Below are 57,671 nucleotides of genomic sequence, written 5' to 3'. Positions count from 1 at the left end.
GGATATAAATGGGCCAGTGCGCCACACTTTTTACAATCCAACTGGCGCCGCAGCCGATAACCACTCCGATGATGCCGCCGGTGATGCTAATCAGGATGGCTTCAATCAGGAACTGGCTTAAAATATCGATACCCCGTGCCCCGACAGACATACGGAGTCCGATTTCCCGCGTACGTTCCGTAACCGATACATACATGATATTCATGATTCCGATACCTCCCACCACTAATGAAATGCCGGCGATACAGGCAAGAAGAGTCGTCATCAGGTCAGTCGTGGAGTTTAACATCGTACTTAACTCCTGCTGCGTGCGGATGGTGAAATTATCGTCATCCGACTCCTTCAACTTATGGTTGCGGCGGAGAATCTCGGTAATCTCCTCTGTGGCATAATCAGTCATATCCTCGGTAAGGGCAGAGGCAAAAATACCTTGCAGGTAAGTGACGGCGAGCATACGCTTCATGACTGTAGTGTAAGGCGCGAGCACGATAGCATCCTGGTCCTGTCCCATAGAGTTGTAACCTTTTGATTTGAGTACGCCTACCACGCGGAGCGGTACTTGGCTGAAACGGATTATCTTTCCTACCGGGTCGCTTCCGTCAGGGAAAAGATTATCTACTATCGTCTTTCCGATAACACATACCTTGGCAGAGCTCTGGATATCGGCTTCCGTGAACATTTCCCCGTTCTCGACAGTCAATTGGCGGATGTCGAGATATTCGGTCCCGACTCCGTTGACAGAAGCGGGATAGTTGTTATTGCCGGCAATGAGCTGTCCCGACGAAGAAACATTGGGACTGATGGCAGACAGGAAACTCGTCTCGTCGCGCAGAGCCTCATAGTCGGTCAGTTTTAAAGTCTGCATCTCCGAAGGGTCTTGCCGGACCCCTCCCCGCATATCGGCTCCCGGATGAATCATTATCATGTTCGAGCCCATCTCGGATATTTGCTGCTGGATACTTTTCTTCGAACCCTGTCCGATGGCAAGCATCGTGATGACAGAAGCCACACCGATGATGATGCCGAGCATGGTAAGAAAAGCGCGTAGCTTATTGTTCGCCAGTGCCCGGAGAGCTATCTTAAATAAATTAGTTCCATTCATAATGAATAAATTGCTGATATGCCAATATGCTGATTCCCGGTTTTTCCGGCAATATTACCCTGCAGGCAACCGGCGTGCCAGCATATCGGCGTATTGAATAATTATTAATCCTCATCGTTTTTCGGTAACGCCGCCAGCGCTTCGGCCGCTGACAGAATATCCTTGTTGACGATATCCTCTATCACATGACCGTCGCGCAACCGGATGTTCCGGCTGCTGTACTGCGCAATTTCAGGATTGTGCGTAACGAAGATGATAGTACGTCCTTCTGCGTGCAGCTTCTGAAACAAGACAAGTATCTCGAAAGAAGTGCGGGTGTCGAGATTTCCGGTAGCTTCGTCGGCGAGAATAACGGCAGGATTGTTCACCAACGCGCGGGCGATGGCGACACGTTGCATTTGCCCGCCGGACATCTGGTTGGACTTATGTTCCAAACGGTCTCCCAGTCCCACCGCCTGTAAAGCCTCGATAGACCGGCGGCGGCGTTCGGCGGCGCTGACGGAAGAGTTGTACATTAACGGTAATTCCACATTCTCCACTGCCGTCGTCTTGGGAAGCAAGTTATAGTTCTGGAATACAAAACCGATTTTCCGGTTTCTCAATATCGCACGCTGAGACTTGCTCATAGTACGGACAGAGATTCCGTCAAGGAAATATTCCCCGCTGGTCGGAGTGTCCAGGCAGCCTAATGTGTTGAGCAGCGTAGACTTTCCCGAACCGGAAGTTCCCATGATAGTGACAAACTCCCCCTCATTGATTGTGAACGAGACTCCCCGTAACGCATGGACGGTTTCTTCCCCTACCTGAAAGTTACGTTTGATATTTTGAAGTTCAATTACTTTTTTCATTGTAAATAATGTGCTAATGTGCCAGTTGGCGCGCCAATCCTCCTATCGCCTGATGAGGCCGTGACATAACAGGCCGGCAGACGGCAAGACCGGCACATTGAATGATTATTTTTTCTTCTTACTTCCCGGAGGGCCCGGCATGAACGGGCTTCTTTCCCCCGTTTCGGAACCGGCTTCCGCTTCCGGAGACTCGCCCGGCATCACACCGACGGTAGCTTCCGTGATAATCCGCATCCCTTCACTGACGCCGCTGATAATCTCCGTAGATATTCCGTTCGTGATTCCGATTTCTACCGGGTGGGCGGTGAACGTATTTTCCTCGCGTGTCCAGACCTTATGTTCCCCTTCGCAATCTTTCACGATATCGTTCTTGCCGATTAGCGGTTGTTCCGGAGTGAACCGCAAAGCCTTGTTCGGGACAGACAACACACCCTTCTTGTCAAGAGTGTAAATCGTAATGTTAGCTGTCAGGCGCGGTTTCAGTTTCAGGTCCGGGTTATGAGCGGAGATAACCACCTCATAAGTAACCACCGTACTGGTGCTGGTAGTCGTGCTGCTGCTACTGCTTGAATCTCCCAGGCGGATTTGAGTGACAATCCCTTCGAATGTGTCATTCGGATAAGCGTCTACCGTGAAAGTAGCGCGCTGTCCCTCTTCCACGCCGCCTATGTCAGCTTCATCCACATCGGCCACTACCTGCATCTTCGTCAAGTCCGCCGCGATGGTGAAAAGGGTAGGAGTCTCGAATCCGGAAGCGACAGTCTGGCCGGCTTCCACATCCCGGCTGATTACCACACCGTTAATCGGCGATGTAATCGTAGCATAAGAAAGATTCCGTTCAGCCTTTGCCAGGGCAGCCTTGCTGCTGTCATAATTACTTTTGGCTTTTTGGTAATTATAGAGAGCCTCCTCATAATCCGTGTCGCTAATCATGGATTTCTCGTGCAACCCTTTGCTGCGTTGGTAATTCTTTTCCTGATATTCGAATTCGGCCTTTGCGCCGTCATAAGCCGCCTGCTGTGATGCCAGCTCGCTTTGCAGAGTGACCCGGTCCATTTCGGCAATCAACTGGCCTTGAGTCACTACCGAATTATAATCTACGTAAATCTTGTCAATGATACCGGACACCTGTGTACCCACTTCTACTTCCGTCACCGGTTCAATCGTTCCGGTAGCAGTCACCGAATTCGAGATATCGCCTTTGCCGACGGTAGTAGTGGCATACGTGACCTTGTGCTTGGCGGGTGAGCCGGTGAAGAGCCAGATTCCCGCTCCCACAACAACGACGACTGCCGCAGCGATTAGAATAATCTTTTTTGTTTTCATTCGTTTATTATGCTTTTTACTTATTTATAATGCTGGTATATATTTCCTGTCGCGAAATTACAAAGCTTATCTGTCCATTATAAAGCCAGTTTCTCTCCCTGGTAGAACTTCAACAACTGAGTGTTCAGTATTGCCATATACTTAGCTTGAAGTTGCTCTTGCCGAGCCTGCAGCAAATTGTTTTTCTCGGTAAGAAGCTCTACGGTATTTTTCATTCCCAAGTTGAACTGTTCGCTAATCAGGTCATAACTGATTTGCGTGCTTTTCAGCTTTTCATTGGCTGCCGCATAACGTTGCTGCGCGCTGTTGGCGTCCAGCCAGAGACCTTCGATTGTCTTGTACAAGGCCTTCTGTTCGTCCAGTAAAGACAACATGCTGGTTTGGTACTGCAACTTCGCTTTTTGTATGGCACTCTTCGTCTGGCGGTTGTTAAAGATAGGAACACTCACGGATAAGCCGATAGAATTGTTCCATCCGTTTTTCACCTGTTCGCCGAAAGTGAAATCACTGCCGCTGGTGTGCGTCGTACCGATTCCCGCGCTGAGGCTGATTGTCGGGAAATAGCCGGATTTGGCAATGTCAATCTCCAGTTCGGAAGCATTCACGTTCAGTTTGCTTGCCTCAATCTCCGGACGGGTGGCGAGCGCGTTTACGTAAACATCCTTCTTCGTGGGCAGCGGAGACAAGACATTCTCGTCAGACAAAGAAGGGAGATAAATATTCATCTCGTTTTCCCCGTCCAGTTCAAGCAGTTGTTTAAGTTGTAATTTGTAATCCTGCAAAGTGGCTTGCGCTGTGACAAGTTGATAACGGTCAGTGCTGACCTGCGCCTCCAGTTGTGCGAAATCGCTCTTGGCAATGCTCCCGGCGTTCAGCAGCTCTTGCCCGCGGTCACGCTGTGCGATGGAGACTTGCAGCGTATTCTCGTTTACCCGGACAGATTCCGCCGCATAAAGTATCTGGATGTAAGCCTGTGCGATAGACTCCTGAATGCTGTTTTCAGACGTCTCCACATCCAGTTCGGCCACTTGATTGTTCAATTTCTCCTGTTTGAGAGTCTTCAACCGTTTGCTGCCGTTGTAAATGGTCCATGAAGCGTTCAGGCCGTAGTTACCGTTATAACTGGTCTTGCTGTTGGCGCTGATAATCTCATTGCCGCTCACCCTGCTGCTTGACTCCTGGTACGGGCGATTCACTACCTGCTGACTGGTAGAAAACGAAAGGCTGGGAAACAGGGCGGCCTTAGCCGTCTTTACGTCAATCTGCGTACTTTCCGCAGTAACCCGGTTTTTACGGATTGTGATATTCTGCTCAAGGGCATAGTCAATACACGTTTGCAAGTCCCATTGGTCGGGAAGCTTTGCCTCACTCAGCGTATCGGCCTGCAGCGAAGAGTTTTGGGCAGCCACGCCGGCCAGCATGCCTGTGCCTAAAAATACTATCACTGTCAATCTTCTTACGTTTATCATACTTGTTTTTCTATTAATTTACCGGAAACGAAGGTACGTACATATTATATGAACGGCAAAAGCGATAGACAGATTACGTTATTTCGCCGTTAAATGATTTTTTTCTGTCGATAGGCAGGTTTTCCGGAAAAAACACAGGGATTCTTACAACAATTCAGGGTATTTGTTTGTTTTATTTATAGAAATTGTATATTTGTACTCATTACAAATTTTAGTGTCGCGATATGAAAAATACACTGCTTTCCATTTGGAACTTTTATTTGGAAGGTTTCCGTAGTATGACGTTAGGACGTACTTTATGGATTATCATCTTATTGAAACTGTTTGTCATGTTCTTCATCCTGAAACTTTTCTTTTTTCCGGATTTCCTCGGCAGGCATTCCACAGATGCCGATAAAGGGACGTATGTGGGAAATGAACTGATACGGCGCGCCCTTCCGGAAAAGACTGTTGAATTTTAACCCTTAAACTGCATAAATTATGATTGAAAGTATCGACACTTCGCTGATTGATTGGTCAAGAGCCCAATTTGCGATGACGGCTATGTACCATTGGATTTTTGTTCCTCTTACACTCGGTCTGGCGGTGGTGATGGGGATTATGGAGACCTTATATTATAAGACAGGCAATGAATTCTGGAAACGGACCGCCAAGTTCTGGATGAAGCTCTTCGGCATTAATTTTGCCATCGGCGTAGCGACCGGATTGATTCTCGAATTCGAGTTCGGCACGAACTGGAGCAATTATTCCTGGTTTGTCGGTGATATTTTTGGCGCGCCGCTAGCCATAGAAGGTATCCTGGCATTCTTTATGGAGGCCACCTTTATCGCTGTCATGTTCTTCGGTTGGGAGAAAGTCAGCAAACGTTTCCATTTGGCTTCTACCTGGCTGACAGGTTTGGGAGCCACGATATCCGCTTGGTGGATTCTCGTTGCCAATGCATGGATGCAACATCCGGTAGGCATGGAATTTAACCCGGATACGGTGCGTAACGAAATGGTGGACTTCTGGGCGGTGGCTACTTCGCCGGTGGCCGTCAACAAGTTCTTTCATACGGTATTGTCCGGCTGGGTGCTTGGCGGCGTGTTTGTAGTCGGTGTCAGTTGTTGGTACTTATTGAAGAAACGTAACCGGGAGTTTGCGCTTGCCAGTATTAAAATAGGTGCGATTTTCGGATTGGCCGCCTCTCTGCTTGCCGTTTGGACGGGCGACGGTTCCGGCTACCAGATTGCCCGGACACAGCCGATGAAACTTGCTGCCGTCGAAGGATTGTATGAAGGAGGTGAAAACGTAGGGCTGGTAGGAATCGGAGTCTTGAATACCGGGAAAGAAACCTATGACGACGGGAAAGAGCCTTTTCTTTTCCGTATTGAAATACCCGGCATGCTCTCTTTTCTTGCCGGGCGTGATGCGAATGCCTATGTTCCGGGAATCGCGGATATCATAGAAGGCGGTTACCGGTTGGAAGACGGCACGCCGGCTCTCTCCGCCGCGGAAAAGATTGAGCGGGGCAAGACGGCCATCAGCGCGTTGGCAGCCTATCGCGCGGCGAAGAGCGCGGGAAACGAGGAAGATGCGCGGACGGCATACCAAGTGTTGCAGGACAACATCGCCTATTTCGGATATGGATATATTAAAGATGTGAACCAGTTGGTTCCGGATGTTCCGCTGAATTTTTACGCCTTCCGTGTGATGGTCATTCTGGGCGGGTATTTCATCCTTTTCTTTATCGTCGTCCTTTTCTTTGTCTACAAGAAAGATTTGAGTAAAATGCGTTGGATGCATCGGATTGCTTTGTGGACGATACCTCTGGCATACATCGCCGGACAAGCCGGATGGATAGTCGCCGAATGCGGGCGCCAGCCGTGGGCAATCCGGGATATGCTCCCGACCTCAGTCGCCATATCCAAGTTGGATACAGGGTCGGTGCAGACCACCTTCTTTATTTTCCTGTTCCTGTTTACGGTCATGCTGATTGCAGGCGCAGGAATCATGGTGAAAGCTATCAGGAAAGGGCCGGGGAATGAGTTGTCATAAACCGTTGTCTGCAATCCGTAATATATAACCTATAAATCCTCATTCATTATGTATCTATTTTTACAACAATATTGGTGGCTTATCGTTTCCCTGCTGGGAGCCATACTCGTATTCCTGCTGTTCGTGCAGGGAGGCAACTCATTATTATTCTGTCTGGGCAAGACGGAAGAACACCGTAAGATGATGGTAAATTCCACCGGACGCAAATGGGAGTTCACATTTACCACGCTGGTTACGTTCGGAGGCGCTTTCTTCGCCTCTTTCCCGTTGTTTTACAGCACCAGTTTCGGTGGCGCCTATTGGCTTTGGATGATTATCCTTTTCAGTTTTGTGCTGCAGGCGGTAAGTTATGAGTTTCAGAGCAAGGCTGGAAACCTGTTGGGGAAAAAGACATACCAGGCCTTTTTGGTGGTTAATGGAGTCGTAGGCCCCCTTCTGCTCGGCGGGGCGGTGGCGACATTCTTTACCGGGTCCGACTTCTATATCAATAAAGCGAATATGACAGATACCGTTATGCCGGTCATCAGCCATTGGGGAAACGGATGGCACGGGCTGGATGCGCTGGCCGATATCTGGAATGTGATATTGGGACTGGCGGTATTTTTCCTTGCCCGCGTTTTGGGTGCGCTTTATTTCATCAATAATATAGACAATAAAGAACTGACGGACAAATGCCGTCGTGCGGTACTCAATAATGCCGTCTTGTTTCTGGTGTTCTTCCTCTCGTTCGTGATTCGTACATTAGTGTCCGACGGTTTCGCCGTGAATCCCGAAACACAGGAAATCTATATGCAGCCGTTCAAATATTTCATCAACTTTGTCGAGATGCCGCCGGTATCGGTTCTTTTCCTTGCCGGAGTAGTACTGGTGCTTTTTGGAATCGGTAAAACCATCCTTAAAAGTACGTTTGATAAAGGCATCTGGTTTACGGGAGCAGGCACTGTGCTGACCGTGCTGGCATTGCTGTTGGTGGCCGGATATAACAATACCGCCTATTATCCCTCCTATACGGACCTGCAAAGTTCATTGACTTTGTCCAATAGTTGTTCCAGTGAGTTTACGCTGAAAACAATGGCATACGTGTCTATTCTCGTTCCGTTCGTGCTGGCCTACATTTTCTATGCGTGGCGAAGTATCGACCGCCGTAAGATTACAGAGAAAGAGATGGAAGAAGGAGGACATTCCTACTGAAAACCGGTGAAAGTTAAATGAATATCTGAATCCGCCATCTGAAAAAACGCCGGAAATGAAATTCCGGAATAGAAAAGAAAAATATCCTTGCCTGTAAGCGGCAAGTTGAAAATACGGTAATTCCCTTGTTTCAGTCCCGGTTCCTAGCAATGTGAAGACCGGACGCAAGGGATTATCTTCAAAAGATTTCAAACGGCGGGAGTAATATTTCCCGGAGATACCTTTATATGACAGGCAAGGCAAATGGCTCGAAATAGAAAAAACGGGACAGCCTTGCTTTTACTTTATAAACTGTAACCTATTTATAAGCATAACTTTTACCTTTGCATATGCGACAATCGGGATAAACAATCCTTGATTAATTGTCAAAAGAAAGACAGGAACGGTAAATTTAAGGTATAGTATAAAAAATCCCCCTGTTCCAGCTTTCATTCGTCAGAATACAAAGCAAAGACAGGGGGATTTTTCCTTTTCGGGGACAACCTCGATTATTTGAGCCGCCCTTTTTCCCTTTTATTTGTTTACTACATTTTCCGGTGTCCCGGCGATGTATGACTGTAGATTGCTTATAGTCATATTCATCAGACGCTCGCGGGCCTCTGTCGTAGCCCATGCAATGTGAGGAGTGATGTAGCAATTCTTTGCCGTCAGCAGCGGATTGTCGGCACGGGGAGGTTCCGTAGAGAGCACATCGACCCCTGCCGCATATATTTTCCCGCTGTTCAATGCATCTGCCAAATCTTGCTCGTTGACGAGCGGCCCGCGTCCCGTATTGATTAAGATAGCGTTCGGTTTCATCATGGCAAGGCGGCGGGCATTTACCAGTTCGTGCGTTTCCGGAGTAAGCGGACAATGGAGGCTGATGATGTCACATTCGCTGAATAATTGGTCCAGGTCCATCTTTTTGATTTCCGGAGGTAACTGGAAATGGGATTTGGAAGTAAATGCATATACCTGCATCCCGAAGCCGATGGCGACGCGGGCTGTCGTATATCCCGTATGTCCCAGTCCCACCAAACCGATTTTCTTATCCCTCAGTTCCAGTAAGGGAGTGTCCCAGAAACAGAAATCCTTGTTGCCGGCCCAACGTCCTTTGCGGACTTCCTCCGAATGATGCTGCACCTGCTGCGTTATATTCAGGATATGCGCAAATACCATTTGGGCGACGGATGCCGTGCTGTAAGCCGGAATATTGGTGACGATGATGCCGCGCTCTTTGGCGGCAACCGTATCGACCACATTATATCCGGTGGCCAGTACGCCGATATATTTCAGTTCGGGCAAGGCAGCCATCTTCTCAGCGTTGATGACAACTTTGTTCGTCAGAATCACTTCCGCGCCTGCTGAACGTTCCACCACTTCTTCGGGGGCAGTACGGTCGTAAATCGTGCACTCTCCGAGTGCTTTCAAACCTTCCCAGGATATATCTCCGGGATTGGCGGCAAAGCCGTCTAAAATAACAATCTTCATTTTCTATTTATATTAATATATTTACGTATTTGGCGTTCCCATAGGGATTCCGGCCGGTTTATCCGTCTGATTCCGTCCCTTCTCCCGTCTCGTCGCCATCTCTTATTTCTTAAACTTGTCTCCCCACAACTGCTGCATGCGTTCGGCATGTTTCTGTTCGGCAGGATTGTTTTGCGGTTGCCATATCCGCTTGTCTTTCAATTCGTCCGGCAGAAATTGCTGTCTGACAAAATTACCTTCGTAATGGTGGGCGTATTTATACTCCTGCCCATATCCCAACTGTTTCATCAGTCGGGTCGGCGCGTTACGCAAATGAAGCGGTACAGGCAAATTTCCGGTAGAGCGCACCACCTCCAATGCATCATTAATCGCGTTATATGCAGAATTGCTTTTAGGACTGGTCGCCAGGTAAATGGTGGTTTCCGCCAAAGGGATTCTTCCTTCGGGCCAACCGATTTTCATCAATGTGTCGAAACAGGCATTGGCAAGAAGCAATGCGTTCGGGTTTGCCAGCCCGATGTCTTCCGCAGCGGAAATGACAAGTCGCCGGGCGATGAAAGCCGGGTCTTCCCCCCCTTCCACCATCCGTGCCAGCCAATAGATTGCACCGTCGGGGTCGCTGCCGCGGATAGATTTGATAAAAGCCGAAATGATGTCGTAATGCATTTCGCCGTCCTTGTCATAGGCAAGAGGATTCTGTTGCAGCCGTTCTGTCACCATATCGTCAGTGATGACAACCGTGTCTTCGGAATCCGATTCGACCACGAGCTCCAGTATGTTCAGCAACTTGCGCGCGTCTCCGCCGGAAAAGCGCAACATGGCGGTAGTTTCTTTCAATTCGATTTTCCTTTCCTTCAACAGGACGTCCGTAGTGACGGCGCGTTGCAGGAGTTCCAGCAAATCCTCTTTCTCCAGAGATTTGAGAACGTAAAGCTGGCAACGGGACAGGAGAGGGCGGATAACCTCGAATGAAGGATTCTCCGTAGTGGCGCCGATTAATGTTACGGTTCCGTTTTCCACAGCCCCCAACAAAGAGTCCTGCTGCGATTTGCTGAACCGGTGGATTTCGTCGATGAACAGAATCGGGCTGGACTGTGAGAAGAAACGGTTGCCCTTGGCGCGGTCAATCACTTCACGGACGTCTTTAACGCCGGAAGTCACGGCACTCAGCGTATAAAACGGAGTTTCCAGCTTATTGGCGATAATCTGCGCCAAGGTCGTTTTTCCTACTCCCGGAGGCCCCCAAAGAATAAATGATGAGATGCGTCCGGCGTCAATCATCTTCCGCAGGATAGCACCCGGCCCCACCAGATGTTTCTGGCCGATGTATTCATCCAGGTTTTTGGGACGTAATCGTTCTGCTAAAGGTTGCATAATTTTAGAATACCATTAATACCATGAAACGGATACCGCTTTTGTTGATACCCGGATTGTCACGGTAGGTAAGACGATGTACATATTCGATGTGCAGTAACTTGAAGATATTGTAGATACCGACACTCGCTTCCACGTAAGGGACTTTCGAGTCCATTACGAAACTCGTGAATTTGCCGTCGCGCGTCGGAAAACGGAACAAGTCGGGATTGTTGCTTTTAAACGGATTGTTTTTATCCGTCAGCGTTCCCCACAATGCACGTACACGGAACATTTCCCTCCATTTCAGATTCTTGAGCAGAGGGATGCGGTTGAACAGCTTTCCGTTCATGTCATAAGATACGGACATGGAGGCGAAGCGGTCGTTCAGGAATTCCATGTTGTTAATCAGGCAGAATGTCTCCCGTTGAGTGATGTATGAAAGATTTGCCTCCGGCAGGATTAATAGCGGGAAGGGGACGGTGTTCCATTCCGCACCGGCTTTTACGCTGCAATCCACCTTTCCCCAAGATGCGGGAAGCCAGAAACGTTTCCAGATGCTTGCTTCCGTGCGGTTGAAATTATATTCTCCGCCCAGCACGCCCTTGAAGCCCATCGCATGGGTTAAAGTGAAAATCGGGGCGTCCAGCGACACGGGGATGCGGCGCTGCTTGGAGTTCACGAACGATTCGCCCGGTGCGTAACGTAATGTCAGGCTGGCTTCGGAAGTCGTAATGTCGTGTACACGTGTCTGTGCGGCGTCATTCCTCAAATATTCCAGTTTGCCGGCAGGTTCGTCGTTACGGTGGCGGAGCATGGCTTTCACGCCGAATCCGGCAGGGGTCTCCAGCTCGTAATTGATGGTCGCGTCGCGCATGTATGACATCTGGTCCACCGTTGTCGTTTTCAATGACAGGAAGATGTTGTCTTTATCTGTAAACAAGAACTTGTCCATCGGCGACATGACATCGTAACTGTACGTTGCCGAGATGTAATGCTTGGGAAATTCCCATACCACATAATCCCGCTTATTGAATGAATAAGTAAGAGTCCCGCTGTATTTCCAGCGTTGGTCTTTCAATCCGTACGCCCCGTAACCGCTCAGGAACCAGTGCTTGTTGAGATTGGCGGTAGTCATGCCGCTCAAACGGAAACGGGTCCCGTCGATGTAGTTGCTCGAAATCATGGTATTGATAGGCCCTATGTCAAATTTATTCGGACGGTCTTTGCCGGACGTCTCCACGAAGTTCTCAATCAGGGCCTTTGCGCCGAAGATTATGTATTTGAATCCGGGAATCTGTTCGAGGCGGTTGACGAACAAGTCCATCGTACTTTCCTTTTTAGTCAATGGCACTTGGCGCACGCTTGCCCAGTATTCGTCGCTTTTCGACAACATGTCCGCTTCTTTGATGACATCGCCCTTCAACCGGAAATATCTCGGCTCTATCGGGTCAAACCGGTAATTGGTATATTTCGTGATACGTTCCACCTGCAGTCCTCCCGCCGTTTTGTTGGAATTCCATGAAAGGTCTACGGTCATGTCGTCGTCGGACAACACCCAGTTCCCGTTGGGCAGTTGTTCGTATTGCTGCACGATGTCCATGCGGTTGACGAAATTGACGCCGGTCTTTTTAGGCAGGTTCATGGTGCACTTCTGCACGGCGTAGGTGGAGTCGTTCAGAACGTAAAGGTGTCCGGTGAAACCGAAATCCTGTGAGTTCTGCGGTACGAAAGTAAGATGCACGCACTCGCGTCTGTTGACCATTAGCGTGTCCATCAGATAGAATTTGTAGAAAGAGATGGCGCTGCTGCCGATAGGGCTGACGAAACGTTGTTGCAGCAGGCGGATGTCGTCGTCGTAAATATTGATGTCGGCGAAAACATCTTTCAGCACAGTGCCGAGCATGTCTCCCGTATTGAAGAATTCTTCAATGCCGTTGGAATTTTTTCCTTTGATGATTGTCTTTTTGCTTTCCGGATTTTTACGGTAAATCGTTTGTGAGGCTGTCTCTTGTACCGAGATGGGGAGAATCAGCTTGTGGGTGGTTTCGGAAACCTCCACCTGGTCTTTCAGGAAGGAATACCTTTTGTAGATTCCCCTTTCCAGCTTCTCCGGCGTGAGGTCGTTGATAGACATTTTCATCTTCTCGTACTTGTCATACTGGTAGTAATCGTTCACTTCAAGGACTTGCGCCTTTTTATGTTCGATGACTTTTTTCATGAATTCAACTGCCGGGTTGTTCTTGCGCGAGTATTTTTCTTTCTTGGGTTTTACCACTACTTCGTTCAGCATGACATTGTCCGGAGACAGTTGTACGTTGACCGTCTGGTTGCCATAGCCCACTTTGACGGTTTTGCTGGTATAGCCCACAGCGGAGAATACAAGCGTCCCTCCGTTTTTACGGGCTTCGAGCGTGAATCCTCCGTCAATATCGGTGATAGTTCCCATATCCCGTTTTTCCTGGTAGTAAACGGAGATATACATCAAAGGTTCATGGGTTACGGAATCTGTGACAACCCCTTTTATTTGCTGCGCAAAAGCATTTGAACCTGTCAGTACGAGTAAGAACAGTATAAATATTTTGCTATATCGTTGTATCATAACGTTCGTAGTAGGGCTGCAAAGTTAACAAATAACTCTAAGGATAGGAGAATATATAACTTTTTTTACCCATCATTTTTTGTTATTTACAAGCTTTTATTACCGGATAATGGGTAGAATGCGGGCGAAGCCGTTTCTCGTTCCGTATGTTTTTTATGTATGGCTGCGGGTTGATACCGGTTTGGCAACATCTCTAAAATGACAACTCATACAGGAATAACAAAGGGACAAGTAAACTTATTCAGGTTAAAAAAAATATTGAGTAAACGAACTTAGGTGTAACAAGCGAAATTGTCAATTGAATCCGGTATATCCATCCGGTACAGTACAGAGCGGGAGTGCCGAATAAGGGGAACGGAAGTTTCGTCAGGGAGAAACTAGAGTTTCCATTATAAGAAACTGTAGTTTCTACCGTATGAAACCATAGTTTCCTCACTGTCGAAACTATAGTTTCTGGCGGTGAAACAAAACGTTTCATCTATTGGAACAAATTGTTTCAATAGGATGAAACTTCCGGCTTATTATACTCTTTGTTCCGGATATGCCGTATCGGAGGGGTGTAGCGTGCCGGATTTGAATTGGAAACTTTGACTGGTATGCCTGAAACAGCGGTTCTTCTTCAATTGGTTGGAAGAAGAACCGGATAAGTGTTGTTGCCTGGATTTTGTCCTTTCGGATTGGTTTGCCGGGAATTACCGGATGTGGAGACCGGACCAGGAGAACGGAATCCGGCAGCCGGCGGGCGGTGTTATTTGCTTGTCAGAATTTGTACGATGCGTTCGGCGGTGCGTCCGTCCCAGCGTTCGGGGAGTACGCCTTTTTTCCATTCGCCTTTCATTAACGTATCCATCGCTTTGGCAAGCCCGGCGGGACTTTCTCCAACCAGTTCGTTGGTTCCCATGCGCCATGTTTCCGGATGTTCGGCATAGGTATTCAGCGTGATGCAGGGAATTCCCAGAAAGGTTGCTTCTTCGGCGACGTTGCCCGAATCGGTTATGATGCCTTTTGCCTTGCTGATGAGGAATCCGAAAATGAGGTAGCTCTGCGGAGGCATGATGTGAAAGTTCGGAGCTTCGATGTCCAGTCCTTTGATGGCGTTGCGCACATAGGTGTGCAAAGGGGCGACAACGGGCATTCCCGCCGATTTCTCTATCAGGGTCTCAATGAGCCGGCGCAGGTTTTCCTTATTGTCAAGCAGTGCGCGGCGGTTGAGGGTGAACAGGAAATATTGTCCTTCTTCCAGCCCCAAGACGGGAAACCAGACAGGTTTGAGCAGTCTGTTGCGGTTATAGCGGATGGTGTCTATCAGGATATTTCCTACATAATATACATTTTCGCTTTCCGTTCCCGTTTGGTTCAGGTTGCGGTTGGCAACCATTCCGGCTGTGAACAGATAGTCGGACAGGCCGTCCGTTATCATGCGGTTCACCTCTTTGGGCATCTTCATGTCGAAAGAACGGGTCCCCGCTACGAGATGCGCGACTTTTATCCCTTGCTTTTTGGCTACAATCGCGCAACTCATGGTTGCCGTGAGGTCATCTACCACCAGAACGACATGTGCCGGGTTCTCGGTCAGTTCGTGTTCGAAAGCCATCATGATTCCCGCCGTCAGGTTTGTCGGGTTGTTGCTTTCTACTCCCAGATATACATCGGGACTCTTCATGTCAAGGTCGGAAAACAGGGAGGCGTCCAGGCTGGCATCTTCTTTTTTGCCGGTATATACCAGGCGGCAGGAAATGTTTTTGCCTAACGCCCGCGCTGCTTCAACGGCGCGTGTGATGGGAGCTATCTTCATGAAATTGGGGCGTGCCCCGGCGACAATTGTTATTTTCATATCGTTTCTGTCAAATTCGATTAATTCCGTAGGCAAAAGTACATTTTCTTACGGAATTTATTCGTTACTTTGCAGGGTAAATAACAAATATATGCCCACATTCGTTCAAATTCTTGATTTTATAGGCACATTTGCCTTTGCTATTAGTGGTATCAGGCTGGCTTCGGCGAAACGTTTCGACTGGTTCGGGGCTTATGTCGTCGGGTTTGCTACGGCAATCGGCGGCGGTACGATACGCGACCTTTTGCTGGATGTCACTCCCGGCTGGATGACAGATCCGATTTATCTGATTTGTACGGGAGTAGCCTTGTTATGGGTTATCTGTTTCGGCCGTTGGCTGATTCGCCTTAACAATACTTTCTTTATTTTCGATACGATTGGATTGGCGCTGTTTACGGTGGTCGGTGTGGGGAAAAGCATTTCCCTGGGCTATCCGTTTTGGGTGGCTATCATCATGGGCAGTATAACGGGAGCCGCAGGCGGTGTGATGCGGGATGTCTTTATCAATGAAATCCCGCTGATTTTCAGGAAGGAGATTTATGCGATGGCATGCGTCGTGGGCGGCATTGCCTACTGGGTTTGCGACGTTGCCGGCATGGAATCCTACGCATGCCAGTTGATAGGCGGGACAGTCGTTTTCCTTGCCCGTATCTTAGCCGTGAAATATCATATCTGCCTGCCTATATTGAAAGGCGGTGAAGATACGGAGGATAACGGAGCGAAAAAGGGATGAGGAAAGGGAGAAAAACGGTTTACTCTTCCTTTAACTCCAGTTCTCCCTGGAAACTGATGGATTGGCGGTTTTGCATATTGACGTCGATGCTTGCCGAGCCGTTTGAATATACTTTTATCCTGAACTCGAAATAATCTTCCGGACTCCGGGCTGTAAACTTGATGACGGGATTTCCTTTCTTATCTGTTTTCATGTCATACTCTTTGAGGGGGGCGCTGAAATTGAGCCCGTCGCCTCCGCCGTAGGGAATGCTGTAGGCCCGGCCGTAGTACGGTAAATAGGAAATAACCGAGTCGTTCCTGATTGCCAGTGAGTAGGAGCTGGTCAGCGGTATGGTACGTCCGCGCATGGGTATGGCTGTGTTGACTTCTATCTTGTAGTTCTCGGATATGATTTGCTTTTGCACGGCTTCTTTTTTCTGTTCCTTTTTTTCTTTCTTGTTTTGGGCGGAAAGAGGGGGAAGGCACGCCAGCAGGGCCAGCAACAACATCAGGATTGGTTTTCTTGTTTTCATGTCAGTTATATTTAGGTTGATACATCCGCATAGCGGGATAATCCGTATCGGGGTATAGTTGCCGTTGGAGCATTGATACCGTCTTTTCCGTGATATGAGGATACCGGTTGCTTGGGACAACATGGATTACCGCAATAAATATACTAAAAATCAGTGCTGCCTGGGGTATTATTTAATGAAAATTAAATAGAAACGCCCGGTATGGCGGAAGATTTTAGAATTGTTCCAGTATGGCAATTCTTTTTTCGATAGGGGGATGTGTGGCAAACAATCCGCTGAGTCCGCTGAAAGCGCTTTTTGCCTGTTTGCCGGGATGTTGGATAAATAGCTGCGCCACGTCTTCACGTTTGACGGCTTCTATGTCCGGGTCGGCGGATATTTTCCGCAAGGCGCTAGCCAGAGCTAACGGATTTTTTGTCATTTCCGCGGAGCCTGCATCCGCCATGTATTCGCGTTTGCGTGAAATGGCGAAACGCATCAGGCTGGCGAATAAGAAACCGATGGCGGCTACTACCAGAGCGATGAGCATGATGATTAGGACGCCTCCGCCGCCGTTTTTGCTGTTGCTGCGTATGCGCACGTGTGTGATGGTGTAGAAAGCGATTTGTGCCAGCATGGAGAAAATGCCGACAAACACAATGGAGACGATTAGTAGGCGTACGTCATGGTTACGTATATGGGTTAACTCATGTGCTATGACGGCTTCCAGCTCTTCATCGTCCAGTTTATTGATAATGCCTTGTGAGAGTGTGACGGTATAGCTGCGTTCATTAATACCGCTCGCGAAAGCGTTCAGGGAGTTGTCATAGATGATATTGATTTTCGGCATCTTCATTCCCTGTGACATACAGAGGTTCTCAACCAGGTTATAAACGCGCTTGTTTTCTTTGCGGTCCAGCGGTTTGGCGCCTGTGGCGGCTTTGATGATGTTCGTATTGGTCCAATAGGCTATCAGGAACCAGACCAGTACGCCTCCCATCGTGTAGGGGAGGGCGGAAAGGAAGAGATAGTTGATGACGGGTATCATTCCCATTTCCGTTTCCGTGTTGTTCCCTCCTCCGAGAAGAACCAGCAGGTAGCAGGACAGGTAAAGAAGGGCGGCGACCAGGCAGGGGAAAAGGAATAGCAAAAAGACGGAACGCCGGTTGTTGCGGCTTTGCTGTGTCTGGATTCCTACATATTCCATAATATATATGTATGTTTATGGCGGGGGTGAAAACGGCTCTCCGGCTTAAAAGCTGATTTTGGGAGCTTCTTCCAGGTTGGCGCGTTCGTTTTTGCCCAAGTCGAACATGATTTCTTTCCGGAATCCGGTCATTCCGGCGATTATGTTGGAAGGGAATGTCTGGACGGCATTGTTATATTCTTTGGTGGCGGAATTGAAATACCGGCGTACCGCCGCCAGTTTGTTTTCCACGTCGGCTATTTCTTCCTGTAATTGCAGGAAGTTCTGGTTTGCTTTCAGGTCGGGATAGGCTTCCAGCGTAATCTTCAGTCCTGACAGGGCGGATGACAATTGGTTTTCCGCAGCTATCTTTTCGTCTATGGTTCGGGCGCTGACCGCTCCGTTACGTGCCTGAATCACCCGGTCGAGCGTTTCTTTCTCATGGGCGGCATAGCCTTTTACGGTGTCTACCAGTTGTGGAATGAGGTCATGGCGTTGTTTCAACTGTACGTCGATATCGGCGAATGCGTTTTCGCGGTTGTTTCTCAGTTTCACCAGGGAGTTGTACATGGAAGCGAAAATGATTCCCAGCAGTACGATGATTCCTATAATAATGAGTGTAGTCATGGTCTTTATTATTTAAAAATATTAATCAAAAGTAGGTGATTTGTTTTTTATAGCCAAACGGAACGGAATAAAAATCATTAATTACCACCCGAAAACTATCTAAAAGCACCCGAAAACTGTTATTTGATAGAATTAACCCCTTAAAAAAGACGGATTTCCCCCTGTTCGACAGCTAAAATACCCTTAAACTTGCATCATCGAGAAAAACGAAATATTAACCATAAAACCCTTAAAGTATGAGAAGTTTAAGTTTCAGAAAAGATTTGATTGGAGTTCAGGAGGAGTTGCTTCGTTTTGCATATAAGTTGACCGCCGACCGCGAAGAGGCGAATGATTTATTGCAGGAGACTTCTTTAAAAGCGTTGGATAATGAGGAAAAATATGTTCCGGACACAAATTTCAAAGGATGGATGTACACGATTATGCGTAACATCTTTATTAATAATTACCGGAAGATTGTACGCGACCAGACTTTTGTGGATCAGACCGATAATTATTATCATCTGAATTTGCCGCAGGACTCCGGGTTTGCGAGTACGGAAGGGGCTTATGACCTGAAAGAGATACATCGTATTGTCAATGCATTGCCTAAGGAGTATAAGGTCCCGTTTTCCATGCATGTGTCCGGATTCAAGTATCGTGAGATTGCCGATAAGCTGGGACTCCCTCTGGGGACTGTGAAAAGCCGCATCTTTTTTACCCGCCAGCGGTTGCAGCAGGAATTGAAAGATTTTGTATAAAGTATAAAGAAGCGTTGCCGATACATTCTGATAAGCTTGTTGATACAGGAAGGCTTGTCGGTAGGATAGGGAGGAGGGGGACGGGTTCGTCTTGATGTGCGTACCCTGTGGATTCTGTTATTTTATTACCCGGTATGTGGCGAGGAACCTCTTTCATTTACAGGAAGTCCGGCTCTTCGCCATGTGCTATATGCGGTTTTCTGCTGTTTGGGGATATTCTTTAAATGTATGTTTCATCAAAAGGGGAGTGTGTCGAAACTCGGATGAACACTCGGAACAGTTACGGATTGGAACTGATAAACATAAAAGTAGCCGTATCGTTACTTAAAATGAAGTGTCCCCAAAAGTTTTGTGTCTAACTTTTGGGGGCACTTCAAAAATAGAGTTGATACGGTTTTTTTATTGCCGATGAAGAGTGTCGGGTTTCAGATGGAGAGTGCCAAGGTTTCAGATGAAAAGTTCATTTCCTCTGAAATTGAATTTTGACATACCCCCATAGTCCTGTAAGACAAGTTTCGGAATTAGTTCACTACAACTTTTCTTTTTTAATATGTATGCCTATACTGTGATATTTAATGTTGTAAATGTAAATGTTTCGAAATAGAAGAATGAAGTGAACCTTGATTTTTTCTGTCTATCTTGCAGGGATTGTTTTGTTTTTTCTATATGGGACAGCCTTCTTTATAAATTTATGGGCTGTAATATAAGAAATCCCCGCTATTCTCCAGCCTTCATTCATCAGAATGCAAGACAAGAATAACGGGGATTTTTCTTTTTAAAGTTTCAGTCTATAAGATTTCCGACTTTCAGTTTCTATTTTGAAACAGTCTTTTCAAAGTCGGACACCCCTCTTGCCGTTACTTACCTTTAATTGGCAGCCGCTTGCGCGTCTCTAATCATCTGCTCACTTGCATACATGTACACTTCTACACGGCGGTTTTGTTCCCGGCCTGCTGCCGTATCGTTGCTGGCAACGGGGTCGCTTTCGCCCAAACCTTCCACGCCTTTGATTTGGCTGGAGGATACGCCGCAACTTAACAGGTAGCTGGCTACGCTCTGCGCACGTTCTTGAGACAGGTTCAGATTCTTTTGCTGGCTTTGTGCGGCGGTACTGTTTTTCCAACCCTGGTTATCGGTATATCCGTAGATGGATACGTCCATGTCCCGGTTTTGATTCAGTACGTTATTGGCGAATTTGCTCAGGGCGGATTTCGCGGCGGCGCTCAGGCTGGCATTGCCGGTAGTGAAAAGGATTCCTGAATCGAATGTAACTTTTACGGCTTGCAGTCCGTTATTGTCCGTTATCTGTTCTACTTGAGCTCCTTCGATTTGTTTGGCTTCCGCTGCCGCTTTGTCCATCTTCTTTCCGATGAGAGCGCCGGTTCCCGCACCTACTGCCGTGCCGATGGCAGCACCGATGGCGGCTCCTTTGCCTTTACCGATAACACCTCCCAGAATAGCACCCAGAGCAGCACCCGAACCTCCGCCGATAGCAGCGCCTTTGCCGGTGTTGTTCATACTTGCACATCCACTGAATATCATGGTTATACTCATGAAGAGAACCATAAATTTCATCTTGTTCATAATGTTGATGTTTTTAATTGTTTAATAAAATCTGTTTCTTGTTTTAAATAACAACACAAAGATACATATTATTTGCCAAGGTGGTACTTTTTAAGTTAAAATAACTGGGAATCCATCGGCAAAATCCGGAGAAATACCGATGGATAACTGCTTTTAAACTACGGAAGGAATGTGCAGGCATTTCTTTTTGATGATGACAAACCAGCTTAAAAGGGTGATTCCTTTGGCGACGGTCGTGACACTGACGGCCCACCAGATGCCTTCTACTCCCATTCCCATCCGCACGAACAGGATGGCGAGCGGAATACGCATATAGTTGCAGACGATACTGACAATGGCGGGAGGTACGGTACGCCCGATGCCGTAGAATACTCCTTGCATGGTGATTTCGAGCATCATGAAGAGCTGGGAATAGCCGTCGATACGCAGAAATATGCCGCCGGCCTCATAAGCGGCCTGTTCGGGAACGAAGATTGAAAAGACTTCATTTCCGGAGAAGATGAACAGCAGCGTGCAGAAGGTTCCGAAAATACCGGTCATCCATAGGGTCGTGTACCAGGCTTTGAGCACCCGTCGGGTTTGTCCGGCGGCGTAGTTTTGTGCGATGAAGGCGCTCAGTGCGGTAGAGAATCCTTGCGAGGTGTTCCAGGTAATCGCTTCGATTTGCCCTCCGGTGGTGAAGGTCATCAGTCCGATATGTCCTCCCTGTTCGGAGGCGGTCCGGCAAAGGAACATGTTCACGAAGGCGAAAAGCGTATTCAGGGTGGCTACGGGCAGTCCTAATTTCAAGATGCGTCGCGTGTATTTTTTCTTTAGCCGGGTGAAGAAGGGGAATCCTCCCAGCAGGGTGTCTTTACGGAAGCGGAGTTGGTAGATGAAGATGGCGAAAACGGTGGCTTGCGAGAGCCAGGTCGCATAGGCGGCGCCATTGGTTCCCAAACCGAATCCGAAAATAAAGAGGGGGTCGAGGATTATATTCAGTACCAGTCCCGTGCCGCTTATGTAGAATGGTATCTTGCTGCGTCCTGCCGCATTGTATATGCCGGTGAAGGCGGCGGAAAGGAATATGAACGGGAGTCCTGTGGAGATAATCCGGAGATATTCGATGGCGTTGGCGGTGATGTGTTCTTCGAGTTCGTAGATACGGATAATGGGGGCTGCAAATGTGAAAAGCAGTCCGCCCCAACAGAGGGAGATGAGGAGCGCGATTGTGATGTTGTGAGAGGCGAAGTGGCAGGCGTCTTCTTGGTTCCGGGCACCGATGGACTGTCCTACGCTGACTTCGGAGCCTACTTTGTTCAGCAGGGAGATTGAACCGGACATCCATGTCAGGATTCCTACGGAACCGATGGCGGCTACGGCTTCGCTTCCGATGCGGCCTACCCATGCCATGTCTGTGAGGCTGTATGCCATCTGTATGAATGAGGTCGCCATGATGGGCATCGCCAGGTTGAATAGCTGGTGGTTGATGGGTCCGTGTGTCAGGTTCTTTATTCCTTGCATATCTGTTTTTTCTATTTGAAAGGAGGCGCAAAGATATATAAAATTGTTATCTTCGCACTTAATTTATTCATTAATCAATGTATGTATGTACTATGAAACAGATTTTTTCTACTCTTTTGTGCTTGCTGCTTTCTTTGTTGCCTGCTTCTCGGGCGGTGGCGCAGGATGCTCCGGAACCTTTTGATATTGAACAACCGTCGCTTCGCGTTTTTCTTCCGGCGCCGGAACTGGCGACAGGCCGTGCGGTGGTGGCGTGTCCGGGCGGGGGATATTCGCATTTGGCTGTCGGGCATGAGGGGTATGACTGGGCGCCTTATTTCAATAAACAGGGGATTGCATTGATTGTTTTGAAATACCGTATGCCGAAAGGCGACTATACGCTTCCTGTTTCGGATGCGGAGGCTGCCATGAAAATGGCGCGGGACAGTGCCGATGTCTGGAACCTGAATCCGAATGACATAGGTATTATGGGTTTTTCCGCCGGAGGACATCTTGCATCGACAATCGCTACTCACGCCGCGCCGGGGATTCGTCCGGATTTCCAGATTCTTTTCTATCCGGTGATTACGATGGATAAGTCTTATACTCACATCGGTTCCCGCAATAGTTTTCTGAGCGAGAATGCTTCTGCTGAACTGGAAAAGGAATATTCTAACGAAAAGCAGGTGACGAAGGAAACGCCGCGCGCCTTCATCGTTTATAGCGATGACGATAAGGCGGTTCCTCCGGCCAACGGGGTGAATTATTATTTGGCCCTGAACAAGCATCATGTTCCTTCCGTACTTCATATTTATCCTTCCGGCGGACATGGTTGGGGAATTCGCGAAGGCTTCCTTTATAAGAATGAGATGCTGAACGAACTGACTTCCTGGCTGCATAGTTTCAAGGCTCCCCGCAAGGATGCCGTCCGGGTTGCTTGTGTCGGCAATAGCATAACGTATGGGGCGCGAATCAAGAATCGCGACCGTGACAGCTATCCTGCCGTATTGGGGCGTATGCTGGGAGAGGGGTATTGGGTGAGGAATTTCGGTGTGAGCGCCCGTACCTTATTAAATAAGGGTGACCGTCCTTACATGAAGGAGGAGGCTTATCGGGATGCGCTGGCTTTTAATCCCGATATCGTGGTGATAAAGTTGGGGACTAATGACAGCAAATCATTCAACTGGAAATATAAATCGGACTTCATGAAGGATATGCAGGCGATGGTCGATGCTTTCAAAGCGTTGCCTGCCCGGCCGGAAATTTACCTTTGCTATCCTTCCAAGGCTTATCAGACGGGAACCGGTATCAATGATGATATTATTTCCAAAGAGATAATTCCGATGATTAAGAAGGTGGCCGGGAAAAATAAACTGGAGGTTATCGACCTTCATTCTGCCATGGACAATATGCCGGAGTTGTTTCCGGATAAGATTCATCCCAATGAGAAAGGGGCTGAGGTGATGGCGAAAACGGTTTATGACTCGATAAAAAAGTAAGATGCCATTGTAAGGGCTGCTTCTGTATTCTACGGTTTGCACCGTTTCGGAAGTGGCCTTTTTTATTGTTGTTCTCCTGATTTACGCAAGGTGTCATGAAAAAGCTGCGGGCTGGAAATATTTTATGCAGGAAAGGATTGTAAATGAGGCGTTTGAATTGTGCACAAACTATAATAGGTGAGTTGTTCTTCTTATATTATGCTAAAAAATAATCTTTTTGTAAATCTAACTTTGTCATAAGCTTTAATTTTGCAATGTGAGCCTGTTGAAATGGTTATTCGGCGAATCTTTTTAAAACAAACAAACGTAGTGAGGCTTAGCCTGTGAGGTACGTAAATTTTTCATCAATTATGAACGAACGACAATCTTTCGGATTCTTCTCAAAGTTATTGGCTAATGCCAATATGGGGTGGTGGAAAGCCGATTTGGCGACGGAAAATTATACTTGTTCTGATTATATATCCGGAATCCTGGATTTGGATGAAACAGGGGTTATCAGTTTTGAGGATTTTAATCGGCGTATTTTAAATGAGGAACAGCGTCCTACGACGGTTCGTTCGTTTGATGTGTGCCGGGTTTCTGAAGTTGCTTATCTGTTTGATACGTCGAGAGGGCCTGTGTGGATGCGCAGTAAAATCTGTTTTCAGGAGGTGGACGAAAAAGGACATACGGTAGTTTACGGCATCGCGGAGATGCAGGACGGGCCGGATACCGTGACTGCTCATCAGGCTTTGCAGCGTAGCGAACGGCTTTTACACAATATTTACAAGCATCTGCCTGTCGGCATTGAGTTGTACGACAAAGAGGGAATATTGGTGGACTTGAATGACAAGGAGCTGGAAATGTTTCATGTGGGCAATAAAAAGGACTTTCTGGGCATTAATATTTTTGAGAATCCTATCTTTCCGGAAGAGATGAAGGAAAGATTGCGTAAGAATGAAGATGCGGATTTTACTTTCCGTTATGATTTTTCGAAGGTGGGGCAGTATTATCCGACTTCCAAGAAGGAGGGCACGATTGATTTGGTGACTAAGGTGACTACATTGTATGACGAGGACCGTAAGCCGGTGAATTATTTGCTGATTAATGCTGATAAAACGGAGACGACTGTCGCATATAACAAGATTCAGGAGTTTGAGGAGTTTTTTGAATTGGTAGGTGATTATGCGAAAGTCGGTTATGCTCATTTTAATATTTTAAGCAAACAGGGGTATGCGCAAAAGAGCTGGTACAGGAATGTGGGGGAAAAAAACGGTGTGCCTTTGTCGGAGATTATCGGCATTTACAAGTATTTTCATTCTGACGACCGTGAAGTGATTCTTCGTTTTTTTGAGGAGGTGAGGAAAGGAACGGCCAGCAAATTCTGTCACGATATACGTATCTTTAGGGAGAATGGGGAGTGTACATGGACGCATGTCAATTTCCTGGTTAAGAAGTATGCGCCTCAGGATAAAATTATAGAGCTAATCAGTATCAATTATGATATTACGGAATTGAAGCGGACGGAGGAGATGCTTGTCAATGCGCGTGACAAGGCGGAAGCGTCGGACCGGTTGAAGTCTGCGTTTCTGGCTAATATGAGTCATGAAATCCGTACTCCTTTGAATGCGATTGTGGGTTTCTCAAGCTTGTTGGCCGGTACCGACAGTGTGGCGGAGAGGGAGCTTTATAGTTCTTTAATCAATCATAATAATGAGCTTTTGCTCAATTTGGTGAATGATGTGTTGGATTTATCTAAAATAGAGGCGGGGTATCTGGAATTACATCAAGACTGGTTCAGCCTTTCGGAACTGCTTGACGAAAGCGTGGCGGAGTATGCGCGTCTGCTTCCTTCGGGTGTGGAGCTTGTGACTGATTATCCGGAACATGGCTTTTTAGTGGAATTGGATAAGTTGCGTATAAAGCAGATTTTGAATAATTTCCTTTCGAATGCTTTGAAGAATACGACTTGCGGATATATAAAAGTGTTTTACGAGGTGGACGGGCAGGTTGTCAGGATAGGGGTAGAGGATACCGGGCGGGGTATTCCTCAAAATATGCTGGACAAGATATTTGAAAGGTTCGAGAAGATAGATTCTTTTACGCAGGGGGCCGGTTTGGGATTGCCGATTTGCAAGTCTATCGTTGAGAAGATGGACGGACGGATTTCTGTGGATTCCCGGCTGGGGGCGGGTACTGCTTTTGTGGTCGAGCTGCCTTGCCGTTCTGTATCGATAAGTGATTAGAATTTGACGTGCCGGGGGATGCCGTCATTTTGTCCGTTAAGGATGCGTTATCTGTTTGGTTTTTATGGTGTGGTTCATTTTTATTATAAAAATTTGGTTTTACTGTAGGAAATCAGTTGTACGGAACCCGGAATGTTCCATTCGTTTAGGGTTAGTCAGAGACAAGAGTGTACAATAGTGGAGAGTATTGCATAATTGTGGGATGGAATAATAAATCTTACAGAAATACTATCTTTTTAAGTATTTGTACTTCATCTGCAAACTTTTTTATTTCACCATGTCTTGCAGTTATGTCTATAACTTCACTATGTTCGTGACTCCCGTCTCCGACTAATCCTATAATTGACAGGAAGAAAAATAGAAGTAATAAAGTTCTGATGTAAACAACAAGTTATTCTATAACTATCACATTGTTTAATCTATACTCCATGAATCACGCCATGCTATTACGGGTTCATCCTTTTCGAACTGAATAGGTAACCAAATGTAACGGGAATTTATTAAATCTTTTTTTTCCCAACGATCAAACATTGCAATATAAGCGTCTTTTTTCCCTACTATTGGTAATACATAGGTGCTTTGCCCGTAAAATGTTTTTTCTGCATTTTTACCACGGCAAGGATTTGTTTTTAAAGTCCAAGTACCCAATATTGAATCAGCAACTGCATATAGGGCTTTATTAGGTGACCATCCTGTACAACCGGAGGTTATCATATAATATTTTCCGTTTCTTTTAAAAATAGCAGGAGCCTCCCGGGATTTTCCCACAAAATTTCGAGTAAATGTGCCTGTATGGTCAAGATAGTCATCTGTTAATAAACTGATATGTAATGTGGCATTGTTTTCAGATGAATATAATAAATAGGCTTTACCGTCATCATCTTTAAATAATGTCATATCACGACTCATGTTTTGATTAGGGCGCATAGAACGTATATAGGTAAATTCTCCTGTCGGAGTATCACAAATGGCTACTCCGGCGCAAGCCTTTGAGTAATCATCACTGTCTACATGTAACCACATTACAAACTTCTTTGTTTTTTCATTATAAATCACTTTGGGACGTTCTAAAACCTTAGAAGGATGCAAATCGGAGGTCGGATCTGATAATTCAGGCTTTAATACAACTCCTTCAAAGGTCCAGTTATATAGATCTTTTGAAGAATAACAGGAGATGCCACCCGCTTCTGTACGATAACATTCCCAGTTCGGTACATTCGGATTCCAATAAGTGGAGTCTCCTTTTAATTCACCATACCAATAATAGGTTCCTTCGTGATAAAGAATACCCCCTCCATGTGCATTAATTATTTGTCCTTTGGTGTCTTTCCATAAGGCTCCGGATTCAATTGTCCGTTTTTCTTCTACAAGTTCAAATACGCAACTTGAAGTATGCCGATTGGATAAGATAGGCAAACCAATAGTCATTAGGTAGTCTCCGGAATATACTTTGCCAGAGAGAAGACTTTTGCGACTTTTCAAAGGTATATTTAATTCCTTTAAACGATAGAAGGCGTTAGGCTTGAGTCCTTGCAAACGTACATTATTTAACGGGGAAGCATAACGGGGGTGCAAATTGTAGGCAAATAATACAGCTCTATCTTGTTCTTTCCCTGTATATAGGAAAACAGCATGTTCTGTCTCGTAAGGGGATACGAGACGATATTGGTCTCCATCCAGAATGACAGGTTTCAACCTATTGAAATCACTTACGGCTTGATGGCAAAGCGAAAGCTCTTTATCTGTCATTTGTTGTGTGCGGATATCGAAACCTAATTTGCACATCATAGCTACATCAAGACGAAATTTTAAGGGTTGTTTTCCCCAATTGGTTACATGAGCCGCCATGGCTTTAGCTGGGAAGAAATGAGAAAACCCCCATTGAATAAAGATTCTCTCAATCGGATCGGTATTATCGCTAGGCCAAAATTCGGTAAAATATTTAAGGGCTTCATAATCGGAACGCCCACCTCCACCGGAACAAAGCATCATCGGTAAATCCGGGTATTTGGCTTTAATGCGTTCAAATATCCGATATAATCCTTTTACATAGTTGATATATAAATGACTTTGCTTATTCTTTAGATAGGTGGAGTAAATATTAGTGATAGGGCTATTGCAATCCCATTTAAAATAGGCAATATTGGGATATTTTGTCATTAGATTATCTACTACACTGAAAACATAATCCTGTACTTCCGGATTGCTCAAATCAAGTACTAGTTGATTACGGAAATAATACTCTTCCCGATTTGGAAAATGAATAACCCAATTGGGATGTTTTTGGTATAAATCACTTTTCGGACTAACCATTTCCGGCTCAATCCAAAGTCCGAATTTGAGATTTTTATCTGTAGCTGTCTTTATTAGATAACCAATTCCATTCGGAAGTTTGTTTTTTGTTTCTTCCCAGTCTCCTAGTCCTTGATGGTCGTTGTTTCGCGGATATTTGTTGCCAAACCATCCATCGTCTAACAAAAACATATCAACTCCTAATTTCACCGCTTCATCCATGAGTTCACATAATTTTTGTTCATCAAAACTAAAATAGGTAGCTTCCCAGTTATTTAATAATGTCATACGATCACCCATGCCATCTTTCAATTGGTATTTACGTGCCCAGTCATGAAAATTACGACTTGCTGTTCCTTTCCCGGTGGTGCTATAAGTAAATATAAACTCTGGAGTAGTAAATGTTTCACCTGGATTCAATTTATATTCTGATGCATAAGGGTTGATGCCCGAAAGTACGCGAAGGTTATTTTCATGGTCTTTTTCAAAAGTGAATCGATAATTGCCTGTCCACCCAAGTGTGCCGAATACAACTTCACCTTCCTTCTCAGCAGCAGGCTTGTCAAATGAAAGTATAAAGAAGGGGGAACAGAACATATTGGCTCGACTTCCTAGTTTGGTGTCTAATACTTTCTTTCCGTAAGAAAGTTGTGATTCGGTCATATTTACTTCGTGTGCCCAATTTCCTGCAAATTCAGTTAGGAAATAAGCGTCATTTGTAAAATGAAGTAATGAAGAAACATACTTGTATAATGTTACAGGTTGCTTTTCATTATGCTGTATTTTTGTATATGTTTTGATTATATCTTGTTCTGGATAGGATATATAATGTAAGTCGACTTTTACGGGATATGTATTATCACGTAAACAAATAATTGTCTCTATACTTCCATCTGGATTCTTAGAAACCTTATGAGTCTCATAGTTCAACAATAGAGACGGATTTCCATCATTATGCAGTATGTGGATAGCAGGCTCATAATAGTCTTCCATGCCATGAGTTAAATAGATTTCTTTCCCCAATGGAAGATGTGTATATTCGGATTCGAACTTCAATCGTTTGCCGATATACTGCTGATAGACACGTTTGTTATCTGCAATCTTATAAATAAGATCTATATTTTGGGTTGAAATCCGAATTAGCTGTTTTTCACTGCCATTTGCCGGCCTCCCCATACAAAGAAGCAGATAAATAATTAGATAGAGTTTATTCCTCACTGTATATAAGATTTAAATTTTAATACTTTTTTACTTTCACTTGTTCCAGGCGCAATTGCATGTCACGTACGATTTGAGGATATTCTGAAGCACAATTATTTTGTTCTCCTTCGTCGTCAGATAGTCGATAGAGTTGTGGCTCCTGGCTGTTACCAAGTTCTATATTGGCTGGAGTATATTTAGCGGCTCCTTTTCCCGGAGCAATATATTTCCAGTCGTGAGTACGAATAGAGAGGTTATTATTCACATTTTGCTCGATAACATATTTACGTCCTGTTTTATCTTTCCCTAACCATGCGTTTAATTGATTTTCACTGTCTGGTCCTGCTTCGGCTGGTAAAGTTATTCCCAAAAGATGAGCAAAACTGTTTATCCAATCTATCTGGCTAACCATTGCATGGGAAACTGCAGGCTTTACTGTGCCTTTCCATCTCAAAATACACGGGACACGGGAACCTGCTTCATAACTACTATACTTTCCTCCTCTTAGATTTCCCCATGGACGGTGATTGCCCAGTAGTTCTACCGCTTGATCTTTGTATCCGTCATCTATTACCGGACCATTATCACTTGACAATATGATTATGGTATTTTTGTCGAGTTTTAAGTGTTTCAATGTTTTCATAACTTCTCCAACACTCCAGTCAAATGAGAGCAATGCATCTCCACGAGCGCCCATACCGCTTTTCCCACGAAAACGCGCATGTGGTACTCTAGGTACATGAATATCATTTGTACCTAAATAAAGGAAAAAAGGATTTCCATTTTTCTGACTTTCTATAAATCTTATGGCATGGGTGACAATACTGTCTGCAATGTTTTCATCTTTCCAACGAGCCGAGTGTCCTCCTTTCATATACCCTATACGTGAGATTCCGTTAACAATAGCTTGGTTATGTCCATGGGAGGGGTGTAATGTCAAAAGTTCAGGATTAGCTTTTCCTGTAGGTTCGCCTGGTATCGGTTTGTTATAACTTACTTCTATCGGATCGGAGGGGTCTAGATTTACTACTCGTCCATTTCTCATGAAAACACAAGGGGTACGATCGGCTGTGGCAGCCATGATATATGAGTAATCAAATCCTAGGTCATAGGGATTAGGAGTGACCAAACCATTCCAATTCTGCTTTCCGGTTTCGGTTCCTAAACCAAGATGCCATTTGCCGACAACAGCCGTTGAATATCCGGCATCTTTGAACATATCAGCAATTGTATAACGTTCCGGACTAATAATCATACCGGCATTTCCGGCGGCAATCCCTGTTCCGGGACGACGCCAGGCATATTCTCCTGTTAACATGGCATAACGCGCAGGAGTGCTTGTGGCTGCCGCACTGTATGCATTGGTGAAACGAATGCCTTCATTGGCTAGTTTATCGACATTAGGAGTTGAAATCGTTTTCACACTCTGGTTACAGCTTAAATCACCATAGCCAATATCATCGGCATAAATGAATATGACATTAGGCCGTGAGGGTATTTCTTTTCCTTCGTTTTGCTCCTTTTCTGAAAGGAGTTCGTCTGAAGTATGATGACAGGCATAAACAGATGTCAGTGAAGAAGCTACAATGGAAAATGTTGTTAATGGAAATAATATAGAATTTCTTTTCATATTTATTATCTGTTTGATTATTCATGTGGAATATTATAAACTAGTGTGCGTGTTCCATCCCATGCAACTGCTTTGATACAAGTGGAACCTTCAGGATAGGAAACTATAGTGGAGCCACCATAACCGAATCCTGTTCCGCAAATGGCTGCTTTAGTCAGTACATCACCTGCATAGGTCTCATAAACTACTGCATTTTTCCAGATATCGACAGACACAGTACGGAAATTTTTGTTTTCTTTATTATTGATGATAGAATTGGTAACTCCTTCATTCAATTTTCCTGTAACAGCCAACCTGTCACGGAACATTTCTACACTATTTCCCGAAATGTAATATAACACGGGAGTAAGAGGTTTCTGATATTGTGCACCGTGACTTTTTATTGCTGCTACATCTTCAGCGGTGATTGTCAATCTGGAGGTATTGCCATAATCATTCACAGGCTGATCTATTTCTTTCAACATTCCCACTTTTTCAAAGAACTCTGTCAGGTCTTGTTGCATGATATCACATGCATTTTTCATGAAGTTCAATTGAATTTTTCCCGGTCCAGATAGATTTTCATCTTTCCATGCTTTTGTAAGCAAATCGGGATAAAAATCTTCAGGTCCCATTTTGGCAACCTTTGCATACAACTGCAACTGCCAAAGCGGTATTAGGCTGACAAACACGTCTCCATTTGCCAAATCGGATTTATATTGGCCTTTTTGAAACAACCATGGTTGGCCACCAATAATCCCACTCAGCATATAGCTGCTATAACGTCCTCCGATTAACTTCGGACTACCTAATCCATTGGAAATATTTTCGTGCTCTAAACGTAATTTATGTGGTGTAAACTGATATTGTACCCATATGGAATATAGATTGTTTGTAACTTCCGTTGTTCCGTGCCATTTCATATTAGGACGTATTTGGTTGATATGTCCTAACTCGTGTGCTATCACCCAGCTATTAGCACCGATATTATCAGGGTTAAGCGGCATATCAGGTAAAGAAATCCCTTTGCTATTGGCGTTTGGATTACCACCATAGCTTTTACGGCCGAACATGCGATTTACAGGGCGCCAATTATGCTTATACATTCCCATCAGTTCCTGTTCTCTACGTACAATTTCATCATATAGTTCGATCATTTCTCTACCACGGTCCGGACATTTCTTCAATAGACTAGGCTTATCAATTGCTAACTGGATATATTTGCCACGTACATCCAATATGCCACAATCAGACTCTTCATTGTTCAATAATTGATGCCATTCTGCTGTGTCATCACCCCGCTCATAGTCGAACCAGCCATTCACTTGCCCTGTTGCTATATGGATTTTCACATCAGGAGTAGCGTCTGCAGTCTCTTTGTTGTCTGTCCAATTTTCAATATATCCAAGTCCATTATGAGAAATTGTAAATGTATTGGTCCCTGGAATTAATGGATAGGAACTGGTCTTTTCTTTACCTTCCTTACTCCAATCCACCACTTTCATGTTTAGTGTTTGCTGAGTTTCTCCGACAAAAATAACAGCCAAATCCCCTTCCTTGAAATAAATGCCTGTCGGATTCTCAAAGCGGTTGTATGCTCCCAATTTCTTGGTATTTGCTTCCATTTCCGGATAGGCTTGGTACATTTGAATGCGTTTCTGGTTATATACATTATCATATAATTCTAATGCAATCTGTTTTAATAAAGCTGATTTGCCTTCAGGCAATGCTTCTATCTGTTCTCTCGTTACTTCAGGTTTCAGCTCCGTACAAGTAATGTCCGTGAAAAGATCAGTGGCAACTCCTTTGGCTTGTTGGTAGAATTGAATTTCCGCACAACTAGCTTGATCATAATGTCCTGATTTTATGATAAAGCGGACTGCTTGAGGGTTTTCGATAGGTTGTTCTAATATTTGTTTTGTATATGTATCTCTCTGTTGGAAATCAAAATTTCCTACTGATACGAATTCACCGGATTTATTTTGATACTGCATCTCAAATTCTCCCCAATTCCCATTCTTACTTTTATCTTGACGTGGGTAATAAATGAAGTAGTCAATGCGTCTCTCTTCATCTGCAAAATAATAAGTTAGTGTCACTGGTAGGTAACCGTGTCCTTTAGAATTAAAGTGTGTTCCGTATTTACCGTCAAATGATAACTCTATCTTCTGATTTTGATACCAAAAGTCTGGAGTTTCTACGCCGTCAATTAATCCCGTAGCTGTTGCTGAAGTAATTTGCAACAGGATATCAACAAAACCTTCATCGTCTTCATCTCCTGGCAGTATTTCTTCTGCAGGTGATTTCTGTATTAGTTCTTCATTACTATCACTACATGCTGTAAACAAACAGATGTTTATCAGACACCAAAATAAGAATAAATTTTTCATAATAGTACATTTGTTATTCAAAGTTATATTTAAAAATAGGGTTCTTTGTATGTGCTTTATCCATCAACTTCCTGAGGTGTTCGACCCGGTCAGGATACTGTTTTGCTACATTGTATTGCTCTTTGGGATCTTCTGACAAATTATATAGTTCATAATGAGTCTTTTTAGGGGCATTAATTTGCAAACGGAGGAGCTTCCAATCATTTTGGAGGATTGCTTGTGTACCTTTCTTTTCGTAGAACTCAAAGTACAGATAATCGTGTTTTGGCTGGTCCATTCCTTTCAAGGTAGGTAAATAAGAAATTCCATCGATATTATGTGGACAAGGAATTCCTGTTATGTCGCAAACGGTAGGCAGAAAATCCCAAAAAGCAGACACGTGTTCGTTTTGGCTTCCTGGAGCAATTACGCCAGGCCATCTAACAATAAATGGGGTACGGATTCCTCCTTCATAAAAGTCGCGTTTAATGCCACGTAAACCGGCATTACTATTAAAGAATTTAGGGTCATGCCCGCCTTCTTGATGCACTCCATTGTCTGAGGTGAAAATTATGATTGTATTTTCAGATATACCTTTCTTTTTCAATAGATCCATGATTTGTTCCACGTTTTTATCAAGTAAAGTAACCATCGCCGCATAGGCTGCACGTGGTTTGGGCTGTGCGCAATAATGTCCTCCTTTGAAAGGAGTTTCTAAAAACTTACCATCGTATTCTTTTAGGTTTTCTTCCGGTACGGCTAGTTCTGCGTGCGGAATAGTGGGACTCAGATAAAGGAAAAATGGTTGTTCTGCATTTTTATCTATGAAATCCAATGCTTTTTCTATTATTAAATTATGAGAGTACTGTGTTTTATTTAGCATGATTTTTTGATTATTTTCAAATAAAAAAGATGGATAATAAGAATGTGCATGTCCTTGCCCCAAATAACCATAAAAATAATCAAATCCATGACGATTAGGATGGCCTTCACTTTCTGGCCCTCCCATTCCCCATTTCCCAATGCAAGCGGTTTTGTAATTTTTTTGTTTTAATAATTCTGCTACCGTAATTTCCTCATCTGGTAACGGGGTATCATATTTTTCTCCGTCAGCAAGTATCACTGTTTTATTACCACGAATCGCAGAGTGCCCGGTATGCTTGCCTGTCATTAGGGAACAGCGTGAAGGTGCACTGATTGAAGAAGCAGAATAATGTCTCATAAATGTCATGCCATTACGTGCCAGTTCATCAATAAACGGGGTCTTGATTTGTTGTTGCCCATAACAGCCCAGATCTCCTATGCCCAAATCATCAGCCATTATATAGATAATATTAGGAGTCTGTTGATGATTTTTTCCTGATGTTTTCGTGTCTTCTGCCTGACAAGCTGTAGGAAACAAGAGTAAAGTAGATAGAAATAATTGGTTATTCATTATGTTTTTCATTTAGAGTTTTTAATCTGGTGGTAAAGGTAGGGACATTCGTTTACAGAGATAGGGCATTTCCGTAACACATTGAAGACTGTCTTGTAACATTTTGGGAAAAAAATCAAAAACAGTTCATATTTAATAGTAATGAATTATCCACAACAATTAGTTTTGGAATATTTTTCCATTCTGTTTGTTTTTTTTATACCCCTTTTTTATCTTTACTCACAATTTTATCAACATATAATATATAATTATGTATAGAAAAACACATTTATCTACTCTTTTCTTATTTGTATATTTGTTAATCTATAGTGTACCTTCCAATGCTTTTTCAGTTGGGAATAATCTACGTTTTGAACATCTGACGATTGATGAAGGATTAGCTCAATCAGATGTTACTGCTATTATACAGGACCGAACAGGATATCTTTGGATGGGAACGAATAACGGATTAAATCTTTATGATGGTTATCGATTTGTTCGCTGGAAATGGGATCCAAAGGCCGTAGAAAGTACGATATCAAGTAATCCTATTATTTCTTTGTCTGCCGGAAAAGATGGTAAAGTATGGATTGCTACTACTACTTCTTTAGATGCTTATGATCCGGATATCGCAGGATTTATCAACTATAAACAACAATTAAAAGAAGCTCTTTCTGATAATTCCGGTAATTTCAGAATAAATAAGGTGTATTGTGATGATCGAGGAGAAGTATGGCTTTGCTATCGTAATAAATTATTATGGCTGAACACTAACGAACAAAAATTTGAAGTATGGACTATTAAAGCTCAGGGAGTAAAGCCTAATTACATACAAGATATGAAGATGGATAAACATCGTAACCTTTATTTAGGTAGTAATCGGGGAATTTTTGTTTTCAACACTCAATCTAAAACTTTTCGTTATTTATTTGATAGGAAAGCTCCTAAAAAATATTTACGTTATCAAGTAAATTCAATGCTGATAGACCCTAATGGGGATATATTGGCAGGAACTTCGAACGGGCTATGGTTACTTACTCCGACAGGTAATATTATTAAAGAGATTATTCTTGACGAGCATCATGGAAACAATGTTATTACTGCTTTGTTGCGTGATTCGCAAAATCAAATATGGGCAGGAAGTCGTAAAAGTGGGTTGTATTTAATTAGGAATAATGAAATAAAACAATTTAAAGCTAATGATAGCGAAAATAGCAGTCTTAGTTATAATGAAGTATTGTCTCTTTATGAAGATGCTTCAGGAATCCTATGGATAGGAACTGCTACAGGCGGACTTAATAAATTAATTCTTCAGGAATCCCCATTTGTGAATATTTATCATCAACCAAAGGCTGTAAATACACTAAGTGATAATTTAGTACATGCTATCTATACAGAAGATGGAGAAACTGTATGGCTGGGGACACAGAACGGCATTCTTAACGAGTGGAATACGCAGACAAATTGTTTTATACATTATAAACTGCCGAGCCATATTACGGCTATTAATAAAAAAACTTCCGAGGAACTATGGATAGGTACGGGGGAGGGCCTTAAGGTGTTCAATAAAAAAACAAAGAAAGTCATTCCATTCCGATTGGAGAATCGTATCAATCGTTCATTCACAAGTGTTCTCTATCAAGATAGGGGAGACACATTGTGGTGTGGTAGTGGTGGAGGTGTTTGTCTGATTGCTCCAGATGGTACAGCTAGTCAATTGTATGTGGACAATGTTGCTGTAAAAAGGAATATACGTAGTATTATCCAGACTAAAGATGGTGATGTATGGATAGGTACACGAGATAATGGTATCATGCATATACATCGTACTTCCAAGGGATTCCAATCTATTAATAAAGAAAAAGGTAATAGCATATATAATGATATTTCTTACTTTTTTGAAGATTCTGAAGAACGTTTATGGATAGGTACGTGGGGGGCTGGATTATATCAGATTATGGACAGAGATACTCTTGGATACCGTAATTATTCGGAGATGGACGGATTATCGGATAATCTGATATACAGTATATATGAAGACAAAAATGGACAATTGTGGATTAGTACTTGTAATGGACTGGCTAGTTTCAATCCTGATACGGAATCATTTCATAAATATACTTCTTACGATGGATTGTCAAGTAATGAATTTTCTAAAGGAGCCCACTTCCAAGATTCGCGAGGAATCATTTATTTGGCAGGACTGAATGGTGTCACGGTGTTTCAGCCAGAAAAGATTTGTACTCGTTCCCAGTCTCCTCAGGTTGCAATTACCGGATTGCAGGTATATAATACCACTATTCGTCCGGGAAAGAAATATGAAGGCAAAGTGATTCTACCACAGGCCATTAGTTCTACAGATCACATAACTTTAAAGTATGATGAGCGTCACTTTACATTTAGTTTCGTAGTGTTTTCTTATCATGCCCCGCAGAAAAATCGTTTTGCTTATCGCCTGTCTGGAATTGATAAAGAATGGGTGTACACTAATGAGCATAGTTCTGCTTCCTATTCGCATCTTAATCCTGGTACTTATTTATTTGAAGTTAAAGGATGTAATTCTGATGGTATCTGGAGTGAAAAAATCATACGGATGACTATAACAATACTTCCTCCTTTTTGGGCAACTCCAATGGCGTATTTTGTATATCTTATCTTCATCACGGGGGTAAGTATAGTTATAATCTTATGGATTAGAAGAAAAAGTGAAATGAAACGTATCTTAATGCAAGAAAAGGTGTATGAGGAAAATCAAAAGGCGCTCTATCATGCCAAGATGAAATTTTATACTAATATATCTCATGAATTACGTACTCCTGTAACTTTAATTGTTGGGTTGGCAGAGAAGTTAGAACATAATTTTCAAGAAGAAGGAGAAGAAAAGCATACTATGCTTAGTATTATCTCTAAAAATGCAAAGATGCTTTTGCGTCTGATTAATGACTTGCTCGATTTCCGGAAAATAGAGACTGGCAATATGCATTTGAACCCGTTGCCTCAAGAAATTATTCCTTTTGTACGTACTACTTGTTCTTTCTTTGAAGAGAGAGCTAAAGAACGTAACCTTCGTCTTTCTTTCTATAGTGATGACTGTAATCAACTCATATTGATGATAGACATTAATACGGTACAACGTATTATTTACAATCTTTTATCCAATGCCGTAAAATTTGCTCATTCCTATATTGAAGTAGCAGTCGAAAAGAAAACATGCAATGGACAAGAATGGTTATTGATTTCTGTCAGAAATGATGGGGAAAGTATCCCTGAGGAGGAACAGGAAAAGATTTTTTCCCGATTTTATCAAATTGACACAGGAAACCATCATACTCCTGGCTCCGGTATAGGTCTCAATCTTTGTAGAGAACTAGCTCATCTGCATCAAGGCGAAATACAGTTATCTAGTAAACCTGGAGAAGGTGCCACATTCACATTGTATTTACCTGTAGTTTATCCTGAATTGCCGGAACCTCCGTCAATCAATGAATTGGAGGAAATAAGAAAAGAGGAAAAGCAATTGCCCATTTTGCTCATTATTGATGATAACAAAGATATTCGTTACTATATGCATCATTTACTATCTGACGAGTATGAAATCATGGAGGCTAGTGGAGGTCTGCAAGGTTGGGAAATGATACAGCAATATCTGCCGGACATCGTTATTAGCGATGTTATGATGCCTGATATGGATGGGATTGAGCTGTGTCATCGTATCAAGACATCACCGAATACATGTCATATCCCTGTGATACTGGTGACTGCAAAACTTTCAGACACATCACAAATACAAGCTCTGAAATGTGGAGCAGATTCATATATTGTCAAACCTTTTACCGAAACGCATATCAAAGCCCAAGTTACTAATATACTTGTCAGCCGTGAAAAACTAAAGGAACAGTTACTGAAAGAGTTATCTAACAATATCGGTCAGCCGACGGCAGTTCCGTTACAAGACAAATTGTTACAAAAAATAGTAAATACAATTGAAAGTAATCTGGATAATTCAGAATATGATATTGACCGTCTTAGCAAAGATATCGGTCTGAGCCGTATGCATCTCTACAGGAAGTTAAAAGGGATTATCGGGCAGACTCCTTCTGATTTCATACGTGACTACAAGCTTGCCCGTGCTGCTGAACTTTTAAAGCGTCCGGATTTGAATGTTGCTGAAGTGAGCGATATGACTGGATTTGCATCTCCCAAGATGTTTCGTACTTATTTCAAGAAAAAGTATAATTTAACCCCTTCGGAATATCAAAAAAACTATTTCATCAACGATAAAAGCTAGTAAAAAGACCAAGTGTTACATAATGGGATGTAATCTGTTACAAAAGAATCCCATCTCAAAGTTGTTACAAACATACTTTTGCGGAAGATAAATACTGAATCTAAATTACTAACTTAAATTGTGGAAAACATGGAAAAACATGCTTCAATGGACTTGAGGAACTTTCGAAAGGCCTTAGTCTGTCTAGGTATGGCTGTATGCTTTACAACATTCTCTTATGCATCGGGAGAAGTTAACACGTTCCTTTCTGATGAGAATATGGAAAATCCTCCTATTAGTTATGGACTTGAACAAACTAAAGAAAAGTTAATTCAGGGGTTTGTGCGTGATAAGAAGGGAGAACCAATTATCGGTGCTAATATTCAAGTAAAAGGTAAGAGTGTCGGAGTTATCACTGATATGGATGGTCTGTATCAGATGAAGGTGCCTGAAAATTCAGTTCTTGTAGTCACTTATATAGGATATAAGGCACAAGAAGTTAATGTAGGTAAAAGTACGACTGTCAATGTTACATTGGAAGAAGATACCAAACAGTTGGAGGAAGTAGTGGTTACGGCTTTTGGTATTAGTCAAAAGAAGGAAACGTTGGTCGGTTCGGTAGAACAAATCAAACCGGATGCTTTGAAAGCCCCCACTACTAGTCTAAGTAGTAACTTTGCCGGTAAATTGGCGGGGGTAATTGCAGTACAAAGATCTGGGGAACCGGGAGCGGACGGTGCAAACTTCTGGATTCGTGGTAAATCAACGTTCAGTAGTGCGTCAGGAGCCAATAATCCTTTGATTGTACTTGATGGAGTCGAAATTAGTTCTGGTGATCTAGATGCACTTGATCCTGAAGTTATTGAAGGATTTTCTATTTTGAAAGATGCTACTGCTACTGCTCTTTATGGTACACGCGGTGCTAATGGAGTAATGATTGTTACCACTAAGCAAGGAGCAGACTTAGCGAAACCAATTATTAACTTTCGCTTTGAAACAGCTTTCAATGTAATGAATGAAATTCCGGAAATGGTAGACGGAATATCATATATGAATTTATACAACGAGGCCCGTAGGACTCGTAATGATGCCGGAAGAATATATTCGGAAGAGAAAATAGCCGGAACAAAAGCCGGAAAAAATCCATATTTGTATCCGAATGTAGACTGGTTTGGGGAAATGTTTAATAAGGTTTCTAATTCCGAACGATTTAATTTCAATATTCGTGGTGGGAAAAAAGCTGTTCATTATTTTATGAGTGCTTCCATCAAAAGAGATGGGGGTAACCTGAAGTCAAGAAGTAAAGAATTTTTCTCATTTAATAATAATATCAATGTTATTCGGTACGATTTTGTGAATAATTTAAGTATCAAGGCTACACCTACTACTAAAGTATCGTTGGGATTGAATGTTAGTATGAAAGATTGGAAAGGTCCAAGTACTAGTGCGGATGCTATTTTCGGATATTCTCGGCAGGCGTCTCCGGTAGACTTTCCTGTTTATTATCCATCTTCATGGAACAATCAGTTGACTTATACTATGTGGGGAGGTATGGAAGGTGGAACTTTCAATAATGGATACCGTAATCCAGTAGCTGAATACGTGACTGGCTATAAAACATACTTCTCTTCTACCGTTGATACCAAACTTAGAATAGATCAGGATCTTAAAATGATACTTCCCGGTTTGAAATGGCATGGGCTTATTTCGTTTAAAAACTTCTCAAAAAGTGAGGTAACACGTAATGCGGGATATAATCAGTTCCAGATTGCAGGAGAGAATGCAGATAATGGCGATGGTACGTACCTGTTGGAACGTGTCAATGATGAGGAAAAGTCTGCTACACTTGGCACGAGCGGAAGCTCATCCGGAGATCGTTGGATGTATATTCAAACTCATCTGGATTATAATCGTAAATTTGGTGTACATAGAGTAAATGCTATGTTGCTGTATGATCAAAAGCAGACTAATGTGAATAATCCGAGTAATTTATTATCTTCCTTGCCCCAACGAAAACAAGGAATAGCCGGACGTCTTTCTTATAGCTACGATGACCGTTATTTAGTTGAAGCTAATTTCGGTTATACCGGTTCTGAAAACTTTGCTAAAAATCATCGTTGGGGATTCTTTCCATCTGTTGCAGTTGGCTATAACATTTCACAAGAAAAATTTTGGGAACCTCTTTCGGATATCATCTCTCATTTAAAACTACGTGCTTCTTATGGTCTTGTCGGTAATGATGCTGTTGGAAGTCGTTTTGCATATCTGGAAGACATTACATTAGCTAGTTGGGGATATACCACAGGAACCAATATGGGGACAACTTATAAAGGTCCGGTATGGAACCGTTACTTCAATCCTGATTTGACCTGGGAAATCGGAGAAAAATTAAATGTAGGTATAGATGTACAACTGTTCCGTGACTTTAATTTACATATTGATGGTTTTAGGGAAATCAGAAAAAACATTTATATGCAACGTAGTAATACTCTTCCTATATTTGTGGGAACAGGAGGTACTTCAATTTATGGAAATTTGGGTAAGATGAGAAATGTCGGATTTGATCTGTCTATGGATTATAACAAACGAATCGGCAAAGACTTCTTTATCTCTGCCAGAGGTACATTTACTTTTGCACAGAATACCATTTTAGAGCGAGATGAACCTCCATATCAACTATATCCGCAATTATCCAGTGTAGGACGTTCAGTGGATGACTTTTTAATTTATGATGCTATGGGATTATTTAGAGATGATATGGAAATAGCCGGAAGCCCTGAACAAACATTAGGATATATTCCAATGCCAGGAGATATCAGATATAGAGATATACCGAATGCAGAAGGAGTAGCGGATGGAATTATCGATTCAAATGATAGAATATGGGCAGGTAATCCAAAGACACCCGAAATTGTTTACGGATTTGGTGCTTCCATGAAATATAAAAAATGGGATTTTTCTTTTTTCTTCCAAGGAGTAGCACGTACTTCTTTGTTAATTTCTAATATTCATCCGTTTGTGTCAAGTAATAAGGAAACAAGTCCTGGTGTAATGAAATTTATTGCAGATGATTATTGGAGTGAAGATAATCCGAATCCGAATGCCGCTTATCCGCGTCTTACTAATGGTATAAACGAAAATAATCAAGTCGGTTCTACATATTGGCTGCGTAATGGGGCATTTCTGAAACTTAAAAATGCGGAAATCGGATTTACACATAAATTTTTCAGGGCTTATATTAGCGGACGTAATCTATTGACTTTCTCTCCATTCAAACTGTGGGATCCGGAAATGGGAGGAGGAAACGGAATGTCATATCCTACACAGCGTACATATAATATAGGAATCCAATTTACATTCAAATAACAAAAATATGAAAGCTACAAATATATTATTATCCGTTGCAATCAGTGTTCTTTTATCTAGTTGTAATTATTTAGATATTGTTCCTGAAGAGCGTAATACACCAGAAGATACTTATAAAAATCCAGGGGCGGCCCGCGGTTTTCTTTACTCTTGTTATAGTAAGTTACCCAACTCCAGAAAGCCTGAACATATTGATAAATATTCGGCAGGAGAGGTATGTTTTCCGATGGAGAAAAATGATTTCCAGACATTCCCTCGTGGATATTATTCACCTAATTCGTTAAGCATCACTAAATCTTATTATGATGATATCTGGGTAGGCATCCGTCGTTGTTATGAATTTTTAGATGTAGTGGATTTGACCCCTAATATACTAGAAGAAAATCTGAAATATTATAAGGCGGAAGCCACTTTCCTGATTGGATATTATCATTTTCTTGCTTTGAGAGCGTATGGACCCATTCCTATCATTAGAAATCCATTGGACCATACAGCAGATGCTAGTACCTATCCCGAACGTTCTTCTGTAGAAGAAGTTGTTGAGTTTATTGACCAGAAGATAGAGGAGGCGCTACCGAATATGGCAGAATCTTTTGTAGGTGAAGAGTATGGGCGTTTTACACGCTATGCTGCTCTTGCATTACGGTCACGTTTACATTTGTATGCTGCTTCTCCTCTTTTTAACGGTAATAATGGCAATAGCTCTTTCTATGCTGATTTTAAAAGTAAACAAGATGGCAGATATTTAATTGCTCAAACAGAGAGCAGAGAAAAATGGCTAACTGCAGAGAAAGCCACCAGGGAAGCTATTGAAGAATTGGAAAACAATGGTTTTCGGCTTTACAATAGTAGTGATGCCGGGGAGCCTTCTGCTGCCAAACCCGGTCCGGTAGAGGCAAGTCAACGCGCCGTAAGATATGCATTCATGGATAACAAGGAAGGAATCAACCCTGAAGTGATTATGGTAGATACACGTCCGGAAACCCAATATGAGATACAAAATCAATCTTGTCCACGTCAGTCCGGTAACAATGCCTATAAGAATGCATATAACTCTTGTGCACCGACATTGCAGATTGTAGAAATGTTTTATACGAAGAATGGATTACCGATAGATGAAGATCTTGAATTTGATTATAACGGGCGTTACGATATTGTGAATATGCCTAACAATTATGATGGAAATAATTACAAAGACCCTAAAGGAAAGACCCTTCAATTACATTTGAATCGTGAACCGCGTTTTTATGCTTGGATTGGTTTTCACAATGGTTTCTTTGAAATTACAAAATATAATGGTTCCAATGTAAACAACAATAACAGTAAAAAAGCTATCCAATTAAAATTAATGTGTGGAGAAGCACAAGGAGCAAAAGAGGAGGCCAATGATGCTAATTACTCCGGAACAGGATACTTGAATAAAAAGTTCTTTCATCCTGCTTTCCAAACACTGAATGCTGCGGTGAAGTATCCGTATCCTATCATCCGTATGGCAGAACTTTACTTGAATTATGCAGAAATATTAATAGAATTGGGAGGCGAGGATAATTTAACTAAAGCAAAAGTGTACATAGATAAAGTGCGTGAAAGAGCCGGCGTTGATAAAATAGATGTAGCATGGGCTAAAGCCAAACATCCGGAAAAAGCCAATACACAAGAAGGTCTTCGAGAAATTGTGCGCCATGAACGTCAGATTGAATTTTATTTAGAGAACCATCGTTTCTGGGATTTACGTCGTTGGAAAAAAGCGGAAATTCTAGGGGAAAAAGTAAAAGCTATGAACATTTATGGCAAAACAGAAGAAGATTTCTTTCAAGTGACAGACGTAAATGTGATTCGCACTTTTAAAGAAGCACAGTATTTGATGCCTATTCCACAATCAGAAATAAATAAATGTCCTCAATGGGTACAAAATCCTGGCTATTAATATTTAATTCTAATTGTATGCAAAAGAATATATTTACAGTTGCAGCTATTTGTTTCACTTTCTTGATTTGTCAGACTAGCTGTGTACAACAAAAGAAAATATTACAATCTTTTACCCCCATTAGAATAGAAACTCCTGCTCGGGCAACCGGGCAGGAAGATGTGATTCAACTCACTGCTCCCAAAATAGATACAGTACGTGTTGGATTTATTGGTTTGGGGATGCGTGGCCCTGGTGCAGTGACACGTTGGACACATATTCCTAAAAGTAAAATCGTAGCTTTATGCGATCTTCGCCCCGAACGTGTAGAAAAGGCTCAGAGAATCCTAGAAAAAGCAGGATTACCAAAAGCTGTCTCTTACAGTGGTTCAGAAGATGCATGGAAGAAACTTTGTGAGCGTGACGATATCGACCTTGTATATATAGCGACTGATTGGAAGCATCATGCAGAAATGGGTGTATATGCTATGGAACATGGTAAACATGTAGCCATTGAAGTACCTGCAGCCATGACGATGGATGAAATTTGGCGTTTGATTGACACTTCTGAAAAGACTCGTAAACACTGTATGCAATTAGAAAACTGCATATATGATTTCTTTGAACTAACCTCTCTGAATATGGCGAAGCAAGGTGTTTTCGGTGAGGTCCTTCACGTAGAAGGTGCATATATCCATAATCTCGAAGAAGTATGGCCGCATTATTGGAATAATTGGAGAATGGATTATAATCGTAAATATCGTGGAGATGTATATGCTACTCATGGGATTGGTCCAATATGTCAAGTTCTCGATATTCACCGTGGAGACCGCATGAAGGTGTTAGTAGCAATGGATACAAAAGCTGTAAATGGCCCTGCTTATATAAAAAAACAGACAGGAAAGGACGTTACCGATTTTCAGAATGGTGATCAGACGTCAACGTTAATACGTACTGAAAAAGGAAAGACCATGTTGATTCAACATAATGTAATGACTCCTCGTCCCTATAGTCGTATGTATCAAATTGTGGGAACAGATGGTTATGCCAGTAAATATCCTATACAGGAATATTGTTTACGTCCTACACAGGTTAGTTTGACAAAAGTTCCCGAACACGAGAATCTAAATGTACATCGGTCCGTATCTGCAAAAGTCAGAAAAGCATTAATGGAAAAGTATAAGCATCCGATTCATCAGGAACTGGAGGAAACTGCAAAAAAAGTGGGCGGTCATGGTGGCATGGATTTTATCATGGATTATCGATTAGCTTACTGTCTGCAAAATGGACTACCATTAGATATGGACGTTTACGATCTAGCCGAATGGTGTAGTATGGCTGAGCTTACCCGTATTTCTCTTGAAAATAACTCTGCTCCGGTTGAAATACCAGATTTTACTCGCGGAGGTTGGAATAAAGTAAAAGGATATCAGCATGCTTTTATAAATAACTGATATCTTTGCGAACATTGGTAATTTATAAACTAATCCGGCTTTCTCCCCCAAAAAGTCGGATTAGTTATATGCTCTTATTCCTATCTTAAATTAAAGGAACATGAAACGGCTATTTCAGGGCTATTCTCTGATATTTTAGATGGTGAATAAGTTTTGTTTATATACTCTTTAATTCAATACTTATTATACATTTAAGGTATATCATTATTTACTTTCATTCTAAAGTTCCCTATTCCCATTATTCCAAAATTTCTGCTTGTATGTTAATCTCTTTGAGCATTGAAATAATTGTGATGGGGTTAATATCACAACACTCTATTCTCAGGATTTTTTCCCAATCCTCAAAATCCACACTACATTTATGAATTTGGGGATATTGTATGAATAGTGTCTTCATCTTTTCTATATCTTGTTCATCCACAATTGAAGTTCTAAAAATCAGAATTAGTTCTTGCATCTTTTATTTTTTTATTAATATTTACTAGGGCTCTTCTGTCTTACAGACAATACTTGCACTTACAGACGCCTCGATGATTGTTAGTCTCATTTAAAAATTTCCTACTTTATTTTTTTGCAGTAATTATTATCAGTGCTTGTGGTAAGAAAAGCCAAAAACCAGAAATAGGCTCTGCAATACACCCTGCCACGGCAAATATCAAAATGCAATATCCCAAAAACAGAGGTGCAGGTTTTTGCTCTTTTTTGATATAGTATTGTAGTGTTTGTCCCCAAAAAATAAGTATAATCCCACACGTTAAAAACCAAAAAGCGAAAGCATGGCTATAATTATCAACTGTGGAATTTATTAATCCATCTCTTATCATCTCTGCAAAATCCTTTTTTCCAAGTAGTAGTGCATAAATCGTGTGGATTACTCCTGTTATAATAAGAAATGTTCCACTATATTTCCAAAGTTTCGTATTTTTTGTCATAAGTAATATCTTATTTAATAGCATGATTACTAATCAAAATGATTCTAAAAGTTAATCATTAATTTTACCTTTTAACTCTTCCTTTAGTTCTGATGGAATATCATTCCAATGCAAATCTAATAGGGCTCCTTCTAAAGAATAGAGATAATAGCATACAGGTATTGTCTTTTCAGGATCATTCTTACGTATTCTTTTGAAAGCCTCTACTGATGTTACTTCTGCAAGATCGGCTAAAGTGAATATGCCAATTTCATTAAGGTATTTCTCAATAGTTACGCCGATGTTCTTCGCTTTTCGTAAATCGCTGTTTATTTTTAATTTCATTTTACTATGGATTATATTATATATAGTCTTCTTAAATATTTATTTAATGTAAGTATCACATAGAACAAAAAAACAATTGTTTAATGTAATTTCATGATGCGAAGTTAAAGCATAGAGTTTTTTAAAAATAGGAAAAATCGGACAGCTTATTCAATAGTAATCTTCGAGGGAGTTTTGCCGTAAAACAATTTAAACTCTTTTATGAAATGAGTTTGATCATAGTAACCAAAATCGTAAAATAATTTTTCCGCTTTTATTGATTTAATTGAAGGGTCTGCCTTTAAAAGATTCTGGAAACGAACAATTCGGCAGAAAGATTTGGCTGTATCTCCTATATAAAAATTAAAAAGGCGTTGTAAATGACGACTGCTTATTCCATCATTCAAATCTTTTTCAATATTAATCACTCCTTTGTTTTTTAAAATAGTTTCTAATGCACAGAAAAATCTATTATCAAAAAGTTTATCTATTTTATTAATATGATTGATAAAATAGTGATTGAGTTCATTGCACAAATCTTGAAGACATAAACATTTATGTTCCGATTGTTGAATTACATTGTATAGATGAGGCTGCACGATATTTAAATGCTCGTAATGATTACTTAATTCTGATGCATCTATATTAAATAGTAAAGGGAATATACCCGGAAAGAATCGTATTCCGAAATAATTAAATTCTTTATCAATGCCAATCTTCACAAAAGAATTGCAGTACCCCATTATATATGCTTCATTATGATCAATATAGTTAAAAATTACATCAATACATCCGTCAGAAACTACACGATAATTGTATATATCATCTAGTCGTTTGGTAGTTTTTAGATTCCAGTAACAATAAATAAATTCTTGTAGTTGTGTATCGGGTGGTAACTCAACATATGAGACTTCGCCATCGGTACTCATTACTGCTGGCTGAACTGGACTGTATAGGCTTCTTATGTTATATTTTAATTTCAAAATATGAGTGTTGACTAGTTCATTACTTTATAATATCTTTATATATGTTGTATCATGAAATGAGAGGCACAGCGACGGAGTATCTGCTTCGTTTTCGAGCTGGATTACCACATTCCACCCCGAATCAAAAGCTAACACAGCTTGGAAATATTTAGTATAGAAATCTACATACTCCTTTACTTTATTTGTACGAAACGTAATTGGAAGGTCTTTGGACTTCATGCTGACTACATTAATTTATTGCAATATAGTGAAATTTAGGATGTGCGCATGGGGTTTATCATGAAGATTTAAGTGTTATTTAGAAAACTAGCTCATAGAGACAGTAGCAGTTTTATTATGCCATCCACAGACAGTTTTGAAAACGACTTTTGATTCTTCCTTCATTTACTGGTGAAAATAGAATCAACACGTTTTATAAACCATTAAAATTAAATGTATGGAAGTAATAATTATTGAAAAAAGGACATTCTCGTATGTCTGCGAGAAGTTCACGAAGTTTGCCAAGCGGATAGAAAGTTTGTGTAGCACACTCATACCCAGAAAGTAGAAAACTGGTTGGATAGTCAGGAAGTATGCCTGTTGCTAGGCTTTGGTAAACGAACACCTACGGGTTAAGCTTTGAATCTCCACACCTGCGCTACGCTTCGGGTTGTATGTTCAACTTAAGACTTGCACAGACTGGATGCTACACTGATAGAGTTAATGTTATTAATCCATTTCGGAAAAAATGTATTGGTTGAGTTTAGCCGATAGAGAAGTAGCCGATTTATCTGGATTATTGTTCAACAGAGCTATCTTTATTCGTATCTTTGCAATTATAAAGCATTTAATATGGATAAATTCAATGCGAATGAAAGTGTAGACACTGCAAGATTGGAAAAGCTATTTCTTGAAAGTGGCACGCTGAAAATACTTAGAAAAAATGAATATATGGTTCGTCAAAATGACAAGACGAATCATATAGGTTTTGTTACATCAGGTATATTTCGCCTTACTCGCATAGATACGAATGGGAACGAGTGGATTGTCGGTTGCAGTTTTGAAAATGATTTCGTATGTGATTATCCATCTTTAATTAATAGAGCCGATGCAACAGTTAGCATACAGGCAACAACTGACTGTGAGGTTTATTTGTTACCATTGAGCGAACTAAACCAATTTTGGGAAACAGATATGGAAACACAGCGTTTAGGCAGACGTATTGCCGAAACTATGTTTGCAGAGATATACCAACGTAATAACAATGGATATACCTACCTTGATGTGTTAATCAGTGCCACCAAATTGGGAATGAAATGCTTGTTGTGGTATGGGTTTATGACGATTAACGATAAACAGGCACTCAATAAATATGTATCGGAGAAGTTAAATAAGGCAGGTATTAAAGATTATATGTGTTCTGAATTGATTATGAACTCCATAGAAAAAGATACAGTAATCTGTAATCCGGGCATATTGGGAAGTGGAATCTTAGCGACTAACTTATCGCAAAAGTCCAATGTAGCGATTCTGAATTACAGTAAGAGACTGGTTGAAATCTATAAAAACGCTCGATATAAAGAGTTTGACGGTAGTTTACACAATGATACTATTAGCAAAAAGCAAAATATTAAAATCAAAAGACATCTTTAATTGTGTGAGACATGAATAAACTATCCGAACAGAGGTAGATAGCACGTTGCTAAACCAATTACCCTCTTCAAAACGATATATTGTAATCCATTGTTTATCAGTTGGGTATTTTCTAAACTTACAGTAGTGGCATAGGAGTGCCGGGTTGAATGTATGCACAGATTTTTCTATAATCTACATACATCTGTAATTTCTTTCAGGTAACTGTCCGTGCGTTGATTGCTCGATACTGGCAATAGTTTTCCGGTACATTCAGCCACATTTTTATACTTTGCAAGAATCGAAGCAGCCATAGGCAACACAGGAATATTACACATGATTTTTGTCTTTTGGCGGTTCTTTCTTATCCAAAGCTCCCCTTTATTATCTCGTACCAAGTGCTCAGGTGATAAGTCTTTCACATCGTTGAACGCAAATCCGGTAAAGATGCAAAATACAAAAATATCCCGTACCAGTTCTACTCGCTTAATAGTAAACTCTTTAGCGAGAGTAATTTTAATTTCATCCATAGCTAGAAATTCTGGATTGGTTTCTTCCAACTTGAAGCGATAGTAAGTAAACAAATGTCTCGCTACGGAAACTGTTATTTTCCTCTAAATATAAAATATGTAACGTCATATCTTTATGATTTTTTCTATTTTTGTGTTTGAAGAGTTTAAACAATTTAGATATGGAAAATTATAATTCATACATTGGAAGGTTGGATTATTCCAAATTCATACAATTTGCCAAAGATAAAGGTAAGGTGCATATTTATCATAAGAAAGATTTTTTTATTGAGCAAAATAGGGTGTCTGACCAAGTTGGATGGATCGAAACTGGAGCATTTCGTTATATGCATACTGATAAAAATGGAAAAGAGCATGTTGTAGAATATTCATTTGCCAAAGAGTTTGTCTGCGATTACTCATCTTTTATACATCAAAGTACTTCATTGGTAAATATCCAAGCTATGTCTGAATGTGTAGTCTACCAACTATCTTATCAAGATGTAGTTGCGTATTTGGAAACAGATATGGAAACACTTCGTTTTGGGAAGCAGACCGTGGATGCCCTATATGAAATGATGTACAAACGGTACTTGGATCTTTATTGTGATTCCCCGGAAGAGAGCTATTTGAAGTTAATGCAACGGTGTCCTGATTTGAAAGAGATAGCACCTTTAAAAGAGATTGCTTCTTATCTAAGAGTTACCCCGACTACTGTAAGCAATATTAGGCGAAAAATAACATTTTAGGACTAAACTCTCAAACTGTTTTGAGAGTTTCATTTGAAACGGAAAAATGAGTATGTATTTCTTAGAAGTATGCACTTTTTTGCTTTACCTTTATTGTCTAAATTGATATTTCAATTTGCATTTGTGTTGGGCTAATCTAAAAAACAGTGAAAGTTTTAACGATTTTCATACTAAATCTTATTCCTTGCCTTGCCTTTGCACAAGAGGGATGGACAACAAAAGACTCGATAAGACTATCTAAGATGTTAGATGGTGAAATACCGATACATATAAACAATGCCTTTAAAAAAGAATTGGAGCAATCCCTGACAGGTTCTTGTCTAAAGGAAAGCAATAATAAATTGGACGATTTTATATTAGATATAAAGATTAAAAGTGATTTGTGTAAATACAACCAGTTAGGTAAGCCTTGTATATACGTTCAATCAGATTTATTATCAGACAGTACTTATAGTAAGAAGATTGAATATATAAATATAAAGGGCTTTAGAATAAGTAGCAAAACATATATTGACAACCCTTATGTTAGTATAGAAAGAAATACTAATATATCGATTCCATTGACTAAAAAACTAAATTTTAATATATATGGAAACTACGCTTTAGATAAAAAACGTAGTGTGATACTTCCTGCAACTTCTATCTCTTATAAGGTAGGAGCAGGATTTTCGTATGAGATAGGCAAATATGCCATTATTAAATCCCAAACGAACTACCAATATAACATAATACAAAAAAGATGGGAATGGTTCTTCGGAGCAGGAGTCTCTTTTACTTTTTAATAATCTTGTAATCAATAAACTGAATTAGTATGATGCGATTAAACAAAATAATAACATTTACATTTTTCCACCTATTAGGTTGCTTTCAAACAGTCGTTTGGGGACAAATGATTAACGGAAAAATAATAGATGCCAAACAACTACCTATAGACGGTGCGACTATTATTCTGCAAGCGATGGATTCGACCTATATAGGTGCATCCATATCCAATGCCGACGGCATATTTGTTTTTAAAAGCCAACAGAAAGAATACCGCTTGATAATACAACACCTTTTATATGAAACTAAACAAATGGTAGGTAAGGGAAATGATGCTGGAATTATTCAACTTCAATCTAAGGACTATGCTTTGGATGAGATTATTATAAAGGCGGAACGTCCTTTCGCAAAAGTGGAGAATGGAGTTTTAGGGTATAATCTTGCTATTCTTACCCAAAATCAACTTGTAAACAATGCTTATGAAGTATTGACGAAGATACCGGGAGTGCAAGAAGATAGAGGAATATTAACTTTGGCTGGAGCAGGAAAACTGACTGTTATTTTAAATGGGAAACCTACAACAATGGATGCCGGACAGCTTGAAACAATTTTGCGCAATACTCCGGTTAATCGTGTAGAAAAAGCGGAAGTAATGTACAGCGCGCCTCCTGAATATCATGTACGGGGTGCAGCTATTAATGTCGTTTTAAAGCATTCAAACGACTACTCTTTTCAGGGGGAGATAAGTGCTGACTATAAGAATCAATACTTCAATGATGGAGGGATGAATGGAAATTTTCGTTTATCAACTCCGAAAATGGTTTTTGATGTGATGTACGGAGCAAATAACGTGAAAAATATGGAGTATATAGACCTTGATTCCAAACATACGCTAAACGATGAACTACATAATATCATACAAAATGAACAGTTACGTAGTAAGTACTGGAATCACGACCTTAGAGCAGCTTTTGAATATAACTTCAACGACAAAAACAATATCAATATAGCATACACAGGTAGTTATACCCCCGACCAGCATAATAATAGCCGGACATCAGGCAATTACCAAACCAGCAATGTTGATAAATATATTGACAATCAAATGCATAATATTACATTGCAATATCATTCTGGATTCGGGCTTGAAATAGGTGGTGACTATACACATTATACATCCAATAATAATCAAAGGCTACATGCTGATTATCAAGATGGAAATCAGAGTAGTTTCTCTATGGTTGGCGGACAAAAGATAGACCGCTATTCTATCTATGCAGACCAAAAGCAGTCTTTATCCAAAGGATGGAATCTGGGTTATGGAGTTTCCTACCGATTTGCTAAAGACCTTGATTTTCAAACTTATGATGAAGTGACAGGTAACATTCAAACTCAAAATACATATTCCAATCTAAGAGAACAAACTACCAGCTTTTATGTATCATTGAGCAAAAACTATACAACAGGGACATCTTTATCCGTTTCTGCTACGGGAGAATATTATACTATTGGAAATTATCATAAATGGGCAGTCTACCCACAAACATCATTGACTTATTTTGAAACCCCAAAACATATATTTCAGTTCTCATTATCTACGGATAAAACTTATCCAGGCTATTGGGATATGCAATCTTCCGTCAGTTATCTTAATGGATATACAGAATTATGGGGAACACCGAATTTGAAGCCAATGACGAATTATAATCTGAATGGGAGTTATATCTTTTTGCAGAAGTATATTTTTAGTCTGTTTTTCACACACACATCAGATTATTTCACACAAGCAGCCTATCAATCTACTGACAGGCTGGCACTAATCTATAAAAATACAAATTGGAACTATATGCAGATATGGGGGGCAAATGTCATATTCCCCTTTAAAGTAGGAAACTGGCTGGATTCCCGATTAACTTTAGTCGGTATGCAAATGCACCAACGCTGTGACGATTTTTTCGACATCCCTTTCAATCGTAAGAAATGGGTATTTAGCGGTACACTGGATAATACGTTTAAAGTAAATAAAAATTTGTCTTTCGAGTTAATGGGAAATGTACAGACCCCTGTCATACAAGGGACCTTTGATATAGAATCTATTTTTAATCTCACTGCCGGATTGAAATGGAATTTTGCAAATGACAAATTGAGTTTATCCGCCCGTTGCAATGATATATTTGATACAGGGATGCCTGCAACAAGAGTCCGCTTTAAGGGGCAAAACTTGAATATGAATAGCGGATTTTATTCACGAGCATTTACTTTACATTTCAGTTATCGCTTTGGTGGATATAAGAAAAAGGAGATAAAAGGAATAGATACATCAAGATTTAGATACTAATTTAAAAATAATATGAGAATATTGTTGCTGATTTTGAGCATTTTATGCTTCTGTTCATGCAAAACGTCACTAATCACCTATCGAAATGGATATGTGTTTGACAAACAAGGTAAAACTATTGGGAATTATGCTAATGGATATATTTACACCTCCAAAAGAATACTCAAAGGGTATTATTCTAATGGCTATATTTACGATGAAAATCATAATGTTATAGGGAATTATGTTAATGGATATGTAAAACTAGAAAAACAAAGATGATTAATCGATTTGTAGCAATATCATATATTCGCATATTATAACTGGAATGTTATATAATTTCCCAATTGTCACTATTGAATATATATCGATTTGGATTTGGGAGATAGATAATAAAGTATAGATATAAATTAAATATTAAAATGTAGGATGAAGCAGTTTTCCGATAGATTAATGACTATCAATGCAGAGATAGAAATAGCATGCATAGAATAGTAATGTGTTTTCCGATAGGGTTCTGTATATGATTGATTTTATCAGACCTTTATTGGAGAACTAAGGGAGTTTATCCATCAATATACATTTCAGAGTACTAAGCCATTTATCCATATACTTTAATGACATATATACACTTGAACTACGAAAGCCAAATGGCAGCAAAGAAGTTTTCAAGGAGTATTATAAGAAAAAGCAAACGGAAATAACCGATTTTTGTAATGCCAATCTTGATTTCTACCAATATTATCGCTCAAAAGCGACTTATTTAGATAGATACTATTTTTTGCCATAAGATAAGTTGAGTTTTTCTCTACTTGTGAAACATTGTGTCTTATCATACATTCAATTTAAACTTTTCTGTCTTTCAAACAAAACTAAAACATAAAAAAGTCCTACAATATCAATGTTATTGTAGGACTTGTCTCTTTTTTGTCGCCGTTTGGCTTTGTTCTTATGTGAACTGCCTGGGTCATGAACCAAGCGTTATTTCTTCCTCAATATCAGTGCTTTCAGAAATTTCGGCTTTGTACCCGTCATGCTTTAGTCTTTAAAAACTGTCTGCTGTTGTCCGGTGTCTGTCTGCCAACATCTTGGGTTCAAATGTACGCATTATTTTTTTGATTATGCAAACTGTTGGAAATAAACATTCTAAGGTTAGTGCAAGGTGCAAATATATATCTATATATAGCTTACACCTTGCACTAAAAAATAACCTTATTAAATCCGATACTTCTTCCTAAAATCAGTTGGATTGCAATCTTTGTATTTCTTGAATAGCTTGTTCAAATGGCTTTCATCTGTAAATCCAAGTTCCTCTACTATTTCGCTAATTCTCATTTCACTGTGCAAAAGCCGACTTTCCACCATTTTCATCTTATAGTTTAAGATATACTGCTGCATGGTTTCGTTGGTCTGCTTTTTGAAGTACCTCCCAAGATAATTAGGGGAAATGCCAAAATGCTGGCTTATCGCTTTAGCCTTTATCTTTTCGGGATAACAAATATTCGACTGGATGTATTGTAATATGTTCAGTGACTTTTCTTCTGAATTCTCGTCTATCTGTTCAGGCAGGAACAAAGCAATGTTACGGGCGACAACAATCACGATTGTATTGATTAGCTGCGTAATAATCTCACTGCTATATATCTTTTTGTTCAAATATTCACGAATAATTGCTTCTATCATAGGTTTTACCAGCAACTTGTCGGTTTGGTTGCGTAAGATACAGCCGGGGCGATGATTGGCGTGTTGTAGTATAAACTCTAACCGTTGGATATTCTCCGCACCGAAGACTGCCGAATGAATGTAAATGTCATTGAATTTTATATAGACGAACTTTGTAGTAGTATGAATGTCGAACGAATGTATATCGCCGGGAGTAATCATAAAGAGATGTCCGTCATGATAAAGGAACCTATTATTGTTTATCCACTGAACACCAGTTCCCGATAGTATATAGACCAATTCAAAGAACGTATGGTCATGTTCCTTTAATTGCGACTCGTCCAGTTCACTGAAACTGATTTCAAACGGTTGGTGTAGATTTTCCCTTTTCATTTTATGTAATCTGCTATTCAGGTATAAAGATACAAATAAAGAGAAAAAGAATACAGATTTTATTTTATGAATATGTATAACTTTGCCACAAATAGAAAGATAGTAGTAACTTTTATCATGAGTAGGTATGAAAACAGAATTGGAAAAATGTTTGTCGGGCGAATGGTACGATTGTCATGCTCCCGTATTTATGGAGTTTAAAAGAAAGACGCATGAATTGTTGCTGAAATATAATTCATTGCCGTATGATTGTAAAGAGGAAAAGTATGCGCTATTGAAAGAAATGTTTGAAAGCGTTGGCGATAAGGTTTCGGTAGGGCATTCTTTTATATGTGATTATGGCTGTAATATCCGTATAGGAAGCAATGTCAGTATTAATACCGGATGTACCTTTGTGGATTGCAATAAAATCACAATCGGAAACAACGTATTGATAGCTCCAAATGTACAAATCTATACGGCTACTCATCCGGTGGAACTGGACGAACGTTTAGAACCCGTAGAAAACCAAAATGGAATAGAATATATCCGCCATACGTATGCTTTGCCTGTAACCATTGAAGACGGCTGCTGGATTGGTGGCGGTGTTATCATCCTGCCGGGTGTTACCATTGGTCGGGGAAGTGTCATCGGGGCGGGAAGTGTTGTCACTAAATCCGTTCCGGCAAATAGTCTTGCCATAGGAAATCCATGTAGGGTAATTCGGGAAATCAATATTTCGTATAGCCATGATTAAATTAGTCGCTTTTGATTTGGACGGTACAATAGGCGATACCTTGCCGATGTGCATACAGGCTTTTAAGGAAGCCACACAACCCTATGCCGGACGTGAATTGTCGGACGAGGAAGTAGTACAGACATTTGGACTGAATGAAGAAGGCATGATAAGATGTGTGGTTGATGAAGCATACCAGCAACATGCGTTGTACGATTTTTATGTAATCTATGAAACATTACATAAAATAATGTGCCCGAAACCTTTTGAGGGAATACATGAACTGATAACCTTATTAAAGCAAAAGGGCATTGTCGTGACACTTATCACCGGTAAGGGAGCAAAAAGTTGCGATATAACACTGCGGCAGTTCAATATGGAAACCAGCTTTGCTAAGGTCGTTACCGGAAATGCGGAAAGAAATGTTAAGTCGGAAACGTTGGAAGAATTGCTGCATACTTATCATTTGTCAGCAGATGAAATCGTGTATATCGGAGATACGGTTTCGGATATAAAAGAGTGTCAGAAAGCAAATGTGAAATGTTTGTCTGCCGCATGGAATATTTCACAAAGCGAAACATTAGAAAGTCATAATGCTAAGAATGTGTTCTATTCTATATCGTCCATATCCGGCTTTCTCTTACCTCGAATAAGATAAATATTTGATTGATAATTATAGATTTTGAAAAGATGAAAGAGCTTTTAGAAAACATTTTATCAGAAATAGATGTAGAGATTGATGAGATAGACCTCTACGGTTATGATATTGTCGAAAATTCTCTTTCAATGGTACATCGTTTATCGGATAGAGACACAATACCCCAATGGTAGTAATGATGTAATCAGAAACTATATCAGTAAAGAACTGGATAACCTGACCTACTTCTTTAACCGTAATCTGGACTTTTACCAATATTATCGCTCTCATTCAACATTGTATGATGACTATTATTTTGTTCGTGGAAAGTCTGATTTCTTTTCATTTTTCATACTCTCACTTTTTTTAGATTGCAAAACTAATTTTAATCACTGTAAATGAGATAAATAGAGTATA

40 protein-coding genes and 4 pseudogenes (1 of these 44 running past the window's edge) are annotated in these 57,671 nt (G+C 41.3%); 20 read left to right on the top strand and 24 right to left on the bottom strand.

What is annotated here, in order from left to right:
• The 4 genes from Q5076_RS09270 to Q5076_RS09255 all read right to left on the bottom strand — a co-directional run.
• Positions 1–1,102, bottom strand: partial view of an ABC transporter permease gene (locus Q5076_RS09270; protein ID WP_303012659.1) — the 5' portion only. The gene continues 119 nt to the left of window position 1, outside the view; 1,102 of the gene's 1,221 nt are visible here — the first part of the coding sequence; its start codon is at positions 1,100–1,102; its stop codon lies off the left edge, out of view.
• A 104-nt stretch (positions 1,103–1,206) separates the two neighbouring features.
• Positions 1,207–1,950: an ABC transporter ATP-binding protein gene (locus Q5076_RS09265; protein WP_303012658.1), complete on the bottom strand. Its 744-nt coding sequence runs from the start codon at positions 1,948–1,950 to the stop codon at positions 1,207–1,209.
• A 105-nt stretch (positions 1,951–2,055) separates the two neighbouring features.
• On the bottom strand, positions 2,056–3,276 hold the full coding sequence (locus Q5076_RS09260) for an efflux RND transporter periplasmic adaptor subunit (protein WP_303012656.1): 1,221 nt from the start codon (positions 3,274–3,276) through the stop codon (positions 2,056–2,058).
• Positions 3,277–3,353: 77 nt separating this feature from the next.
• Positions 3,354–4,745: a TolC family protein gene (locus tag Q5076_RS09255; RefSeq protein WP_303012654.1), complete on the bottom strand. Its 1,392-nt coding sequence runs from the start codon at positions 4,743–4,745 to the stop codon at positions 3,354–3,356.
• Between the two features lie 224 nt (positions 4,746–4,969).
• On the opposite strand from Q5076_RS09255, the gene Q5076_RS09250 reads away from it, so the two are divergent.
• The 3 genes from Q5076_RS09250 to Q5076_RS09240 are packed head-to-tail and all read left to right on the top strand — an operon-like array spanning position 4,970 to position 7,973.
• Positions 4,970–5,206, top strand: a complete 237-nt coding sequence (locus tag Q5076_RS09250) for a DUF4492 domain-containing protein (protein WP_303012652.1) — start codon at positions 4,970–4,972, stop codon at positions 5,204–5,206.
• 19 nt (positions 5,207–5,225) lie between these two features.
• Positions 5,226–6,782, top strand: coding sequence for a cytochrome ubiquinol oxidase subunit I (locus Q5076_RS09245; RefSeq protein ID WP_303012650.1), 1,557 nt, complete (start codon positions 5,226–5,228; stop codon positions 6,780–6,782).
• Between the two features lie 48 nt (positions 6,783–6,830).
• Positions 6,831–7,973, top strand: coding sequence for a cytochrome d ubiquinol oxidase subunit II (locus Q5076_RS09240; RefSeq protein ID WP_303012649.1), 1,143 nt, complete (start codon positions 6,831–6,833; stop codon positions 7,971–7,973).
• Between the two features lie 513 nt (positions 7,974–8,486).
• On the opposite strand, the gene Q5076_RS09235 is transcribed toward Q5076_RS09240, so the two are convergent.
• The 4 genes from Q5076_RS09235 to Q5076_RS09220 form a co-directional block, all read right to left on the bottom strand.
• Positions 8,487–9,443, bottom strand: coding sequence for a D-2-hydroxyacid dehydrogenase (locus Q5076_RS09235; protein ID WP_303012648.1), 957 nt, complete (start codon positions 9,441–9,443; stop codon positions 8,487–8,489).
• A 102-nt stretch (positions 9,444–9,545) separates the two neighbouring features.
• The gene (locus tag Q5076_RS09230) at positions 9,546–10,817 is read right to left on the bottom strand and encodes a replication-associated recombination protein A (protein ID WP_303012646.1); all 1,272 of its coding nucleotides are present in this window, start codon (positions 10,815–10,817) and stop codon (positions 9,546–9,548) included.
• A 4-nt stretch (positions 10,818–10,821) separates the two neighbouring features.
• Positions 10,822–13,398, bottom strand: coding sequence for a DUF5686 and carboxypeptidase-like regulatory domain-containing protein (locus Q5076_RS09225; protein WP_303012645.1), 2,577 nt, complete (start codon positions 13,396–13,398; stop codon positions 10,822–10,824).
• A gap of 748 nt (positions 13,399–14,146) precedes the next feature.
• A complete protein-coding gene (locus Q5076_RS09220) occupies positions 14,147–15,232 on the bottom strand; it encodes a UDP-N-acetyl glucosamine 2-epimerase (RefSeq protein ID WP_303012644.1) in 1,086 nt (361 codons plus the stop codon).
• A 91-nt stretch (positions 15,233–15,323) separates the two neighbouring features.
• On the opposite strand from Q5076_RS09220, the gene Q5076_RS09215 reads away from it, so the two are divergent.
• Positions 15,324–15,965: a trimeric intracellular cation channel family protein gene (locus Q5076_RS09215; RefSeq protein WP_303012643.1), complete on the top strand. Its 642-nt coding sequence runs from the start codon at positions 15,324–15,326 to the stop codon at positions 15,963–15,965.
• 19 nt (positions 15,966–15,984) lie between these two features.
• Here the strand turns inward: Q5076_RS09215 and Q5076_RS09210 are convergent, their stop codons facing one another.
• The 3 genes from Q5076_RS09210 to Q5076_RS09200 all read right to left on the bottom strand — a co-directional run bounded on the left by Q5076_RS09210 (position 15,985) and on the right by Q5076_RS09200 (position 18,271).
• Positions 15,985–16,479: a DUF4251 domain-containing protein gene (locus tag Q5076_RS09210; RefSeq protein WP_303012642.1), complete on the bottom strand. Its 495-nt coding sequence runs from the start codon at positions 16,477–16,479 to the stop codon at positions 15,985–15,987.
• Positions 16,480–16,693: 214 nt separating this feature from the next.
• On the bottom strand, positions 16,694–17,665 hold the full coding sequence (locus Q5076_RS09205; protein WP_303012641.1) for a M48 family metallopeptidase: 972 nt from the start codon (positions 17,663–17,665) through the stop codon (positions 16,694–16,696).
• A gap of 45 nt (positions 17,666–17,710) precedes the next feature.
• Positions 17,711–18,271, bottom strand: a complete 561-nt coding sequence (locus Q5076_RS09200) for a LemA family protein (RefSeq protein ID WP_303012640.1) — start codon at positions 18,269–18,271, stop codon at positions 17,711–17,713.
• 236 nt (positions 18,272–18,507) lie between these two features.
• Between Q5076_RS09200 and Q5076_RS09195 the strand changes: the two genes are divergently transcribed.
• The gene (locus tag Q5076_RS09195; protein WP_303012639.1) at positions 18,508–19,011 is read left to right on the top strand and encodes an RNA polymerase sigma factor; all 504 of its coding nucleotides are present in this window, start codon (positions 18,508–18,510) and stop codon (positions 19,009–19,011) included.
• A gap of 867 nt (positions 19,012–19,878) precedes the next feature.
• On the opposite strand, the gene Q5076_RS09190 is transcribed toward Q5076_RS09195, so the two are convergent.
• Complete coding sequence (locus Q5076_RS09190) at positions 19,879–20,595, bottom strand: OmpA family protein (RefSeq protein ID WP_303012638.1); 717 nt, start codon at positions 20,593–20,595, stop codon at positions 19,879–19,881.
• 153 nt (positions 20,596–20,748) lie between these two features.
• Positions 20,749–22,098: an MATE family efflux transporter gene (locus Q5076_RS09185; RefSeq protein WP_303012637.1), complete on the bottom strand. Its 1,350-nt coding sequence runs from the start codon at positions 22,096–22,098 to the stop codon at positions 20,749–20,751.
• Positions 22,099–22,190: 92 nt separating this feature from the next.
• Between Q5076_RS09185 and Q5076_RS09180 the strand changes: the two genes are divergently transcribed.
• Positions 22,191–23,576 carry a GDSL-type esterase/lipase family protein gene (locus Q5076_RS09180; protein ID WP_303012636.1) on the top strand — a complete coding sequence of 462 codons (1,386 nt, stop codon included), beginning with the start codon at positions 22,191–22,193 and terminating at the stop codon, positions 23,574–23,576.
• A 350-nt stretch (positions 23,577–23,926) separates the two neighbouring features.
• Positions 23,927–25,801, top strand: coding sequence for a PAS domain-containing sensor histidine kinase (locus Q5076_RS09175; RefSeq protein ID WP_303012635.1), 1,875 nt, complete (start codon positions 23,927–23,929; stop codon positions 25,799–25,801).
• A 414-nt stretch (positions 25,802–26,215) separates the two neighbouring features.
• Here Q5076_RS09175 and Q5076_RS09170 read toward each other — a convergent pair whose 3' ends face one another.
• The 5 genes and pseudogenes from Q5076_RS09170 to Q5076_RS09150 all read right to left on the bottom strand — a co-directional run bounded on the left by Q5076_RS09170 (position 26,216) and on the right by Q5076_RS09150 (position 34,718).
• Positions 26,216–27,088 carry a glycoside hydrolase family 43 protein gene (locus Q5076_RS09170; RefSeq protein ID WP_368389380.1) on the bottom strand — a complete coding sequence of 291 codons (873 nt, stop codon included), beginning with the start codon at positions 27,086–27,088 and terminating at the stop codon, positions 26,216–26,218.
• A 72-nt stretch (positions 27,089–27,160) separates the two neighbouring features.
• A pseudogene (locus Q5076_RS09165) lies at positions 27,161–29,269 on the bottom strand (alpha-galactosidase); the annotation flags it as partial.
• Positions 29,270–29,330: 61 nt separating this feature from the next.
• The gene (locus Q5076_RS09160; RefSeq protein ID WP_303012634.1) at positions 29,331–30,923 is read right to left on the bottom strand and encodes a sulfatase-like hydrolase/transferase; all 1,593 of its coding nucleotides are present in this window, start codon (positions 30,921–30,923) and stop codon (positions 29,331–29,333) included.
• Between the two features lie 17 nt (positions 30,924–30,940).
• Entirely contained in the window at positions 30,941–33,292 is a 2,352-nt protein-coding gene (locus Q5076_RS09155) for a M60 family metallopeptidase (protein ID WP_303012633.1), read from the bottom strand.
• Positions 33,293–33,305: 13 nt separating this feature from the next.
• Complete coding sequence (locus tag Q5076_RS09150; RefSeq protein ID WP_303012632.1) at positions 33,306–34,718, bottom strand: arylsulfatase; 1,413 nt, start codon at positions 34,716–34,718, stop codon at positions 33,306–33,308.
• 238 nt (positions 34,719–34,956) lie between these two features.
• On the opposite strand from Q5076_RS09150, the gene Q5076_RS09145 reads away from it, so the two are divergent.
• The 4 genes from Q5076_RS09145 to Q5076_RS09130 all read left to right on the top strand — a co-directional run bounded on the left by Q5076_RS09145 (position 34,957) and on the right by Q5076_RS09130 (position 45,678).
• Complete coding sequence (locus Q5076_RS09145) at positions 34,957–38,973, top strand: two-component regulator propeller domain-containing protein (protein ID WP_303012631.1); 4,017 nt, start codon at positions 34,957–34,959, stop codon at positions 38,971–38,973.
• Positions 38,974–39,102: 129 nt separating this feature from the next.
• On the top strand, positions 39,103–42,318 hold the full coding sequence (locus tag Q5076_RS09140) for a TonB-dependent receptor (protein WP_303012630.1): 3,216 nt from the start codon (positions 39,103–39,105) through the stop codon (positions 42,316–42,318).
• 7 nt (positions 42,319–42,325) lie between these two features.
• Complete coding sequence (locus tag Q5076_RS09135) at positions 42,326–44,245, top strand: RagB/SusD family nutrient uptake outer membrane protein (protein WP_303012629.1); 1,920 nt, start codon at positions 42,326–42,328, stop codon at positions 44,243–44,245.
• Positions 44,246–44,262: 17 nt separating this feature from the next.
• A complete protein-coding gene (locus tag Q5076_RS09130) occupies positions 44,263–45,678 on the top strand; it encodes a Gfo/Idh/MocA family protein (protein ID WP_303012628.1) in 1,416 nt (471 codons plus the stop codon).
• Between the two features lie 238 nt (positions 45,679–45,916).
• Here Q5076_RS09130 and Q5076_RS09125 read toward each other — a convergent pair whose 3' ends face one another.
• From Q5076_RS09125 to Q5076_RS09110, 4 genes are all read right to left on the bottom strand, one after another.
• Positions 45,917–46,135: a hypothetical protein gene (locus tag Q5076_RS09125; RefSeq protein ID WP_303012626.1), complete on the bottom strand. Its 219-nt coding sequence runs from the start codon at positions 46,133–46,135 to the stop codon at positions 45,917–45,919.
• Positions 46,136–46,241: 106 nt separating this feature from the next.
• Complete coding sequence (locus tag Q5076_RS09120; protein WP_303012625.1) at positions 46,242–46,610, bottom strand: DUF6463 family protein; 369 nt, start codon at positions 46,608–46,610, stop codon at positions 46,242–46,244.
• Between the two features lie 51 nt (positions 46,611–46,661).
• Positions 46,662–46,934, bottom strand: a complete 273-nt coding sequence (locus tag Q5076_RS09115) for a TfoX/Sxy family protein (RefSeq protein WP_303012623.1) — start codon at positions 46,932–46,934, stop codon at positions 46,662–46,664.
• Between the two features lie 146 nt (positions 46,935–47,080).
• A complete protein-coding gene (locus Q5076_RS09110; protein ID WP_303012622.1) occupies positions 47,081–47,896 on the bottom strand; it encodes a helix-turn-helix domain-containing protein in 816 nt (271 codons plus the stop codon).
• A 439-nt stretch (positions 47,897–48,335) separates the two neighbouring features.
• Between Q5076_RS09110 and Q5076_RS09105 the strand changes: the two are divergent.
• Both Q5076_RS09105 and Q5076_RS09100 read left to right on the top strand, forming a co-directional pair.
• Positions 48,336–48,502: pseudogene (locus tag Q5076_RS09105) on the top strand (DNA-binding protein); the annotation flags it as partial.
• Between the two features lie 228 nt (positions 48,503–48,730).
• Entirely contained in the window at positions 48,731–49,531 is an 801-nt protein-coding gene (locus Q5076_RS09100; protein ID WP_303012621.1) for a Crp/Fnr family transcriptional regulator, read from the top strand.
• On the opposite strand, the pseudogene Q5076_RS09095 reads toward Q5076_RS09100, so the two are convergent.
• Positions 49,475–50,187 (bottom strand): annotated as a pseudogene (locus Q5076_RS09095) (site-specific integrase); the annotation flags it as partial. The gene Q5076_RS09100 and the pseudogene Q5076_RS09095 overlap by 57 nt on opposite strands.
• 14 nt (positions 50,188–50,201) lie before the next feature.
• On the opposite strand from Q5076_RS09095, the gene Q5076_RS09090 reads away from it, so the two are divergent.
• From Q5076_RS09090 to Q5076_RS09075, 4 genes are all read left to right on the top strand, one after another.
• Complete coding sequence (locus tag Q5076_RS09090; protein ID WP_303012620.1) at positions 50,202–50,768, top strand: Crp/Fnr family transcriptional regulator; 567 nt, start codon at positions 50,202–50,204, stop codon at positions 50,766–50,768.
• Positions 50,769–50,914: 146 nt separating this feature from the next.
• Positions 50,915–51,550, top strand: coding sequence for a hypothetical protein (locus Q5076_RS09085; protein WP_303012618.1), 636 nt, complete (start codon positions 50,915–50,917; stop codon positions 51,548–51,550).
• A 29-nt stretch (positions 51,551–51,579) separates the two neighbouring features.
• Positions 51,580–53,868 (top strand): outer membrane beta-barrel family protein, encoded by a 2,289-nt coding sequence (locus Q5076_RS09080; protein WP_303012617.1) that lies wholly within the window; start codon positions 51,580–51,582, stop codon positions 53,866–53,868.
• Positions 53,869–54,418: 550 nt separating this feature from the next.
• The gene (locus tag Q5076_RS09075) at positions 54,419–54,637 is read left to right on the top strand and encodes an RteC domain-containing protein (RefSeq protein ID WP_368389379.1); all 219 of its coding nucleotides are present in this window, start codon (positions 54,419–54,421) and stop codon (positions 54,635–54,637) included.
• A 425-nt stretch (positions 54,638–55,062) separates the two neighbouring features.
• On the opposite strand, the gene Q5076_RS09070 is transcribed toward Q5076_RS09075, so the two are convergent.
• Positions 55,063–55,902 carry an AraC family transcriptional regulator gene (locus tag Q5076_RS09070; protein WP_303012616.1) on the bottom strand — a complete coding sequence of 280 codons (840 nt, stop codon included), beginning with the start codon at positions 55,900–55,902 and terminating at the stop codon, positions 55,063–55,065.
• A 127-nt stretch (positions 55,903–56,029) separates the two neighbouring features.
• Between Q5076_RS09070 and Q5076_RS09065 the strand changes: the two genes are divergently transcribed.
• The 3 genes and pseudogenes from Q5076_RS09065 to Q5076_RS09055 all read left to right on the top strand — a co-directional run.
• Positions 56,030–56,638 carry a sugar O-acetyltransferase gene (locus tag Q5076_RS09065; protein WP_303012614.1) on the top strand — a complete coding sequence of 203 codons (609 nt, stop codon included), beginning with the start codon at positions 56,030–56,032 and terminating at the stop codon, positions 56,636–56,638.
• On the top strand, positions 56,631–57,275 hold the full coding sequence (locus Q5076_RS09060) for an HAD family hydrolase (RefSeq protein ID WP_303012612.1): 645 nt from the start codon (positions 56,631–56,633) through the stop codon (positions 57,273–57,275). Before Q5076_RS09065 ends, Q5076_RS09060 begins: the two co-directional genes overlap by 8 nt.
• A gap of 32 nt (positions 57,276–57,307) precedes the next feature.
• A pseudogene (locus tag Q5076_RS09055) lies at positions 57,308–57,621 on the top strand (RteC domain-containing protein); the annotation flags it as partial.
• Between the last annotated feature and the right edge of the window lie 50 nt (positions 57,622–57,671).

Source organism: uncultured Bacteroides sp., from assembly GCF_958445495.1.
Classification (GTDB): Bacteria; Bacteroidota; Bacteroidia; order Bacteroidales; family Bacteroidaceae; genus Bacteroides.
Note: the sequence above shows the minus strand (reverse complement) of the source record. Positions and strands in the feature narration are given on the sequence as shown.

Bases quoted from the DNA above. Each gene is read 5' to 3' on its own strand.
- Q5076_RS09265 (WP_303012658.1), bottom strand. From the start codon at position 1,950: ATGAAAAAAGTAATTGAACTTCAAAATATCAAACGTAACTTTCAGGTA.
- Q5076_RS09260 (WP_303012656.1), bottom strand. From the start codon at position 3,276: ATGAAAACAAAAAAGATTATTCTAATCGCTGCGGCAGTCGTCGTTGTT.
- Q5076_RS09255 (WP_303012654.1), bottom strand. From the start codon at position 4,745: ATGATAAACGTAAGAAGATTGACAGTGATAGTATTTTTAGGCACAGGC.
- Q5076_RS09250 (WP_303012652.1), top strand. From the start codon at position 4,970: ATGAAAAATACACTGCTTTCCATTTGGAACTTTTATTTGGAAGGTTTC.
- Q5076_RS09245 (WP_303012650.1), top strand. From the start codon at position 5,226: ATGATTGAAAGTATCGACACTTCGCTGATTGATTGGTCAAGAGCCCAA.
- Q5076_RS09240 (WP_303012649.1), top strand. From the start codon at position 6,831: ATGTATCTATTTTTACAACAATATTGGTGGCTTATCGTTTCCCTGCTG.
- Q5076_RS09235 (WP_303012648.1), bottom strand. From the start codon at position 9,443: ATGAAGATTGTTATTTTAGACGGCTTTGCCGCCAATCCCGGAGATATA.
- Q5076_RS09230 (WP_303012646.1), bottom strand. From the start codon at position 10,817: ATGCAACCTTTAGCAGAACGATTACGTCCCAAAAACCTGGATGAATAC.
- Q5076_RS09225 (WP_303012645.1), bottom strand. From the start codon at position 13,398: ATGATACAACGATATAGCAAAATATTTATACTGTTCTTACTCGTACTG.
- Q5076_RS09220 (WP_303012644.1), bottom strand. From the start codon at position 15,232: ATGAAAATAACAATTGTCGCCGGGGCACGCCCCAATTTCATGAAGATA.
- Q5076_RS09215 (WP_303012643.1), top strand. From the start codon at position 15,324: ATGCCCACATTCGTTCAAATTCTTGATTTTATAGGCACATTTGCCTTT.
- Q5076_RS09210 (WP_303012642.1), bottom strand. From the start codon at position 16,479: ATGAAAACAAGAAAACCAATCCTGATGTTGTTGCTGGCCCTGCTGGCG.
- Q5076_RS09205 (WP_303012641.1), bottom strand. From the start codon at position 17,665: ATGGAATATGTAGGAATCCAGACACAGCAAAGCCGCAACAACCGGCGT.
- Q5076_RS09200 (WP_303012640.1), bottom strand. From the start codon at position 18,271: ATGACTACACTCATTATTATAGGAATCATCGTACTGCTGGGAATCATT.
- Q5076_RS09195 (WP_303012639.1), top strand. From the start codon at position 18,508: ATGAGAAGTTTAAGTTTCAGAAAAGATTTGATTGGAGTTCAGGAGGAG.
- Q5076_RS09190 (WP_303012638.1), bottom strand. From the start codon at position 20,595: ATGAACAAGATGAAATTTATGGTTCTCTTCATGAGTATAACCATGATA.
- Q5076_RS09185 (WP_303012637.1), bottom strand. From the start codon at position 22,098: ATGCAAGGAATAAAGAACCTGACACACGGACCCATCAACCACCAGCTA.
- Q5076_RS09180 (WP_303012636.1), top strand. From the start codon at position 22,191: ATGAAACAGATTTTTTCTACTCTTTTGTGCTTGCTGCTTTCTTTGTTG.
- Q5076_RS09175 (WP_303012635.1), top strand. From the start codon at position 23,927: ATGAACGAACGACAATCTTTCGGATTCTTCTCAAAGTTATTGGCTAAT.
- Q5076_RS09160 (WP_303012634.1), bottom strand. From the start codon at position 30,923: ATGAAAAGAAATTCTATATTATTTCCATTAACAACATTTTCCATTGTA.
- Q5076_RS09155 (WP_303012633.1), bottom strand. From the start codon at position 33,292: ATGAAAAATTTATTCTTATTTTGGTGTCTGATAAACATCTGTTTGTTT.
- Q5076_RS09150 (WP_303012632.1), bottom strand. From the start codon at position 34,718: ATGAAAAACATAATGAATAACCAATTATTTCTATCTACTTTACTCTTG.
- Q5076_RS09145 (WP_303012631.1), top strand. From the start codon at position 34,957: ATGTATAGAAAAACACATTTATCTACTCTTTTCTTATTTGTATATTTG.
- Q5076_RS09140 (WP_303012630.1), top strand. From the start codon at position 39,103: ATGGAAAAACATGCTTCAATGGACTTGAGGAACTTTCGAAAGGCCTTA.
- Q5076_RS09135 (WP_303012629.1), top strand. From the start codon at position 42,326: ATGAAAGCTACAAATATATTATTATCCGTTGCAATCAGTGTTCTTTTA.
- Q5076_RS09130 (WP_303012628.1), top strand. From the start codon at position 44,263: ATGCAAAAGAATATATTTACAGTTGCAGCTATTTGTTTCACTTTCTTG.
- Q5076_RS09125 (WP_303012626.1), bottom strand. From the start codon at position 46,135: ATGCAAGAACTAATTCTGATTTTTAGAACTTCAATTGTGGATGAACAA.
- Q5076_RS09120 (WP_303012625.1), bottom strand. From the start codon at position 46,610: ATGACAAAAAATACGAAACTTTGGAAATATAGTGGAACATTTCTTATT.
- Q5076_RS09115 (WP_303012623.1), bottom strand. From the start codon at position 46,934: ATGAAATTAAAAATAAACAGCGATTTACGAAAAGCGAAGAACATCGGC.
- Q5076_RS09100 (WP_303012621.1), top strand. From the start codon at position 48,731: ATGGATAAATTCAATGCGAATGAAAGTGTAGACACTGCAAGATTGGAA.
- Q5076_RS09090 (WP_303012620.1), top strand. From the start codon at position 50,202: ATGGAAAATTATAATTCATACATTGGAAGGTTGGATTATTCCAAATTC.
- Q5076_RS09080 (WP_303012617.1), top strand. From the start codon at position 51,580: ATGATGCGATTAAACAAAATAATAACATTTACATTTTTCCACCTATTA.
- Q5076_RS09070 (WP_303012616.1), bottom strand. From the start codon at position 55,902: ATGAAAAGGGAAAATCTACACCAACCGTTTGAAATCAGTTTCAGTGAA.
- Q5076_RS09065 (WP_303012614.1), top strand. From the start codon at position 56,030: ATGAAAACAGAATTGGAAAAATGTTTGTCGGGCGAATGGTACGATTGT.
- Q5076_RS09060 (WP_303012612.1), top strand. From the start codon at position 56,631: ATGATTAAATTAGTCGCTTTTGATTTGGACGGTACAATAGGCGATACC.